The organism is Curtobacterium sp. MCLR17_055 (assembly GCF_003234305.1).
Classification (GTDB): domain Bacteria; phylum Actinomycetota; class Actinomycetes; order Actinomycetales; family Microbacteriaceae; genus Curtobacterium; species Curtobacterium flaccumfaciens.
Genome location: NZ_QKSX01000008.1, coordinates 115,036 through 169,787 on the forward strand (window position 1 = coordinate 115,036; position 54,752 = coordinate 169,787).

59 protein-coding genes and 1 riboswitch (2 of these 60 only partly in view) are annotated in these 54,752 nt (G+C 69.7%); of the genes, 23 read left to right on the top strand and 36 right to left on the bottom strand.

Annotated elements, in window-relative coordinates:
- From DEJ09_RS08900 to gcvT, 7 genes are all read right to left on the bottom strand, one after another.
- Positions 1-144, bottom strand: partial view of an ABC transporter ATP-binding protein gene (locus DEJ09_RS08900; RefSeq protein ID WP_111088220.1) — the start only. Its footprint begins 1,599 nt before the window's first position; the window shows 144 of its 1,743 coding nt (coding positions 1-144); the start codon lies at positions 142-144; the stop codon falls past the left edge of the window.
- Positions 141-1,091, bottom strand: coding sequence for an ABC transporter permease (locus DEJ09_RS08905; protein WP_071404174.1), 951 nt, complete (start codon positions 1,089-1,091; stop codon positions 141-143). Before DEJ09_RS08905 ends, DEJ09_RS08900 begins: the two co-directional genes overlap by 4 nt.
- The gene (locus DEJ09_RS08910; RefSeq protein WP_110864435.1) at positions 1,081-2,010 is read right to left on the bottom strand and encodes an ABC transporter permease; all 930 of its coding nucleotides are present in this window, start codon (positions 2,008-2,010) and stop codon (positions 1,081-1,083) included. Before DEJ09_RS08910 ends, DEJ09_RS08905 begins: the two co-directional genes overlap by 11 nt.
- Positions 2,011-2,231: 221 nt before the next feature.
- Positions 2,232-3,857, bottom strand: coding sequence for an ABC transporter substrate-binding protein (locus DEJ09_RS08915; protein ID WP_110864434.1), 1,626 nt, complete (start codon positions 3,855-3,857; stop codon positions 2,232-2,234).
- Positions 3,858-4,440: 583 nt separating this feature from the next.
- Positions 4,441-7,362 (bottom strand): aminomethyl-transferring glycine dehydrogenase, encoded by a 2,922-nt coding sequence (gcvP, locus tag DEJ09_RS08920; protein WP_111088221.1) that lies wholly within the window; start codon positions 7,360-7,362, stop codon positions 4,441-4,443.
- Complete coding sequence (gcvH, locus tag DEJ09_RS08925) at positions 7,359-7,736, bottom strand: glycine cleavage system protein GcvH (RefSeq protein WP_111088222.1); 378 nt, start codon at positions 7,734-7,736, stop codon at positions 7,359-7,361. Before gcvH ends, gcvP begins: the two co-directional genes overlap by 4 nt.
- 4 nt (positions 7,737-7,740) lie before the next feature.
- On the bottom strand, positions 7,741-8,886 hold the full coding sequence (gcvT, locus tag DEJ09_RS08930; protein ID WP_111088223.1) for a glycine cleavage system aminomethyltransferase GcvT: 1,146 nt from the start codon (positions 8,884-8,886) through the stop codon (positions 7,741-7,743).
- Positions 8,887-8,935: 49 nt separating this feature from the next.
- Positions 8,936-9,041, bottom strand: a riboswitch (glycine riboswitch).
- Between the two features lie 230 nt (positions 9,042-9,271).
- Here gcvT and DEJ09_RS08935 point away from each other — a divergent pair.
- From DEJ09_RS08935 to DEJ09_RS08950, 4 genes are read left to right on the top strand one after another with little or no spacing between them, the layout of a single operon-like run.
- Entirely contained in the window at positions 9,272-9,646 is a 375-nt protein-coding gene (locus tag DEJ09_RS08935) for a BlaI/MecI/CopY family transcriptional regulator (protein ID WP_111088224.1), read from the top strand.
- 13 nt (positions 9,647-9,659) lie between these two features.
- Positions 9,660-10,397 carry a M48 family metalloprotease gene (locus DEJ09_RS08940; RefSeq protein WP_111088225.1) on the top strand — a complete coding sequence of 246 codons (738 nt, stop codon included), beginning with the start codon at positions 9,660-9,662 and terminating at the stop codon, positions 10,395-10,397.
- Positions 10,398-10,437: 40 nt separating this feature from the next.
- On the top strand, positions 10,438-10,920 hold the full coding sequence (locus tag DEJ09_RS08945; protein ID WP_027464546.1) for an FBP domain-containing protein: 483 nt from the start codon (positions 10,438-10,440) through the stop codon (positions 10,918-10,920).
- Positions 10,917-11,171, top strand: coding sequence for a hypothetical protein (locus DEJ09_RS08950; protein ID WP_111022602.1), 255 nt, complete (start codon positions 10,917-10,919; stop codon positions 11,169-11,171). The genes DEJ09_RS08945 and DEJ09_RS08950 overlap by 4 nt, the downstream gene beginning before the upstream one ends.
- A gap of 46 nt (positions 11,172-11,217) precedes the next feature.
- On the opposite strand, the gene DEJ09_RS08955 is transcribed toward DEJ09_RS08950, so the two are convergent.
- Positions 11,218-12,102 (bottom strand): LysR substrate-binding domain-containing protein, encoded by an 885-nt coding sequence (locus DEJ09_RS08955; protein ID WP_111088226.1) that lies wholly within the window; start codon positions 12,100-12,102, stop codon positions 11,218-11,220.
- 68 nt (positions 12,103-12,170) lie between these two features.
- Here DEJ09_RS08955 and DEJ09_RS08960 point away from each other — a divergent pair, with 68 nt between their 5' ends.
- Together DEJ09_RS08960 and DEJ09_RS08965 are read left to right on the top strand one after the other, a co-directional pair.
- Complete coding sequence (locus DEJ09_RS08960; protein ID WP_111088227.1) at positions 12,171-12,659, top strand: GNAT family N-acetyltransferase; 489 nt, start codon at positions 12,171-12,173, stop codon at positions 12,657-12,659.
- A 63-nt stretch (positions 12,660-12,722) separates the two neighbouring features.
- A complete protein-coding gene (locus tag DEJ09_RS08965; protein ID WP_017887087.1) occupies positions 12,723-12,908 on the top strand; it encodes a hypothetical protein in 186 nt (61 codons plus the stop codon).
- Positions 12,909-13,013: 105 nt separating this feature from the next.
- On the opposite strand, the gene DEJ09_RS08970 is transcribed toward DEJ09_RS08965, so the two are convergent.
- The gene (locus DEJ09_RS08970) at positions 13,014-14,201 is read right to left on the bottom strand and encodes a MalY/PatB family protein (RefSeq protein WP_258373847.1); all 1,188 of its coding nucleotides are present in this window, start codon (positions 14,199-14,201) and stop codon (positions 13,014-13,016) included.
- Between the two features lie 111 nt (positions 14,202-14,312).
- Between DEJ09_RS08970 and DEJ09_RS08975 the strand changes: the two genes are divergently transcribed.
- On the top strand, positions 14,313-15,089 hold the full coding sequence (locus DEJ09_RS08975) for an isocitrate lyase/phosphoenolpyruvate mutase family protein (RefSeq protein WP_111088229.1): 777 nt from the start codon (positions 14,313-14,315) through the stop codon (positions 15,087-15,089).
- Between the two features lie 84 nt (positions 15,090-15,173).
- Here the strand turns inward: DEJ09_RS08975 and DEJ09_RS08980 are convergent, their stop codons facing one another.
- Together DEJ09_RS08980 and DEJ09_RS08985 are read right to left on the bottom strand one after the other, a co-directional pair.
- Positions 15,174-17,045, bottom strand: coding sequence for an amidase family protein (locus DEJ09_RS08980; RefSeq protein ID WP_111088230.1), 1,872 nt, complete (start codon positions 17,043-17,045; stop codon positions 15,174-15,176).
- Entirely contained in the window at positions 17,042-17,851 is an 810-nt protein-coding gene (locus tag DEJ09_RS08985; RefSeq protein WP_111088231.1) for a hypothetical protein, read from the bottom strand. The genes DEJ09_RS08980 and DEJ09_RS08985 overlap by 4 nt, the downstream gene beginning before the upstream one ends.
- Positions 17,852-17,990: 139 nt before the next feature.
- Between DEJ09_RS08985 and DEJ09_RS08990 the strand changes: the two genes are divergently transcribed.
- Positions 17,991-18,602 (top strand): HD domain-containing protein, encoded by a 612-nt coding sequence (locus tag DEJ09_RS08990; RefSeq protein WP_111088232.1) that lies wholly within the window; start codon positions 17,991-17,993, stop codon positions 18,600-18,602.
- 272 nt (positions 18,603-18,874) lie between these two features.
- Positions 18,875-19,162 carry a hypothetical protein gene (locus DEJ09_RS08995; RefSeq protein ID WP_017887091.1) on the top strand — a complete coding sequence of 96 codons (288 nt, stop codon included), beginning with the start codon at positions 18,875-18,877 and terminating at the stop codon, positions 19,160-19,162.
- Positions 19,163-19,246: 84 nt separating this feature from the next.
- Here DEJ09_RS08995 and DEJ09_RS09000 read toward each other — a convergent pair whose 3' ends face one another.
- Positions 19,247-19,711 carry a phage tail protein gene (locus DEJ09_RS09000; protein ID WP_111088233.1) on the bottom strand — a complete coding sequence of 155 codons (465 nt, stop codon included), beginning with the start codon at positions 19,709-19,711 and terminating at the stop codon, positions 19,247-19,249.
- Positions 19,712-19,810: 99 nt separating this feature from the next.
- Here DEJ09_RS09000 and DEJ09_RS09005 point away from each other — a divergent pair, with 99 nt between their 5' ends.
- Both DEJ09_RS09005 and DEJ09_RS09010 read left to right on the top strand, forming a co-directional pair.
- Entirely contained in the window at positions 19,811-20,275 is a 465-nt protein-coding gene (locus tag DEJ09_RS09005; RefSeq protein WP_111088234.1) for a helix-turn-helix domain-containing protein, read from the top strand.
- A complete protein-coding gene (locus DEJ09_RS09010) occupies positions 20,275-20,655 on the top strand; it encodes a HepT-like ribonuclease domain-containing protein (RefSeq protein ID WP_111088235.1) in 381 nt (126 codons plus the stop codon). Before DEJ09_RS09005 ends, DEJ09_RS09010 begins: the two co-directional genes overlap by 1 nt.
- 36 nt (positions 20,656-20,691) lie before the next feature.
- On the opposite strand, the gene DEJ09_RS09015 is transcribed toward DEJ09_RS09010, so the two are convergent.
- The gene (locus DEJ09_RS09015) at positions 20,692-21,081 is read right to left on the bottom strand and encodes a DUF2510 domain-containing protein (protein WP_111033259.1); all 390 of its coding nucleotides are present in this window, start codon (positions 21,079-21,081) and stop codon (positions 20,692-20,694) included.
- 377 nt (positions 21,082-21,458) lie between these two features.
- On the opposite strand from DEJ09_RS09015, the gene DEJ09_RS09020 reads away from it, so the two are divergent.
- Entirely contained in the window at positions 21,459-21,932 is a 474-nt protein-coding gene (locus DEJ09_RS09020; RefSeq protein WP_146245697.1) for a Pycsar system effector family protein, read from the top strand.
- A gap of 7 nt (positions 21,933-21,939) precedes the next feature.
- The gene (locus tag DEJ09_RS09025) at positions 21,940-22,671 is read left to right on the top strand and encodes an adenylate/guanylate cyclase domain-containing protein (protein ID WP_111088237.1); all 732 of its coding nucleotides are present in this window, start codon (positions 21,940-21,942) and stop codon (positions 22,669-22,671) included.
- A gap of 9 nt (positions 22,672-22,680) precedes the next feature.
- Here DEJ09_RS09025 and DEJ09_RS09030 read toward each other — a convergent pair whose 3' ends face one another.
- The 3 genes from DEJ09_RS09030 to DEJ09_RS09040 all read right to left on the bottom strand — a co-directional run bounded on the left by DEJ09_RS09030 (position 22,681) and on the right by DEJ09_RS09040 (position 25,193).
- Complete coding sequence (locus DEJ09_RS09030; RefSeq protein WP_111088262.1) at positions 22,681-23,376, bottom strand: adenylate/guanylate cyclase domain-containing protein; 696 nt, start codon at positions 23,374-23,376, stop codon at positions 22,681-22,683.
- A gap of 114 nt (positions 23,377-23,490) precedes the next feature.
- Positions 23,491-24,564: a redox-regulated ATPase YchF gene (gene ychF / locus DEJ09_RS09035; RefSeq protein WP_111088238.1), complete on the bottom strand. Its 1,074-nt coding sequence runs from the start codon at positions 24,562-24,564 to the stop codon at positions 23,491-23,493.
- A 59-nt stretch (positions 24,565-24,623) separates the two neighbouring features.
- Positions 24,624-25,193, bottom strand: a complete 570-nt coding sequence (locus DEJ09_RS09040; RefSeq protein WP_111088239.1) for a hypothetical protein — start codon at positions 25,191-25,193, stop codon at positions 24,624-24,626.
- Between the two features lie 74 nt (positions 25,194-25,267).
- Here DEJ09_RS09040 and DEJ09_RS09045 point away from each other — a divergent pair, with 74 nt between their 5' ends.
- Together DEJ09_RS09045 and DEJ09_RS09050 are read left to right on the top strand one after the other, a co-directional pair.
- A complete protein-coding gene (locus tag DEJ09_RS09045; RefSeq protein ID WP_051596555.1) occupies positions 25,268-25,903 on the top strand; it encodes an exonuclease domain-containing protein in 636 nt (211 codons plus the stop codon).
- A 173-nt stretch (positions 25,904-26,076) separates the two neighbouring features.
- On the top strand, positions 26,077-26,835 hold the full coding sequence (locus tag DEJ09_RS09050) for a GntR family transcriptional regulator (protein ID WP_071405736.1): 759 nt from the start codon (positions 26,077-26,079) through the stop codon (positions 26,833-26,835).
- Positions 26,836-26,978: 143 nt separating this feature from the next.
- Here DEJ09_RS09050 and DEJ09_RS09055 read toward each other — a convergent pair whose 3' ends face one another.
- From DEJ09_RS09055 to iolC, 11 genes are all read right to left on the bottom strand, one after another.
- Positions 26,979-27,386 (bottom strand): tautomerase family protein, encoded by a 408-nt coding sequence (locus DEJ09_RS09055; RefSeq protein WP_071405737.1) that lies wholly within the window; start codon positions 27,384-27,386, stop codon positions 26,979-26,981.
- Positions 27,387-27,447: 61 nt separating this feature from the next.
- Positions 27,448-28,641: a Gfo/Idh/MocA family protein gene (locus DEJ09_RS09060; protein ID WP_111088240.1), complete on the bottom strand. Its 1,194-nt coding sequence runs from the start codon at positions 28,639-28,641 to the stop codon at positions 27,448-27,450.
- Between the two features lie 225 nt (positions 28,642-28,866).
- The gene (locus tag DEJ09_RS09065; RefSeq protein ID WP_111088241.1) at positions 28,867-29,979 is read right to left on the bottom strand and encodes a transaldolase family protein; all 1,113 of its coding nucleotides are present in this window, start codon (positions 29,977-29,979) and stop codon (positions 28,867-28,869) included.
- Positions 29,976-30,845 (bottom strand): sugar phosphate isomerase/epimerase family protein, encoded by an 870-nt coding sequence (locus tag DEJ09_RS09070; RefSeq protein WP_110864413.1) that lies wholly within the window; start codon positions 30,843-30,845, stop codon positions 29,976-29,978. Before DEJ09_RS09070 ends, DEJ09_RS09065 begins: the two co-directional genes overlap by 4 nt.
- A 3-nt stretch (positions 30,846-30,848) precedes the next feature.
- Positions 30,849-31,922, bottom strand: coding sequence for a Gfo/Idh/MocA family protein (locus DEJ09_RS09075; protein ID WP_111088242.1), 1,074 nt, complete (start codon positions 31,920-31,922; stop codon positions 30,849-30,851).
- 44 nt (positions 31,923-31,966) lie between these two features.
- On the bottom strand, positions 31,967-32,920 hold the full coding sequence (locus DEJ09_RS09080) for a sugar phosphate isomerase/epimerase (RefSeq protein WP_042539399.1): 954 nt from the start codon (positions 32,918-32,920) through the stop codon (positions 31,967-31,969).
- Positions 32,921-32,953: 33 nt separating this feature from the next.
- A complete protein-coding gene (iolD, locus tag DEJ09_RS09085; protein WP_110864498.1) occupies positions 32,954-34,843 on the bottom strand; it encodes a 3D-(3,5/4)-trihydroxycyclohexane-1,2-dione acylhydrolase (decyclizing) in 1,890 nt (629 codons plus the stop codon).
- A gap of 17 nt (positions 34,844-34,860) precedes the next feature.
- Positions 34,861-35,784 carry a 5-deoxy-glucuronate isomerase gene (gene iolB, locus DEJ09_RS09090; protein ID WP_111088243.1) on the bottom strand — a complete coding sequence of 308 codons (924 nt, stop codon included), beginning with the start codon at positions 35,782-35,784 and terminating at the stop codon, positions 34,861-34,863.
- Between the two features lie 8 nt (positions 35,785-35,792).
- Positions 35,793-37,304: a CoA-acylating methylmalonate-semialdehyde dehydrogenase gene (locus DEJ09_RS09095; RefSeq protein WP_110864410.1), complete on the bottom strand. Its 1,512-nt coding sequence runs from the start codon at positions 37,302-37,304 to the stop codon at positions 35,793-35,795.
- Complete coding sequence (locus DEJ09_RS09100; RefSeq protein ID WP_035807563.1) at positions 37,301-38,290, bottom strand: class I fructose-bisphosphate aldolase; 990 nt, start codon at positions 38,288-38,290, stop codon at positions 37,301-37,303. The genes DEJ09_RS09095 and DEJ09_RS09100 overlap by 4 nt, the downstream gene beginning before the upstream one ends.
- Positions 38,283-39,323: a 5-dehydro-2-deoxygluconokinase gene (gene iolC / locus DEJ09_RS09105; RefSeq protein ID WP_110864409.1), complete on the bottom strand. Its 1,041-nt coding sequence runs from the start codon at positions 39,321-39,323 to the stop codon at positions 38,283-38,285. The genes DEJ09_RS09100 and iolC overlap by 8 nt, the downstream gene beginning before the upstream one ends.
- A gap of 190 nt (positions 39,324-39,513) precedes the next feature.
- Here iolC and DEJ09_RS09110 point away from each other — a divergent pair, with 190 nt between their 5' ends.
- Both DEJ09_RS09110 and DEJ09_RS09115 read left to right on the top strand, forming a co-directional pair.
- Positions 39,514-40,776 carry a DNA recombination protein RmuC gene (locus DEJ09_RS09110; protein WP_111088244.1) on the top strand — a complete coding sequence of 421 codons (1,263 nt, stop codon included), beginning with the start codon at positions 39,514-39,516 and terminating at the stop codon, positions 40,774-40,776.
- A 23-nt stretch (positions 40,777-40,799) separates the two neighbouring features.
- On the top strand, positions 40,800-41,900 hold the full coding sequence (locus DEJ09_RS09115) for a DUF1266 domain-containing protein (protein WP_111088245.1): 1,101 nt from the start codon (positions 40,800-40,802) through the stop codon (positions 41,898-41,900).
- A 30-nt stretch (positions 41,901-41,930) separates the two neighbouring features.
- Here DEJ09_RS09115 and DEJ09_RS09120 read toward each other — a convergent pair whose 3' ends face one another.
- From DEJ09_RS09120 to glpX, 7 genes are all read right to left on the bottom strand, one after another.
- A complete protein-coding gene (locus DEJ09_RS09120) occupies positions 41,931-42,506 on the bottom strand; it encodes a hypothetical protein (RefSeq protein WP_111088246.1) in 576 nt (191 codons plus the stop codon).
- 179 nt (positions 42,507-42,685) lie between these two features.
- The gene (locus tag DEJ09_RS09125) at positions 42,686-43,252 is read right to left on the bottom strand and encodes a PoNe immunity protein domain-containing protein (RefSeq protein ID WP_375537954.1); all 567 of its coding nucleotides are present in this window, start codon (positions 43,250-43,252) and stop codon (positions 42,686-42,688) included.
- Between the two features lie 194 nt (positions 43,253-43,446).
- On the bottom strand, positions 43,447-43,998 hold the full coding sequence (locus DEJ09_RS09130; RefSeq protein WP_111088248.1) for an RNA 2'-phosphotransferase: 552 nt from the start codon (positions 43,996-43,998) through the stop codon (positions 43,447-43,449).
- Between the two features lie 3 nt (positions 43,999-44,001).
- On the bottom strand, positions 44,002-44,502 hold the full coding sequence (locus tag DEJ09_RS17945) for an SMI1/KNR4 family protein (protein WP_146245698.1): 501 nt from the start codon (positions 44,500-44,502) through the stop codon (positions 44,002-44,004).
- 30 nt (positions 44,503-44,532) lie between these two features.
- Positions 44,533-45,078 carry a suppressor of fused domain protein gene (locus tag DEJ09_RS09140; RefSeq protein WP_111088250.1) on the bottom strand — a complete coding sequence of 182 codons (546 nt, stop codon included), beginning with the start codon at positions 45,076-45,078 and terminating at the stop codon, positions 44,533-44,535.
- A 444-nt stretch (positions 45,079-45,522) separates the two neighbouring features.
- Positions 45,523-46,419, bottom strand: a complete 897-nt coding sequence (locus DEJ09_RS09145; RefSeq protein ID WP_111038843.1) for a hypothetical protein — start codon at positions 46,417-46,419, stop codon at positions 45,523-45,525.
- A gap of 83 nt (positions 46,420-46,502) precedes the next feature.
- The gene (gene glpX, locus DEJ09_RS09150) at positions 46,503-47,492 is read right to left on the bottom strand and encodes a class II fructose-bisphosphatase (RefSeq protein ID WP_017886722.1); all 990 of its coding nucleotides are present in this window, start codon (positions 47,490-47,492) and stop codon (positions 46,503-46,505) included.
- Positions 47,493-47,651: 159 nt separating this feature from the next.
- Here glpX and fbaA point away from each other — a divergent pair, with 159 nt between their 5' ends.
- Both fbaA and DEJ09_RS09160 read left to right on the top strand, forming a co-directional pair.
- Positions 47,652-48,680 carry a class II fructose-bisphosphate aldolase gene (fbaA, locus tag DEJ09_RS09155; RefSeq protein ID WP_017886723.1) on the top strand — a complete coding sequence of 343 codons (1,029 nt, stop codon included), beginning with the start codon at positions 47,652-47,654 and terminating at the stop codon, positions 48,678-48,680.
- Between the two features lie 105 nt (positions 48,681-48,785).
- Positions 48,786-50,045, top strand: coding sequence for a M18 family aminopeptidase (locus DEJ09_RS09160; protein WP_111088251.1), 1,260 nt, complete (start codon positions 48,786-48,788; stop codon positions 50,043-50,045).
- Positions 50,046-50,508: 463 nt separating this feature from the next.
- On the opposite strand, the gene DEJ09_RS09165 is transcribed toward DEJ09_RS09160, so the two are convergent.
- Both DEJ09_RS09165 and DEJ09_RS09170 read right to left on the bottom strand, forming a co-directional pair.
- Positions 50,509-51,255, bottom strand: coding sequence for a DUF6264 family protein (locus DEJ09_RS09165; protein ID WP_111088252.1), 747 nt, complete (start codon positions 51,253-51,255; stop codon positions 50,509-50,511).
- Positions 51,252-52,316, bottom strand: a complete 1,065-nt coding sequence (locus DEJ09_RS09170) for a 4-hydroxy-3-methylbut-2-enyl diphosphate reductase (protein WP_081827167.1) — start codon at positions 52,314-52,316, stop codon at positions 51,252-51,254. Before DEJ09_RS09170 ends, DEJ09_RS09165 begins: the two co-directional genes overlap by 4 nt.
- A 126-nt stretch (positions 52,317-52,442) precedes the next feature.
- On the opposite strand from DEJ09_RS09170, the gene xseA reads away from it, so the two are divergent.
- From xseA to DEJ09_RS09190, 4 genes are all read left to right on the top strand, one after another.
- Complete coding sequence (gene xseA / locus DEJ09_RS09175) at positions 52,443-53,678, top strand: exodeoxyribonuclease VII large subunit (protein WP_111055645.1); 1,236 nt, start codon at positions 52,443-52,445, stop codon at positions 53,676-53,678.
- A gap of 71 nt (positions 53,679-53,749) precedes the next feature.
- Positions 53,750-53,995, top strand: a complete 246-nt coding sequence (locus DEJ09_RS09180; RefSeq protein WP_017886728.1) for an exodeoxyribonuclease VII small subunit — start codon at positions 53,750-53,752, stop codon at positions 53,993-53,995.
- Positions 53,992-54,627 (top strand): DUF4245 domain-containing protein, encoded by a 636-nt coding sequence (locus DEJ09_RS09185; protein ID WP_110864396.1) that lies wholly within the window; start codon positions 53,992-53,994, stop codon positions 54,625-54,627. Before DEJ09_RS09180 ends, DEJ09_RS09185 begins: the two co-directional genes overlap by 4 nt.
- A gap of 56 nt (positions 54,628-54,683) precedes the next feature.
- On the top strand, positions 54,684-54,752 hold the beginning of the coding sequence (locus tag DEJ09_RS09190) for a carbonic anhydrase (protein WP_027464510.1). 546 nt of this gene lie beyond the right edge of the window; only the first 69 of its 615 coding nucleotides appear in the window; it begins with the start codon at positions 54,684-54,686; its stop codon lies beyond the right edge, outside the window.

Sequence of the window (54,752 nt, forward strand, 5' to 3'; positions counted from 1 at the left end):
CTCGAGGGTGAGGTTGACGCCGCGGACGGCCTGCACGAGACCGCTCTGGGTCTTGAAGCCGACCTGCAGGTCGGTGATCTCGAGCAGCGGGGCGCCGGAACCGCCGGTGCGGCTGCTGTTCGTCTGGGTCAGTGTCTCGCTCATCGGCGGGCCCTCGCCTTCGGGTCGAGCGCGTCGCGCACCACGTCACCGAGGAGCAGGAACGCGAGCACGGTGATGGACAGGGCTGCCGACGGCCAGAAGATCGTCGACGGGTTCGTGCGGATCGACGTCTGGGCGGTGCCGATGTCGAGGCCCCAGCTCAGGGCCGACGGCGGCAGACCGATGCCGAGGAACGACAGCGTCGCCTCGGCGACGATGAAGGTGCCGAGCGACACGGTCGCGACCACGATGACCGGAGCCAGCGAGTTCGGGATGACGTGGCGCACGAGCGTCCGGAACCGGTTGACCCCCAGGGCCGCCGACGCCATGACGTAGTCGGCCTGCTTGGCGCTCAGCACGGCGCCACGCATGATGCGGGCGATCTGCGGCCACGCGAACGCGGCGAGGACGAGCGCGACGGTGATCGCGTTCCGCGCGGGGATGACGGACATGATCACGATCGCACCGAGGACGGTGGGGATCGAGAAGAAGATGTCACCGATGCGGGACACGATCGTGTCGAGCCAGCCGCCGTAGAAGCCGGCCAGAGAACCGATCACGATGCCGACGATCGACACCAGGATCGTCGCGACGATGCCGACGATGAGCGAGTTCTGGGCACCCCAGATCACGCGGGCGTAGACGTCCGAGCCCTGACGCGTGAAGCCGAGGATGTGCCCGGCCTCGGGTCCGCCGTCGCTGTTGTCGAGGTTCGACGCCCGCGGGTCGACGTGGGCGAAGAGCCCCGGGAAGACCGCGACGACGATGATCAGCAGGATCAGGATCGAGGAGATCCAGAACGTCGGGCGGGTCCGCATGGACTCCCAGGCGTCGGTCCACAGGGAACGGGTCTTCTCGTCCTCGTTGACCTGGTCGACCGCCTGCAGGGGGGTTTCTTCGAGCGGGGCGACGTAGTGCGTCGCCGAGCGGGGTGCGGCGTTACTTGGCATAGCGGATCCTCGGGTCCAGGACGGCGTAGAGCAGGTCCACCAGGAGGTTGGCGAGCATGAAGATGATGACCATCACGGCGACGAAGGAGACCACCGTCGGGCCTTCGCCGAGCTTGACGGCGCGGAACACCGTGCCGCCGACACCGTTGATGTTGAAGATGCCCTCGGTCACGATCGCGCCGACCATCAGGTTGCCGATGTCGACACCCAGGTAGGTCACCACGGGGATGAGCGAGTTCCGGAAGATGTGCACGCCGACGACACGACGACGGGGCAGACCCTTGGCCGTGGCGGTGCGCACGAAGTCGGCGCTCATGTTCTCGGCGACGCTGGCCCGGGTCAGACGCACGATGTACGCGAACGAGACCGAGGCGAGGACGATCGCCGGCAGGACGAGTTCACTCCACGGCGCCTCGCCGGACACCGTGACCCGGAACAGCCCGAGCTTGATGCCGAAGACGTACTGCAGCACGAACCCGACGACGAAGGTCGGCACCGAGATGAGCAGGAGCGACACGACGAGCGCGGTGGCGTCGAACAGCTTGCCCTTGCGCAGACCCGCGACGACGCCGACGACGATGCCGGCGACGGCCTCGAACACGAGCGCGAGGATCGCCAGGCGCGCGGTGATCGGGAAGGCCGATGCGAGCTGCTGGCTGACCGGCAGACCCGAGTAGGTCACGCCGAGGTCGCCGCGGAACACGCCGCCGATCCAGAGCAGGTACTGCACGATGAACGGCTTGTCGAGGTTGTACTGCTGACGCAGCGTCTCGATGACCTGCGGCGACGGCTGCCGGTCACCGAACAGCGCGGCGATCGGGTCGCCGGGCAGCGAGAAGACCAGGAAGTAGATGAGGAACGTGGCCCCGAAGAACACGGGGATGAGTTGCAGGAGGCGCTTGCCGAGGTACCAGAGCATCAGATCACTGCCCGGTCCGGAGCGATGTCGATCAGGTTCATTGTGGTGAGGGGTGGACGGTCCGAGGGTCGGCACGGATGTCCGGTGCGGGAGGGCGCCCGCTGTGTGGGGGTGTTGCCACCGTGGTACGGGGGTTCGGGGACCTGTGCGGTCCCCGAACCCCCGTCCGGTGATCGCGAAGCAGGATACCTGCTCGCGCTTCGGTCTCTAGGAGACCTGGATCAGTTCTTGACCTCGATGTCGTAGTACAGCGGCACCGAGTTCCAGCCGAACTTGACGTTCGACACGTTGTCCGCGTTCCAGACACCGGTCACGTTGGAGTACCAGAGCGGGATCTCGGGCAGGTCCTCGAACAGGAGTTCCTGTGCCTGGTCGAAGGACTTGTTGCCCTCTTCGACGGTCGCAGCCGAACGGCCCTTGGCGAGCAGCTCGTTGTACTCCTTGGAGTCGTACCGCGAGTAGTTGTTCGACGATCCCTCACCCATGGTCGGGCCGAGGAAGTTGTACAGCGACGGGTAGTCGGCCTGCCAACCGGTGCGGCTGCCGCCCGTGAGCTTGTCGTTCGTCTGGAGGTCCAGGGCTTCCTGGAACGTCGGGATCGCGTTGCCCTCGGCCTTGATGCCGAGCGTGTTCGAGATCGAGTTCGTGACCGCGGTCACCCAGGCCTCGTGGCCACCATCGGCGTTGTACGTGATGGTGAGCGTGTCGTCGTACTTCGAGATCTTGTCGGCCTCGGCCCAGAGCTTCTTGGCCTCGGACTCGTCGTAGTCCAGGACGTCCGAACCGTCGAGGTCGTCGTTCCAGCCGGCGATCACCGGGGAGGTGAAGTCCTTGGCCGGGGTGCGGGTGCCGTCGAAGATCTTGTCGGTGATCTGCTTGCGGTTGATCGCCATCGAGACGGCCTCGCGACGCAGCTTGCCCTCTTCACCCTTCCAGTGGTCGAGGTAGTAGGGCAGGTAGATCGCCTGGAAGATCGCGGCGGGCTGGTTGACGTTCGAGTCCGGGAAGTCGGACTTGTAGGTCTTGAACGCGCTGTCCGGCACGGCGTCGAGGACGTCGAGGTTGCCGCCCTGGGCGTCGGAGTACGCGGTGTCCTGCGAGGCGTAGAACGTGATCGTGAGACCACCGTTCTTCGGCTTGCGCTTGCCCTCGTAGTCCTTGTTGGTGACGAGCTTGATGGACTGGTTGTGGGTCCAGGCCTTCTTGCCGTCGAGCTTGTACGGACCGTTGCCGATCGGGTTCTCACCGAAGGCCTTGGTGTCGTCGTAGAACGCCGACGGGAGCGGCACGAACGCCGAGTAGCCGAGCGACAGCGGGAAGTCGGACTGCGCCGACTTCAGCGTGACGGTGAACTCGTCGTCGTCCACGACCTTGAGGCCGGTGAGCTCGGAGTCCTTGTCGGCGTTGTAGCCCTCGATGTTCTCGAAGAAGTAGCTGGCGCCCTGGGCGTTCGACTTCTGGGCTGCCCAGTTCCACGCCTTGGTGAACGACTCGGCCGTGACCTTCTCGCCGTTGGTGAAGGTGTAGCCGGTGTTCAGCGTGATGTCGAACGTCTTCGAGTCATCGGTGTCGATGCTCTTGGCGACCTCGTTGACCGGCTTGCCGTCGGCGTCGTACGAGACGAGGCCCTCGAAGAGCGAGTCGATGATCTTGCCGCCACCGGTCTCGGTGGTGTTCGACGGGATCAGCGGGTTCTGGGGTTCGCTGCCGTTGGTGGTGACGATCCCGGACGCGTTCGCCGAGCCCGAGCCACCCCCGTCGGAGCTGTTGCTGGAGCAGGCGGTCAGGGCGAGTGCTGTGGCCCCGAGCACGGCGAGGGCGGAAAGCCCGGCGCGCTTCTTGATCAAGGTTCCTCCTGGTGCATGGGACGCGCAGGGCACAGCGGTGTCGCCCGGGCGCGTTTGACCTTTGCAGCGTAGGCAAGGTGAACAGCGGCGTCCAAACCCAGGGGCGAACGGTTACACGCCGGTAACCAACTTGCACGATCCTTGCGACAAGATGCAACATTCGCGCGCGTGCCGGTGAAGGGTGCGTTTTTGTTGCATCCGCATGAAATCCATTGCACTCCGTCACACTTCTGTGCAAGTCGGGGGACGGCCGAGCATCGCTCAGGGGTACGGCTCGGGGGCTGCGTCGAGCGGTCAGGACATGCCGTGGGTGGCGCGCCGAGTGGTCACGAACTGTCGGTGGGAGCTGGTCCGGACGACGGTTCGTGACCGCTCGGCGGAACTGGGCGGGGTGTCGTGACCAGCCGGGACGGGACCGTGCCCCGTCGGACCCCGGCCGACCCCGGCCGACCCCGGTCGGACACGACCGTGCCGCCGGCCGGACACGACCGTGCCGCCCGCCGGACGCGACCGTGCCCCGTCCGGAGGACCGGACGGGGCACGGAGCGCACGGCGACGACGAGGGTGTCGGCGCCGGTCAGGATCAGGCGAACGCCTCGATCGGCGGGCAGGCACACACCAGGTTGCGGTCCCCGTACGCCTGGTCGATCCGACGCACCGGCGGCCAGTACTTCCGGCCGCTGATGCCCGGCAACGGGTAGACGGCCTGCTCGCGGGTGTAGGCGTGCGCCCACTCCCCCGAGATCACCGACGAGGCGGTGTGCGGCGCGTGCACCAGCGGGTTGTCGTCCGCCGGCCACTCCCCGCGCTCCACCGCTGCAGCCTCGGCCCGGATCGCGAGCATGGCGTCGACGAAGCGGTCGAGCTCGGCGAGGTCCTCGCTCTCGGTCGGTTCGACCATGAGCGTGCCCGCCACCGGGAACGACATCGTCGGCGCGTGGAACCCGTAGTCGACCAGGCGCTTCGCGACGTCGTCGACCGTGATGCCGGTGCTGTCACGCAGCGGGCGGAGGTCGAGGATGCACTCGTGCGCGACCAGTCCGTCGTCGCCCGTGTACAGCACGGGGAACGCGTCGCGTAGACGGGCCGCGATGTAGTTCGCCCCGAGGACCGCGGCCTCGGTCGCACGGGTGAGACCCTCGAGCCCCATCATCCGGACGTAGGTCCACGTGATCGGCAGGATGCTCGGGCTGCCGTACGGCGCCGCACTGACCGGGCCGCCGGCGTGGGCCAGGCGGTCGTCCGCCTCGGCAGCGGTCGCGCCGGAGCGCCGGTCGGCCTGCTGCGCGAACGGGTGACCGGGCAGGAACGGTGCCAGGTGTGCCTTCGCGGCGACGGGTCCCACGCCGGGGCCGCCACCGCCGTGCGGGATGCAGAAGGTCTTGTGCAGGTTGAGGTGCGACACGTCGCCGCCGAAGTCACCGAAGCGGGCGTGGCCGAGCAGCGCGTTGAGGTTCGCGCCGTCGACGTAGACCTGGCCGCCTGCGTCGTGCACGGCGTCGCAGATCTCACGGATGTCGTGCTCGTAGACGCCGTGGGTGGACGGGTACGTGATCATCAGCGCCGCGAGGGTGTCGGCGTGGGCGGCGACACGGGCCCGGAGGTCCTCGAGGTCGACGTTGCCGTTCTCGTCGCAGGCCACCACGACGACCTTCATGCCGGCGAGCACCGCGGACGCGGCGTTCGTGCCGTGCGCGCTCGACGGGATCAGGCAGACCGTCCGGTCCTCGTCGCCACGAGCCTGGTGGTACCCACGGATGGCCAGCAGCCCGGCGAGCTCGCCCTGGCTGCCGGCGTTCGGCTGCAGGGACACGGTGTCGTAGCCGGTGACCTCGGCGAGCCACGACTCGAGGTCGCCGATCATGTCGAGGTACCCCTCGACGTCCTCGCGCGGTGCGAACGGGTGGATGTTCGCGAACTCCGGCCAGGTCACGGCAGCCATCTCGGTCGCCGCGTTGAGCTTCATCGTGCAGCTGCCGAGCGGGATCATGCCGCGGTCGAGCGCGTAGTCCTTGTCGGACAGGTGCTTGAGGTACCGCATCATGCGGGTCTCGCTGCGGTGTGCACTGAACACGGGGTGCGTCAGGTAGTCGCTCTCGCGCTGCAGGGCGGCCGGGAGGCCCGTGGCCGCGTCGCGCACGGCGGTCTCGATCGCGGGGACGGTCACGTCCACCGCCCCGAGCACGCCCGCCAGCGCCACGACGTCGTCGGGCGTGGTCGTCTCGTCGGCGGACAGCTGGAACGTGTCGGCGTCCACGACGTGCAGCAGGTAGCCGGTGTCCTGCGCTGCCGCGACGATCGCCTCGGCGCGACCGACGGCCCGCAGGGTGAGCGTGTCGAAGAAGGCGTCGTGCACGACCTCGACCCCGGCGTCACGCGCCACGGCGGCGAGTGCACCGGTGGTCCGGGCGACCCGTCCGGCGATGAACCGCAGGCCCTCGGGCCCGTGGTAGACCGCGTACATCGAGGCCATCACGGCGAGCAGGACCTGCGCGGTGCAGATGTTGCTCGTCGCCTTCTCTCGGCGGATGTGCTGCTCGCGGGTCTGCAGGCTGAGGCGGTAGGCCATCTGACCGTCGGCGTCGAAGGACACCCCGACCAGGCGACCGGGGAGCTGGCGCTCGAGGCCGGCGCGCACCGCGAGGTAGCCGGCGTGCGGGCCGCCGAAGCCGAGCGGGACGCCGAAGCGCTGGCTCGTCCCGACGGCCACGTCGGCACCCAGGTCGCCGGGGCTGGCGAGCAGGGTCATCGCGAGCAGGTCGGCCGCGACGACGGCGATGCCGCCACCGGCGTGGACCCGCTCGATGACGGACGACGGGTCGACGATGCGGCCCGAGGCGCCCGGGTACTGCAGGATGACGCCGAACGCGCCGTCGAGCTGGTCGTCGCTCGGGCCGTCGGCAGCGTCGAACGCGCGCAGCGTGATGCCCACGGCGTCGGCACGGTGGTCGAGCAGTGCACGGGTCTGCGGCAGCAGGTCGGCGTCGACGAGGAACGCGTCGCCCTTGACCTTGGACGCGCGGCGGGCGAGGAGCATGCCCTCGACCACGGCGGTGCCCTCGTCGAGCATCGAGGCGCCGGCGGTGGCCATGCCGGTCAGGTCGGACACCATCGTCTGGAAGTTGATGAGCGCTTCGAGGCGGCCCTGCGAGATCTCCGGCTGGTAGGGCGTGTACGCCGTGTACCAGCTCGGGTTCTCGAGCACGTTGCGCTGGATCACCGCGGGCGTGTGGGTGCCGTGGTAGCCGAGGCCGATCATGGCGCGGCGGACGGTGTTGCGGCCGGCCTTCGCGCGGAGTTCGGCGAGCGCCTCGGTCTCGCCGACGGCAGCCGGGATCACCGAGTCGGCGACGGGGCCGACGTGGATGGACTCCGGGATCGCCGCACGGACCAGGGCGTCGAGCGACGGCTGCCCGACGACGTCGAGCATGGCCTGCTGGTCAGCCGGGGTGGTGCCGATGTGGCGGTCGGCGAAGGACGTCTGGAGGTTCTCGAACGCGGTCATGCGATGGAGGCCCGGTACGCGTCGTGGTCCATCAGGTCCTCGGGGACCGAGGTGCCGTCGACCTTGATCTTCACGAGCCAGCCGGCACCGAACGGGTCCTGGTTGACGGTGTCGGGGGTGTCGACGACGGCGTCGTTGACCTCGACGACCTCGCCCTCGATCGGGGCGAAGAGCTCGCCGACGCTCTTGGTCGACTCGATCTCGCCGATCTGGTCGCCAGCGGTGGTGGCGGTGCCGACGGCGGGGAGCTCGACGTAGACGACGTCACCGAGCTGCTCGGCGGCGTGGTCGGTGATGCCGACGGTGACGGTGTCGCCCTCGACGAGCAGCCACTCGTGGTCGGCCGTGTACTGGAGTGCGGTCTGGTCGGTCATGGGGTCAGCCTTTCGAGGCGCGGCGGTAGAAGGGGAACGCGGAGACCGTGCTGGGGACGGCAGTCCCGCGGACGTCGATGTGGAGGACCTGTGCCCCGTCCGACACGGCGGCGAGCGCGGCCGGGTCGACGAAGGCCATCGCGACGGGGTGTCCGAGCGTCGGCGAGAGCGCGCCCGAGGTCACGGTGCCGACGACCGTGCCGTCGAGCACGACGTCGTAGCCGGCTCGGGGAGCACGGCGGCCCTCGGTCACCAGACCGACGAGCATCCGGGCGTCCGCGGACAGGGTGACGCCGGCCGCACCGACGAAGTCGCCGTCCTTCGCGACGACGCGGCCGAGGCCGGCCTGGGCCGGACGGACGTCGGTGCCGAGCTCGTGCCCGTAGAGGGGCATGCCGGCCTCGAGTCGCAGGGTGTCGCGTGCGGCGAGCCCGGCGGGGACGACCCCGCGGTCGGCGCCGGCCTCGAGCAGGGCGTCCCAGAGCACCGGGGCGGTGTCCGGGTCCGTGTAGACCTCGAAGCCGTCCTCGCCGGTGTACCCGGTTCGGGCGACGAGCACGTCGGCACCGTCGAACAGCGCGTGCAGCACGCGGTAGTAGCCGAGTTCGTCGAGCGGGGTCTCGGGCTGCAGGCGGTCGGTGACGACGAGCGCGTCGAGCGTGCCGGCAGCCGCGGGGCCCTGGATCGCGACGAGGGCCGTCGTGTCGGAGTCGTCGGAGACCTCGACGTCGAACCCGTCGGCCCGGGCGGTGAGCGCGGTGACGGCCACGTCGCGGTTGGACGCGTTCGCGACGACGAGGAAGGCGTCGTCGTCGGTCCGGTACACGACGAGGTCGTCGAGGATCCCGCCGTCCTCGGCCAGCAGCAGCGAGTACTTGGCGCGGCCGATCGGCATCGTGCCGAAGGACCCGGCGAGCGCGTGGTCGAGGAAGGCGACGGCATCGCTGCCGGTCACCCCGATCTCGGCCATGTGCGAGAGGTCGAAGACCCCGGCGGCCTCGCGCACGGCGTGGTGCTCGGCGAGGTCCGACGAGTAGCGCACGGGCATGCGGTACCCGGCGAAGTCGGTGAAGGTCGCACCAGCGGCCTCGTGCACGGCTTCGAGCGGCGACGAACGCTGACCCGGCGTGGGCAGTGGGGACGGACTCATGGCGGAGTTCTCCTGGCATCGGCAGGGCCCGGCGACGATCGCCGGGTGGAACTCCCCCTCTGTCATGGGCCTGAGAGTTTCACCGCGGCCCGTGAGGTCCGGCGGCTTTCACCGTGGGCGAGACGACCGAGCGTCTGCTTTTCAGAGTGGCCTGTCCGCTGCGGTGTGGGACCTGAGAGATTGACGGGGGGATTGCTCCTTCGGTGCCGTGCGTGCGCCCGAGGGCACGATGTACCCAGAGGCACGACGTACCCGGAGGTACGTGCACGGCGTCTCCCGCGACGGATGAGCGGCCGGTGTGTTCAGTTGTCCGCGACGAGCATACCGAGGCCGCGTTTCGAGCGTGTGTCGCGAGCGAGCCTTCGACATCTCGTAGAATGCGGGGATGGCCGGACAACGATCGCGCCCCCGCGGGCAGCTGGAGCAGGCGGTGCTCGACGCCCTCCGCTCCGCCGACTCCGGGCTCACCGCACGCCAGGTGCTCGACGCGTTCCCGGAGCCCCGCCCCGCGCTGACGACCGTCCTCACCGTGCTCGACCGCCTCGGCCGCAAGGACCAGGTGGAACGGGAGCAGCACGACGACGCTCCCCTGACGTTCCGCGCCGTGCACAGTCGCGACGAGCAGACCGCGTCGCTGATGTCGAGCGCACTGGCCGCATCGTCCGACCGCGAGGCCGCACTACTGCAGTTCACCGGCTCGCTCGCCTCGGACGACCTCGAGGCCCTGCGCCGCGCCCTCGACGCCCGCGCCCGCTCCTGACCGGCCGCACACCGTGGTCGTCGCCGGCATCGCGCTCATCGTCCTCGCACTCGCGGTGGTGGTGTTCGCGCCCCGGGTCCTGACCCGTTCCGCCTGGACGATCGACCTGCCCCGCACCGCGCTGGTCTGCTGGTCGGTCGCGGTCCTGCTCGGCGTCGTCGGCTTCGTGGCCGGCATCACCCTCGTGGTGCTCGCCGACCGTCCGGTCACCGAGCTGTTCGGCGGGGACGGCTCCCCCACGCACGGCTTCAACGTCGGCGTCGCGCTCCTCGCGGTCGTCGCGTTCGTCGTCGCGGTCCGGGTGCGCCCCGGCCCGGAACACGAGGCCGTCCGGCGGGCGATGCGTTCCGGCGTCGCCCCGCACCGCGAGATCGACGGCACCCCCGTCGCCGTCGTCGAGGCCGACCACGCGCTGGCGTGCGCCGTGCCGGGTCGGAGCGGTGGCGTCCTCGTCAGCACCGGCTTGGCAGACCGGTTGCGCACCGACGAACTGGAGGCCGTGGTCGCCCACGAACGCGCCCACCTGACCCAGCACCACGCGGCTGCGGTCGCGGTCGCCGAATCGATCGAACGTGCGGTCCCGTGGGTGCCCGGTGCGCGCGCCATGGCGCGGTCGACGCGTGTGCTCGTGGAGTTCGCCGCGGACGACGCGGCGGCCCGTCGCGTCGGACGCGACGCCCTGCGCCGGGCGGTGCTGGTGGCGGACGGGAGCAGCGCGCTCGGCGCGATCCGCGCCTCCAGGCTGTCGTGACGCACCATGTGTCGGGGGCGAGGCATATGGTGATCGGACCGTGAAGCCACTGACCGAAGCCGACATCCGATCGTCGTTCGTGAACGCCACCCCCGACGAACTCGCACAGCTGCCCATCCCGGGCCTGCACGAGACACTCTGGGACGAACGCGAGTTCCTGGGCTGGCGCGACCCGCAGGCCGCCCGCCGCGGGTACATCGTGTCCTGGATCGACGAGCGCCCCGTGGGCATCGTCGTCCGGTCCGCCGGTGGCTCGCTGCGCCCCGGCATCGCCGCGATGTGCTCGTTCTGCCACTCGCCGCAGCCCGCGACCCAGGTCCGGCTGTTCTCCGCAGCGCGTGCCGGCGAGTCCGGGCGCAACGGCAACACGATCGGCACGTACATCTGCGAAGACCTCGGGTGCCCGATGCTCATCCGCACCGCGCCCCCGCACCTGAACCCGCCCGCGACCATCGCGATGCGTGGCGCCTCCCTGCTGCAGCGCGTGCAGAACTTCACCGCGGACATCACCAAGACGGCGTGAGCCGGTTCGGCACCGCCCGCTGGGCCGTGGTCGAGGAACTCGGCGACGGCCGGTGGCGACTGACGCTGCGGGACGAGGCCGACGACGAACTCGGCGCGTTCGGTCTGGGCGTCGAGGGGCCGTGGGACCCCGACGTCGAGCCGCACGTCGGGTTCGTGCTCGTGCAGCTCGGCCTGACGTTGCGCGGGGCTCGGCCGTGGCGGCTCGACGAGCTCGGTGACCACCGGGCGCCCGTCCTGTCGCTCGGCTGAACGAGGACGCCCGGACGGCTTCCGCTCGCGCAGCCGGTCCGCTCGGTCAGTCCGCGGCGACGAAGTTGCGCAGGATCTCGCGGTCGTCGTCGGCGCGCATCGCCCAGGCGAGCTCGCTGCGGTGGTCGCTGCCCTCGAGCGGCAGGAGTGCCACCGTGTCGGGTGCGGCGCGCGCGGCACTCTCCGGCACCACCGTGACACCGAGGCCCACCCCGACCAGGTGCAGCACGGTCGCCCAGGTCGTGGCCTCCTGCACGATGACGGGCAGCCGGCCACCGGCGGTGACCGGCGCGAGGTTGCGCTCGGTCGCCAGGGCCCCCGCGACCGCCGGGAAGAACACGAACGGCTCGTCGACCAGCTCGGTGCCGCGGATGCGTTCGCGGTCCGCCAGGCGGTGCCCGCGCGGCACAGCGGCGACGAACGCCTCGGACCGGAACGGCAGCAGGCGCACGGCGGGGTCCGGGTCGGCATCGCGGACGACGGCGAGGTCGAGCTCGCCGCGGACGATCCGTGCGAGCAGGGTCGACGAGTACCCCTCGGTCAGTTCGACCCGGACCAGGGGGTAGCACTCCCGGAACGCCTGCACACGTTCGATCGGTCCGAGGGGCAGCGCGGAGACGACGAACCCGACGTCGAGCCGACCGACCTCGCCCCGACCGACCCGCACCGTCTCGTCGAGGTCCCGTCGCACCTGCCCGAGCAGCGACCGCGCACGGCCCTGCAGCACCCGGCCGGCGGCGGTCAGGGCGACGCTGCGGCTGGTCCGGACGAACAGGTCGACGCCGAGCGCGCGTTCGGTCCGCCGGATCTGCTGGGACAGTGCGGGTTGCGCGATCCGCAGCTGCTCGGCCGCGCGGCCGAAGTGCAGCTCGTCGGCGACGGCGAGGAACGCCCGCAGCTGCCGGAGGTCGACGTCCGGTTCTCGATCCATGCACACAGGCTATCGATCAGCGCGAACGAGTATTGGACGTGACTGCATCGTCGATCGAGGATGGATGCATGCCCGAAGCGACCTCCACCGTCACCATCGCCGACCTCGCCACCCCCGCGGACACCGAGGCGTTCCGCACGCTCAACGAGGCGTGGATCACCCGGTACTTCACCCTCGAGGACGAGGACCGCGTGTTCCTCTCCGATCCCGTCGGCCGGGTCGTGGAGCGGGGCGGCGCCGTCCTGGTCGCCCGGCTCGACGACCAAATCGTTGGGTGCATCGGGGTCGTGCCCACCACCCCCGGCGTGTTCGAGCTCGTGAAGATGGCGGTCTCCCCCGACCACCAGGGGCACGGGACCGGGCGGAAGCTCATCACCGCGGTGCTCGACCGGGCACGCGAGCTCGGCGCCCGCCGCATCGACCTGGAGAGCAACGCACAACTGGCCAGCGCCGTGCACCTGTACGAGGCGTTCGGGTTCCGGCACCTGCGCGCGGACGAGATCGCCCCGAGCCCGTACGTCCGGGCCGACGTGCACATGACCCTCGACCTGCACTGACGTTCGACCTGCACCGCCGTTCGACCTGCACTGACGGCGCCCCGGTCCCGGTACGCTCGCGGCATGGCGACGTACGAGGTGCAGGCGGTCCGCGAGGCCGGCGCGTGGCAGGTCTTCATCGACGGCTTCATGGTGACCGAGGTGTCCCGGTGGCCGTCCGTCGGGTTCGTGGCCCGCGAGCTCCTCGCGATGGATCGTGACGACGACCTGCGCATCCGCGTCGTCGGCCGCAACCAGTACGTGGCCTGACCGCAGCGGGCTCGAGTGTGCAGAAGACATCGAGTGCGTGCAGCCGACCCGACGTCTTGTGCTCACTCGATGCTGCGTAGCCGGCAAACGACGCCGTTGCGCAGGTCAGGCGACGTGCCAGACCAGCCCTTCCTGCGCGCTCGACGGGTACGCCGAGGCGATCCGGAACACGGCCTCGCGCAGAGTCTCCGGTGAGCACGCCAGGTTGAGCCGGACGAATCCGCGCCCCTCAGAGCCGAACCCGAGCCCGGAGTTCAGCGCGACGTACGCGTTCTCGCGCAGCGGCACCGCGGGGTCGTCGCCGAGGCCGATGCCCCGGAAGTCGAGCCACGCCAGGTACCCGGCGCGCGGCCGCGTGTAGACGACCCCGGGCAGGTGCTCGGCGAGGAGCTTGGCGAGCAGCCGGTCGTTCGCCACGATGCGTGCCACGACGTCGTCGAGCCAGTCCGTCGCCAGGGTGAACGCCGCCAGGTTCGCGTGCAGCCCGAGGATGCTCGTGCGGCAGGCGACCTCCTCCCACAGGGTGTCGAGGAGCGCGGCGGTCCGGGGATCGCCGGCGACGATGACCGAGCACTTCACACCGGCGAGGTTCCAGCCCTTGCTCGCCGAGGTCGCGCACACGCTCCGGGCACCGAGCGGCTCGGCGACGGCGGCGAACGGGGTGAACTGCACGCCGGGGTGGGTCAGGGGTGCGTGGATCTCGTCGCTGATGACGAGGACGTCGTACTTCGCAGCGAGTTCGGCGATCGCGACGAGGTCGGCCCGGTCGTGCACGAGCCCGACCGGGTTGTGCGGGTTGCAGAGCAGGAAGACGCCGACCCCGCCGGCGAACGCCCGCTCGAGGCCCTCGAGGTCGAGCCGGTACTGCCCCCACTGCTCGAGCAGCGGGACCTCCTCGACCTGACATCGGGCCTCTTCGACGAGCTCGAAGAACGGCGGGTACACCGGCGGCGTGATCGCGACTCGGCCGCCGTCCGGCAGCGCGAGCCGGAGCGACTCGACGATCCCGACGCTGACGTCGGTGGCCAGGTGGATGCGCGACGGATCGATCTCCCAGCCCCAGCGGTCCAGCGCGAACTGCGCGAACGCGGGAGCGAGCGGACCGGGGCCGTCGAGGTACCCGAGGTCGGACTGCGAGACCCGTTCGATCAGGGCCTGCCGGATCGCCGGCGCGACGTCGTGGTCCATCTCGGCGACGAACAGGGGCAGCACGTCGGGCGCGTACCGCGTCCACTTGATGCTCGTCCGGACCCCGCGGAGCGTGCCGACCGGGTCCTGCTCGTCGCTCGCCATGCGTCCCAGCATGCCCCTGCCGGGAGGCCCGGCGCGACTCCCGACGTCATCCCACGTCGTCTTCGGCTGGGCTTGCGGCCGGGGCCCCCCCGTCGGCCTACTGTCGGCAGCATGAGCACGAGCACCGCCGACAAGGCCGTCACCCTGAAGCAGCTGCACGAAGCCCCCGAGATCCTGCGCGTCGTGAACGTGTGGGACGCGATCACCGCCAAGGTCGTCAGCGACCTGCCCGGCACGAAGGCGATCGCCACCGCCGGGCACTCGATCGCCGCGTCGTACGGCTACGAGGACGGCGGCATGCCCCTCGACCTCGCCCTGTCCGGGGCGGCGATCGTCGCCGCCGCCACGGACCTGCCGGTCACCGCCGACCTGGACGACGGCTACGAGGACCCCGCCGAGACGATCCGCCGCGCCATCGGCTCCGGCATCGTGGGTGCCAACGTCGAGGACCGGCTGCGCCCCTTCGACGAGGCCGTCGCCCGCGTCGCCGCGATCACCGCAGCGGCACAGGCCGAGGGCGTCGACTTCCAGCTGAACGCCCGCACCGACGCGATCGTGCGCGGCGGCGAGCGCCCGATCGACGAGAGCATCGAGGACGCGATCGCCCGCGGCAAGGCGTTCCTGGACAACGGCGCCGCCCTGGTCTTCGTGCCCGGCGCGGTCGAGCGTTCGGTGGTCGAGCGACTCGTCGCCGGTCTGGGCCGCGGCAAGCTCTCGGTCATCGGCCTGCCCGGCGCCCTGCCCGCCGCCGAGTACGAGGCGCTCGGCGTCGCCCGCATCTCCTACGGTCCGCTCACGCAGCGGGTCGCGCTGCGCGCGCTCCGCGACCTGGCGACCGACCTGTACGCCGACGGCGTCGTGCCGGAGGACACCCCGACCCTGAACTGACGGAGCAGACGGACGGGAGGCCCGTGGCGGTGTCGCCACGGGCCTCCCGTCCGTCCTTTGGTCACGTCACGCGACCCGCTCAGCTCAGCCGAGCGCCGGGTACAGCGCGGGCGTGGTGCGCGCGTGCGTCTCCTGCTCGAAGGCGTAGCCGAGGCCGATGACCGTGCTCTCGTCGAAGGAGCGGCCGAGGAACTCCAGGTTCACGCCGGCACCGGTGATCGTGTTGTCGGCAGCGGTCGCCTGGCCCATCGGGACGGTGATCGCCGGCATGCCGGTGTTCGGGCTGAGGCGCATGTTCGTCGACTGCGTGCCGTACGGCGTGCCCGACGGGTAGACGAGCGCGTCGAGGTCCTGGTCGTCGAGCATCTGCGTCACGAGCTGCTTGCCGGTGGCGAGCTGCGTCGTGTGCGACCCCGTCGGTCCGGCCCACGCCTGGTACTGCGCGTCGGTGATCAGGTCACGCGACTGGTAGGTGCTCTTGCGGCTCGGCACGTACTCACCCGAGGCCAGGATGCCCTGCAGGGAACGCGCGGTGACGTCGGGGTCGAGGTGCTTCGCGACGTACTCGTCCAGGTCGTGCTTGAACTCGTTCGTGCTGCCGCTGCCCTCGGACAGGACCCGGTTGAAGCCCGTCGTCGCGGTGATCGGGACGACGGTGGCACCGGCGGCCTCGAGCTTCGCGACGGAGGCGTCGAACAGGCGCTTCGTCGTGGCGTTCGTGCCGACCATGCTCGTCACGTAGCCGATGCGGGCGCCCTGCAGTGAGTCGGCGTCGAGCGACGACGTGTACGACGTCGGCACCTTGCCGGCCTGCGCAGCCGTCGCCGGGTCCGCCGCGTCCACGCCGGTGACGGCGTCGAGCGCGACCGCCGCGTCGGTGACCGAGCGGGTGATCGGGCCGCCGGTGTCCTGCGACAGGGCGAGTGGAATGATCCCGTCACGGCTGGTCAGGCCGACCGTGGGCCGGATGCCGACGAGCTGGTTGTACGTCGACGGCACGCGGATCGACCCGCCGGTGTCGGTGCCGAAGCCGATCCCCGCGAGGTTCGCGGAGATCGCCGCACCGGTGCCGCCGCTCGAGCCACCGGCCGTCTGCGCCGTGTTGTGCGGGCTGGCGACCAGGAGCGACGAGCCGGCGGGCTGGTTCGACGAGAACTCGGAGACGAAGCCGAAGGCGAACTCGTCGAGGCTGGCCTTCGCCAGGATCACGGCGCCGGCGTCGCGGAGGCCGGTGACCATGGCGGCGTCGGTGTCGGTCTGGTTGTCGTCCCAGCAACCACAGCCACCGGTGGTCGGCATGTCCTTCGTGTCGTAGTTGTCCTTCACCGCGATCGGCACGCCGAGCAGCATGCTCGTCATCCCGTGCTCGGCGCGCTCGGCGTCCGCGGTCTTCGCGGCGGCCAGCGCGTCGGCGTTGGTGGTGACGATCGAGTTGAGCGCGCGCCCGGTCGACGCCGTGTCGACCGTCGTGCGGTCGTACGCGGCGATGCGGTCGAGGTAGTCCTGCGTGATCGCGACCGACGTGGTGACCCCGGCGTTCATCGCGGCCTGCATGTCGATGGTCGACGCCTCGACGAGCTGGAACGGGCCGTCGTCGTAGATCATCCGCTGGGACAACCCGGCCAGGTCCGCGACGGTGATGGTGCCGTCGGCGTCGGTGTCCGCGGCGCTGACCGTCGCCCAGTCGGTGCTCGCGGTCGTCGCACCGAGGTGGTCGGTGAGCACGGCGAGGTCGGCCTTCGTCACCTGGTCGTCGCCGGTCAGGTCGAGGTCCGTGTAGTACGGCGCGAGCATGGCGGCGGGGCTGGCGTCGACGGCCGCGGGTGCGGCGGCGGCGGTGATCGCGGGGGTCGCGGCGAGGACGGTGCCGACGAGGGCGATGAGCGATGCGCCGGCGACGGTGGTGCGCTTCTTGCTGGAGGCCCGCTTCGTGGCGGCCTGCTTCGTGGCGGTCATGCGGAGGCTCCGGTGCGGTCGCGGCGGGCACGACGGGCCCGCAGGGTGATCAGGGTGCCGCCGGCTGCGAGCAGGGCGATGGACGCGGCGATCCAGGGCGCGACGTCGGCGCCGGTCCAGGCGAGGTCGCCGCCGGTCGGACGGTCGTCCCCGCCGGCTGCCGCCACGGCGGTGGCGCCGCTGGTCGGGTCGGTGCCCGGGGCGGTCGGGTCACCGGGGACAGTGGGTGCATCCGTGCCGCCACCGGCACCGGGCTGCGTGGTCGCGCCCGGGGTCGGCGTGGCCGTCGGCGCGGTGGTCGCGGCCGCGGCGACCACGACGGTGGTGCTCGCCGGGTCGTCGAGGGTCGTCGACGTGCCGTCGGAGCCGACGAGGGTGATGCCCGTGACGTCGAAGTCGACGCTGCCGACCGCGGTCGGGGTCAGCGAGATCGAGGTGGCCAGGTCGCCGTCGAGTGCCGGCGAGGTGCCGAGGCGGGTGTGCACGATCGTCAGGGCGTCGCCGTCCTGCTCGACAGTGTCGAAGCCGCCGTCCGGGCCGGTGACGCTGTCGTCCCGGTACTGCACCGAGTCGGCCTCGAGCGTGATCTCGTAGGCGTAGACGTCGGCGGTGTCCGGGATCGTCAGGTCGACGTCGAACGCCGTGCCGACGGTCACGGTGTCCGGGGCGTCGATGGTGGCGGTGGTCGCGGTGGGCGCTGCCTGGGCCGGAGCGGCGGTCAGGACGGCGAGGCCGAACGCCCCGGCGGCGACGAGCGTCGAGGAGACGATCGTCGCGCGTGGGCGCAGCCGTGGTCGGTGCTGCATGGGCGCAGTTCCTTCGGGTGGGGTGGAGGGGTGCTGAGCGGGTACTCAGTGAAGCGAAAGCTAACGGGGCGCTGTTTCCGGATCTGGCCCGGCACGTTTCCGCCCCGTTACGGCTCGTTCCTGCCGCTACTGTCGTGCCATGTCGCTCGACGTCGAAGCCCTGCTCACCCCGCCCTCCCCCGTCGCTGCGCGCGCACTGGACGTCGTGCGGGCGTGGTCGGAACCGGCCCTCGTCAACCACTGCCTGCGCTCGTGGGCCTGGGCCGTCCTGCTCGCCCCGACGGTCGACCTCGAACCGGACCCCGAGCTGCTCTTCGTCGCGACGATGCTCCACGACCTCGGCGTGACCCCGTCGTTCGACGCCCACCGGGTGCCCTTCGAGGACGCCGGCGGCGCGGTCGGTTCGGTCTTCGCGCTCGGTGCCGGGTGGGACGCCGTGCGAGCCCGTCGGGTCGGCGAGATCATCGAGCGGCACATGTGGCGGTCCGTCGACCCGGGGCTCGACGCCGAGGGGCACCTGCTCGAGGTGGCGACCTCGCTCGACGTCTCCGGCGTGGGCTTCGACAGGTGGTCGTCGGACGACCTACGGGACCTCACGGCCGCGCTGCCCCGTCTGGACTTCTCGGCGACGTTCGACGGGCTGATCCACGAGCAGGCTGACCGCAAGCCGTCTTCGGCCGCAGCCCGCCTCGACGGGTCGGGCAACGTGGCCGCCGGCGGAGACCGCTGGACGGCGTTCCTGGCGTCCTGACGCTCGGTCCGGTCGCTCGCTGGACTTCTCGGCGGGGTGGGCGTATAGTCTCAGGTTGGTGCACTGCAGCGAACCCATCTGACTCGCGCACACCAACCTCTCGACACCGACTCACCCGAGTCGCATTCCACTCGAGACACCGCTTGATCCGAACGGACGAGCTGCACGTTGAAACTCGACGTGCGCGCCCCGCACTCGATGCGTCGCGCTGGACTGAGACGTCCGCCGACACCGAGTCGCCCTGGCGCCGAATGACCAGGAAGTACAGCACCATGACCAGCAACGAACGAATCACCGTGTTCGGGACCGCACTCGCGGCCCCGACGATCACCCCCGACCGCATCGCCGAGTTCCCGGTGCGCGACGACCGCTCGCAGCGCGAGTACCTCGTCCGCATCGCAGCCGACGACCTGGGGACCTTCGTCACCCGGGGCACCCGGCTCGACGCCGTCGGCGAGGCCGGCTGGACCGTCCCGGGCCGCTCCTGGGCGGGCGAGGCCAGCCGCACCCTGCTGCAGGCACAGTCCGTGCAGGCGGGCGAGATGGCCCTCGCGGCCTAGGTCCCACCAGCACCACCACGAAGCGCCGCCGAGCACCTGCTCGGCGGCGCTTCGTCGTTCCCGGGGCAGCCCCGGTGCGACGCGTCAGTACTCGCCCCTGATCACGAAGAACGAGCCGCGGATCGTGCCCGCGAGCTTCGACCGCTGCCGGGCGAACTTGAACTTGTCGGCGAGTTCCTCCGGCACTTCCATACCGTCGGAGAGCTTGAACCCGACCGCACGCTTGCCGCCCGGTTCGAGCGTGTAGAGTACGTTGATCGCCAGGCCGGACTCGTAGAAGACGTAGGTCCAGCGGACGCCGTCGACCAGCGCTTCCGTGGCTTCGAGCGGCGGGGACGCGATCACGAGCCCCCGCTCCTCCACGAGCACGCGGGCGACGTACTCGACGAACTCGGGAGCCTCGACGGCAGGACGTGTGGTGAGGTCGTGGTCGTACTTGTTCTTGAAGTAGCGGGCCTCGTTCGCACGGAGTCCGGCGAGCGCATCCACCACCGGCGAGGTCTCGAGCCCCACCGTGGAGACGTTCACGAAGTCGACGACGTACGGCATGGGGCCTCCTCGGGCACTGGACGAGCCGAATCAAGTCCCCCATGCCACTTCACCAGCAAGGGCGAGTCCTCTATAGTCGGGAGCTATAGGGAGGTCGTCATGCGGGTCGAACGTGCCGCGGAACTCATCCGCGCTGCCCGCGAAGACCTCGGTCTCTCGCAGACCGGTCTCGCTGCCGCCGCCGGCATGCAGCAGCCCACCATCTCGGCGTACGAGAGCGGACGGAAGCGGCCGCGCCCGGAGTCGCTCCGGCGGATCCTAGAAGCGGCGCACACCCGCCCGAGCATCCCGCTCGCCGTCTACGCCGACGCGATCCTCGACGAGGCGAAGCGCTTCCACCTCGACGACGTCCGCGTCTTCGGCTCCGCGGTGCGCGGGCAGGACACCGAACACAGTGACATCGACCTGCTGGTCCACCTGACCCCCGCGGCATCGCTGTTCGATCTCGGTGGGTTCGCGCACGAGGTCGAGCGCATCACCGGTTTCGAGGTCGACGTCCTCACCGACGACCTCAAGGACGACGAGCACCTCGCCCACGTCCTCGACGAAGCCGTGCCGCTGTGATGCCGGCTCCCCGGTTCACGCCTCGGCCCCGCAACGACCGTGACCCTGCTGCCCTCGACGAGCGGTGGCCGTCGCTGCAGGCCAGCTTCCTCGACCTGCTCGCCGAGTGCTCCATGATCGTCGAGCACGGGCGGAGCGAGTTCGACGCGGCCCGCAGCCTCACCTACCGAGCAGCCGAAGCGGTCATCATCCACTTCGACGACCTGCTCGGTCGCATCCCCCCGGACCGGGAGGCACGACTTCCGTCCGACCTGTCACTCACGGCGGTCCGGAAGACCCGCAACATCCTGTCCCACGACTACCGGAAGGCGCGGAAGGAGATCGTCTGGGACGCGATCGAGCACCGCATCCCCGCGGTGATCCTGGCGCTCGTCGACTGACCCCGCCGGGCATCCCGACGACTCGGACCGCTCGCCTCAGTTCAGGCGCTCGAAGACCATCGTGGCTTGCACCCTGTCCCCGCCGCCGAAACCCGTGCTCCCCGAGGAAGCCGTCGTGATCGTGTGCAGCCGGTACCCGAGCGCAGCTTGCGCGTTGATCGCCTTCTCGAGCTCAGTGAGGTTGCCCGAACCGGTCCCGAAGAACTTCTCCTTGAGCACCACCTGCAGCACGACGTAGCTCATGCCGTTCTGTGTCGGACGCGGCTGACCACCCGAAGCGGCTTCCGCCTGGATCCGGCCGATCACTCCGCCGACACCCGACGCCGCGGGCGCCTGCTGCTGCACCTGCTCCGTCCACGCAGAACCGTCCCACCACCGCATGGTGCCGGAGCCGTCGTCGTACCACCCTGCCTGTGCATTCGTCACGCGCTCATCCTGGCGCACGACGAAGCACGCTGGCAGATCAGTTGTTGAAGCGGAACTCCACCGAGTTCCGTCACAGAACAACCTCTGGATCGACAGGTTATGTGTCCGTCGCGATTGCCCCGCAGCTGTGGGGGCAGCAGCGCAAACCTCTTCGACCTAGGAATCGCGGCCGCCAACCAGTGCATCTCGGAATCGAGACAATCGTGCAACCGAAGGGTCCGTGGTATTCGGGCCATCCTGAGTAGCCTAGAGCCATGTTTCGAATTCCGTCCCGGCGCGGTGGACGACGGGCCGCCGGGGGCCATCTGCACAACTCGCCCACGCCCGTCAGTCCTCCCGAGCCGAACCCGGACCATGCGTGGAAGACACTCGCATTGATGAACGAGTGGATTCGCCATTCGGACGCGAAAGCCGGCGTGACGCTGGCCTTCACTGGGGTGATGGCAACGACGACATTCAATCTCGCAGAAGACTTCACTCCTCGAACGGCGGTGTTCGACAGTCTGGTTGTCATCGCTTGCCTCTTGCTCATCTTTACGGGCGCTTTGTGCGGATGGACGCTGACACCACGGGTGAAGGATAAAGATGCTGATCGGGACGCGATCAACAGGCTCTTCTTCGCCAGCATCCATAAGAATTTCAGGGGCAAGCGGCAGGAGTACAGCGAGGTCCTCCACGTACTTACCTCTGATCCTGTCGAATTGACGAAAGATCTCGCAGATCAGATCCATGTCAATGCGCGTATTGCCACGGTGAAGGCGACCGCCGCAAAATGGGCCATCCGGTGCGCTCTCGCTGCAGGTGCCGCGATCGCAGTCTTGGCCCTCGTTATTGGCGCTACGAACAGCTAGGACGCAGATGGACGGCAACTACAGACGATACGACTGGACATCGAGCTCGGCCCGGATCAAAGCGATTCTGGACCAGCCGGCGGGAGCGTACGAGGAGGTTGACGGGCTGCCTGACCGGGAAAAGCTCACGTTCGCGAACGGCTTCTACGGCATGTGTTCGGCGATCTTCATCGACATCCGAGACTCCTCCGGCCTGACGTCGAAGTACGAACGGCCCGTTCTTGCGAAGGTCTATCGGTCATTTATCTCAGAGATGGTCGCGGTCCTCAATTCCGACCCCTATGTGCGCGAGGTGAATATCGTCGGCGACTGCGTGTGGGCCTCCTATAAGACGACGCAGGTCAATCACATCGACGATGTTTTTGCTATCGCGGCGCAGGCCAATACGCTCCTTAAGCTCCTCAACCACCACTATGAGAAGGCGGGGATCACCCAGCTCAGCATCGGCATTGGTGTCGAGTACGGGCGAGTCCTCATGATCAAGGCGGGGTACAGCGGTAGCGCGATCAACGACGTGGTGTACATGGGAGACGTCGTCAACAGGGCTGCCCATCTGGCGCACCTGGCAGGGCGTGGCTGGGGATCGAGCCCGATGATCGTCGGTGACGTCTTCTACTCGAACCTGAACGAAAATAACAAGGGCCTACTCCGACCGCACTGGACCTCCGGCATCGGGACGGTGTACCAGGGGAACCCCATCATCCCGCCCATGGACGAGTGGATCAGCGCCCTCGGTTGAGGATAGGCTTTAGACCGACCACCAGAACGTCGACCCGTAGATCTGATAGCCCATTTCGGAGGTTCCCAGATCAGTCCACATGTTCCGCTTTGGGTCACCCCCGAACTTCGAGGCCTCGCGCAGCCTGTTGTAGACGTCGGCAGTAATGTAGGTTGGGTAGCGAGGATCAAGTGCGGCCAGCTTCGCGGCATTGTTTGCCGCGTTTCCAACCCACACCAAATCGTTGCTGCCTCGAATGCCCGTTCTGGCGACGAAAAGCTTTGAGGTGTCGATGCCAACCCGCTGCTTGAGCACGAAAGTGCTCTTCGGGTACTTCTCGGCGATCTTCGCCGCCACGATGTTCTTGCATGCCCAGTTGATCTGCAACCCGCACCTCGCGGCGTCAGAGTTCTTCGAGCCCCCGATGAACACGCCCATAACGCGGTCCCCGTCGTAGGCAGTGACGATGCCACCCCGCGCCCGGATGATCTTCGCGGCGCAGTAGAGGTAGCTCTTGTAGACCTCCGCAGCGAACCAATCCTTGTGCCCCTTGACCATCTTCGTCGACGACGCAAGATCCGCATAGAGGACCGTTGCGTCGAGCTCGACGGCAAGGTTCTTTAGAGGAAGGTCATCGGTGTCGGGCACCTTCTGACCTGCGCGACGCTCCCACTGCTCGTCGACGGTCTTCTGGACGTAGGCATGCAGTTCTTCTTTCAGGCTCATGTCAAGCATTCTCCTCCGCGCGCTCGTCCGTTGGCTAGGTCAACCTGACTACTGCATCCTGCGGGGCTCTAAATAGGGCCTGGATATTCACGCACGACGAACCACGTGGGCAGATCAGTTGTTGAAGCGGAACTCCACCACGTCGCCGTCCTGCATGACGTAGTCCTTGCCCTCGATGCGGGCCTTGCCGGCAGCGCGGGCCTCGGCGATCGAGCCGGTCTCGACCAGGTCGTCGAACGAGATGACCTCGGCCTTGATGAAGCCCTTCTCGAAGTCGGTGTGGATGACGCCGGCAGCCTGGGGAGCCTTCCACCCCTTGCCGATCGTCCACGCACGGGCTTCCTTCGGACCGGCCGTCAGGTACGTCTGCAGCCCGAGGGTGTCGAACCCGATGCGGGCGAGCTGGTCGAGGCCCGACTCGGTCTGACCGGTCGACTCGAGCAGCTCGGCGGCGTCCGCCGGGTCGAGGTCGATGAGCTCCGACTCGACCTGGGCGTCGAGGAACACGGCCTGCGCCGGGGCGACGAGCGCGGCCAGTTCGGCCTTGCGGGACTCGTCGGTCAGGATCGCCTCGTCGACGTTGAAGACGAAGATGAAGGGCTTGGCGCTGAGCAGGCCGAGTTCGGCGATCGGCGACAGGTCGATCTTCGTGGCGGACAGCAGCGTGCCCTGCTCGAGCGCGGCACGGGCCTCGCGAGCGGTCTCGAGCACGACCGGCTCGGCCTGCTTGAGCTTGAGCATCTTCTCGTACCGCGGGAGCGCCTTGTCGATGGTCTCCATGTCGGCGAGGATCAGCTCGGTGTTGATGACCTCGAGGTCGTCCTTCGGGGAGACCTTGTTCGCGACGTGCACGACGTCGTCGTCGGTGAAGCCGCGGACGACCTGCGCGATGGCGTCGGCTTCGCGGATGTTGGCGAGGAACTTGTTGCCCAGGCCTTCGCCCTCGCTCGCGCCCTTCACGATGCCCGCGATGTCGACGAACGACACCGGCGCCGGCACGGTCTTCTCCGAGTGGAAGAGCTCGGCGAGCTGGTCGAGCCGCGAGTCGGGCAGGTTCACCACCCCGACGTTCGGCTCGATCGTCGCGAACGGGTAGTTCGCGGCGAGGACCTGGTTCTTGGTCAGGGCGTTGAACAGGGTCGACTTGCCGACGTTCGGGAGACCGACGATTCCGATGGTGAGAGCCACGGAAGAAGAGCCTACCGGCGGCGGCCTGTCGGAGCCGACCCGGGCCTCCAGTCCGCCCGTCAGATCAGCGGACGCGACCCGCCCATCGGGGGCCGCAGGGCCGTGATGCGGCGTTCGACGACGTCGAAGACGTCGGCCTGCAGCCGCTGCGATCGCCGCCAGTCCCCCGGAACCTGCAGCGAGTGGTCGGCATGGTCGACGGTCTGGAGGCGCGCAGCAGTCCCCGAGACCCGCTCGGGCCGCCACATGGTGTCGTCTCCACCCCCGATCGCGTCGTGCACGTCGGTGGCAGCGGCGAGCGCTGCCGCGACGTCGTCGTGGGTGAGGACCGGCGTCAGCCAGACCCCGGGCACCTCGTGGCGGATCGCCAACGGCAGGGCGAAGCAGCCGAACGACTTCGCGACGACGAGGTCCGGTAGCCGGTCCCCCAGGGCGGCGGCGACAGCGGTCTCGACGAACCCGACCGGATCGGCACCGGCAGCGTCGTCGACGTGCCATCGAGGCGCGACGACCTCGCACCCCGACGCGAGAGCGATCTCGTTCGTCCACCAGAGCAGCGGCGCCTGTTGCCCGTAGCCGGCGCCGGCGAGCACCAGGACGAGCGGACGTCGGTCGGTCTGATTCCCCATGCGCCGACAGTAGCCACACGCAACGCCGACGGGAACGGAGGGCGATGTCGGCACCCCGTGCGACGATCGGGACCGTGCCGTTGAACTTCACCGCGATCGACTTCGAGACCGCCAACAGCTCGCCCGCGAGCGCCTGCTCCGTCGGGCTCGTGAAGGTCCGCGCCGGCCGGGTCGTCGATCGGGCGTCGTGGTTCATCCGCCCGCCGTTCGGGCACGACGCGTTCCTGGAGTGGAACACGCGGATCCACGGCATCGTCGCCGAGGACGTGACGCACGCCAAGACGTGGGAGCAGCAGTACCCCGACCTGGTGGCCTTCGCCGAGGGCGACGTCCTGGTGGCCCACAACGCCCGCTTCGACATGGGCGTCATCGCCGGTGGGTGCTCCGCGACGGGGATCGACCTGGCCGAGCACCACTCGCTGTGCTCCCTGGCGGTCGCCCGCAAGACCTACACGCTCGACTCGTACCGCCTGCCGGTCGCCGCGATGGCCGCCGGGTTCGAGGGCTTCCAGCACCACGACGCCGCCGCCGACGCCGAGGCCTGCGCCGCGATCGTCGTGCACGCAGCCGGGCACCACGGGGTCGAGACGGTCGAGGCGCTCGGCGCGGTGACCCGGGTGACGATCGCCCCGGTCCGTGCGCGTGCCGAGAAGCCGAAGGCCGCGAACCAGCCGCGGCTGTCGAACCGGCCGATGGTGTTCGCCGACTGAGGGTCTTCGCTGACTGAGGGTGTTCGCCGACTGACGGTCTGCGCTGGCTGACGGTGTTTGCAGACTGACGCAACGCCCGCTGCGCGCGGCCGGGGTGTCACATCCCCGGTGGTATTGTCACGACAATGCCGTCGGCACCGTCGCCGGCATCTCCGCACGTGTGAAGGACCGCGATGACCAACGAAGGCCAGCTGCCGTCCGACCTGTTCATGGACCTGGACCGGTCGGGTCCCATGCCCCTCTACTTCCAGGTCGCCTCGCGCATCGAGGAGTCGATCCGCTCCGGCGCGATGCCACCAGGGGCCCGGCTCGAGAACGAGATCGCCCTCGGTGAGCGTCTCGGTCTGTCGCGGCCGACGATCCGGCGCGCGATCCAGGACCTCGTCGACAAGGGGCTGCTGGTGCGCCGCCGCGGCATCGGGACCCAGGTCGTGCACGGGCCGGTGACCCGCAAGGTCGAGTTGACGAGCCTGTACGACGACCTGGCGCAGGGTGCGCAGGCTCCGGCGACGAAGCTCCTGCAGCGCAACGACGTCCCCGCGTCCGACGAGGTCGCCGCGGCACTGAGCATCGAGCCCGGCACGACCGTCGCGCACATCCGGCGGGTGCGGTTCGCCGAGGACGTCCCGATGGCGATCCTCGAGAACTACCTGCCGCCGGAGTTCCTCGACCTGACCGACGAGGACCTGCAGGCGTACGGGCTGTACCAGCTGCTGCGCGGCCGCGGCGTGACGATGCGGGTGGCGAAGCAGCGGATCGGGGCCCGTGCGGTCACCGACGAAGAGGCCGGCCTGCTCGAGATCGAGGACGGCGACCCGGTGCTCACGATGAGCCGTACCGCGTACGACGCCTCGGGCCGTGCGGTCGAGTACGGCGTGCACTGCTACCGACCCGACCGGTACTCGTTCGAGGTCACGCTCGTCGACAAGTAGGTCGCTCGTCGAGGGGTCACGACACGCTGTCGGTGATGCGCCGAGTGGTCACGAACTGTCGCCCGGAGGCCCGGCAACCGACAGTTCGTGACCGCTCGGCGGACCTGAGCGGGGTGTCGTGACCGCCCCGCGACCGCACGGCCTCAACCGAGCGCGGGCACCCCGAGCTCACCGGTGACGTACTGGGCCCGTCCGAAGCCGAACGACCAGTCCTGCGGCCCGTTCTCGACGTAGCCGATGAAGACGTCCTCGGACGCGACACCGATCGCCGCGAGGGCATCGTGGATCGCCCGGTACAGCGCCGCCTTCGCCTCGTCGGTCCGCCCGCGCTGCGTGAACACCTGGATGACGATGACGCCCTCGGTGCGCTCGAACCCCAGGCCGGCGTCCTCGGCGATGATCTGCTGCGCCGGGTGCTCGGTGATCACCTGGAACCGGTCCCGCACCGGGATCCCGTACACGTCGACGATGGCCTGGTGGATGGCGTCGGCGATGCCCCGGACGGCTTCCGGCGTGCGGCCGGTGGCGAGGTCGATACGGACGAGCGGCATGGTGCCTCCTGGTTGCTCGGACTTTGTCCTTACATACTAACAAGCAAGCACCGCGACGTGTCTAGAACCTCGGCGTCGGCGCCCCGTACGTCAGCGGCCCGTCGACACGGGCGACGTCGTGCCACGAGCCGTCGACCAGCGAGGCCTCCGCCGCCTCGACGATCGACGCCGCAGCCAGCCCGTCGGCGACCGAGGGTGCGAGCTGCTCCCCGCGCTGCACGCTCGCGATGAACTGCGCCGCCTCGATCGTCTTCAGGTCGTCGTAGCCCATCGCGGTCCCGGCGCCGGGCTGGAAGCGACCGAAGTCGCCGTCGCCGGGTGCGACGTAGTGCGTCGCGTACCCGTCGACCTCTTGCCCGTCCAGGTACACCCCGAGCTCGTTGAGGCGCTGGAAGTCCCACCGGACCGAACCGCGGGTGCCGTAGATCTCGAGCGTGTACTCGGCGTGCGGCCCACGCATCACCCGACTCGAGTCCATCGTGCCGACCGCACCGTCCTCGAACCGGAACAGCAGCGCGGCGTAGTCCTCGTTCTCGACGGCACCGAGCTCGCCGGTCGCCGCGGCGCTCCGGTCGACGATGCCGGCACCCGGGCGGGGACGCGACTCGATGAACGTCTCGGCGAGCGCACTGACCGAGGCGATCCGTCCGACCACGTACTGCGCCAGGTCGAGCCCGTGCGACAGCAGGTCGCCGAGCACACCCGATCCGGCACGCTCACGCTCGAAGCGCCAGGTCAGCGGTGCAGCAGGGTCGGACGAGTAGTCGGCGAGCAACGATCCGCGCACGTTCGTGATGCGCCCGAGCCGCCCGCTGCGGACGAGTTCACGGGCGCGCTCGATCGCCGGGGCGTGCCGGTAGTTGAAGCCGACGCTCGTGATGACGCCGGCCCGCTGCACCGCCTGGTGGATGGAGCGCGAGTCGCTGGCGTACCGGCCCATCGGCTTCTCGATCCAGAACGGCTTGCCCGCCTCGGCCGCGGCGACGGCCATCTCCCGGTGCAGGAAGTTCGGCGAACAGATCGACACGACGTCGACCGTCGGGTCGGCGAGGACCTCGTGGTAGTCGGCGACGGCCCGCTCGTACCCGAGCCGCGTCACCGCCTGGTCGCGTGCCGCCTCGATCGGGTCGGCCGCGACGACGAGCCGCGGCTGGACGCCGAGCTCCGGGAAGTGGTCCGGCAACGCTCGGTAGGCACGCGAGTGCAACCGCCCCATCCAGCCGACCGAGATCAGCCCGACGCCGATGCTGTCCATGGAGAACTCCTTCGTTCAGGTGACGCGCATTGGAGCGCGACAACGAGCGTAGCCGATGAGGCGGACTTTGTCAGCACATGACGCAACCGCCTGGAGGCCCGGTGCCGGTCTCGGGGACCGGCACCGGGCCTCCAGGCTGGTGCGTCAGCGCGCGTGGCGCGAGGCGCGACCCGTGGTTGCGACCGCGGATCGCGCCGCGCGTCGGACCGCGACTCGGATCGCGTCTCAGATCGCGGGGACGATGATGTCGCGGACCAGGGCGTCGAGCTTCGCGTCGGCGTCCAGGAACTGCCGGAGCGTCGTCACGGTCGCACCGAAGCGGTCGAACTCGTCGATCGTCATGCCGTCCACGTCGTAACCGCGGGCGAACTCCGGCGTCGCGGCCCGGAGCGCCTCGATGACGTGCACGGGGACCTCGTCGTCGATGGCGTGCGGACGGAACGGGAACGCGTTGTCGTTGATGTCCTTCGTCCACTGGAACGGCGGCGACACGACGAGGTCACCGCCCTGGAACTCCGACCACTGCAGTGCGTTGCGGAACGCGGCGACCAGCACGCGCGACCGGAACCCACGCTCCTGGAAGACCCGGTAGGCGTTCTTCACCGCGGCGACACCGGCCCACTCGAGGATGCCCGGGTCCACCATCACGTGGTCGCGCTTGACCACGGTCTTCAGCCAGTCGTCGAAGCGGCCGGCCATCAGGGTGACGACGTGGCCGAACTCCTGCTCCGGCAGGCCCTCGGCAGCACGGCGGTCGAGGGCGCGCTCGATGGCCTCGCCCACTGCGACGACCTGCGGCACGGTGAAGGACACCGTGGCGTTGATCGAGACCCCGCGGTAGGCGGCTTCCTGGATCGCGGCGATGCCGACCTTGGTGGCGGGGATCTTCACGATGATGTTCGGCGCGAGCTGCGAGAACCGGACGGCCTGCTCGACGAGCGCGTCGGCGTCGCGGTGGAACCGGGGGTCGGTCTGCATGGACAGTCGACCGTTCCGGCCGCTGGACGCCTCGAACGCGGGCAGCAGCTGCGCCGCGGCGGCGATGGAGAGCTCCTCGACGGCCTTCCAGCCGATCCAGGACTCCCCCGCCGTCGGGTGCTCCTCGGCGATCTCGCGGATGCGCGGGACCCAGGTCTCCGGGTCCTGCTGGATGCAGGTGTACGCGATCACCGGGTTGCAGGTCGCACCGACGGCACCGTACTCGTGGATTGCGGTCGACAGTTCGCGCGGATCGGCGGAGTCGTTCCACAGGGCGGTCGGGGTCTGCTCCGCGGCCTGCAGGGTGACGGGACGGGAGTCGGCGTCGGTGGACGCCTGCGTCTCGAGGGTGGTGGTCATCGGTGGAGTCCCTTCGTGATCGTGTCGAGCTGGAACCGCGACACGGCGTCGGCGTTCTCGTCCTCGGCGAAGACGCTCGAGACCGCGACAGTGTCCTCACGCGCCGAGAAACCGACGCGGTCGAGTGCTGCCCAGAAGGCGTCGAAGTCGACGTCCGCCTGGCCGACCGGCAGGTGCTGGTGCACACGGACCGGGTTGCCGGGCGGGTTCGTGATGTAGCGCAGGCCGTGCGAGCGACGGTGGTCGTACGCGTCGGCGACGTGGACCAGCTGCAGCGAGTCACCGGCCGCGTCGATGATCTCGTCCATGTTGCCGCCGTAGTGGAACGTGTGGCAGGCGACGTAGACGAAGCCGACGTGCTTCGAGTTCAGGCCGCGGATCACCCGGAGCGCCTCGAGCCCGTCCTCGACGAAGTCGTCGGGGTGGGGATCGATGAGCACACGGATGCCGGCGTCCTCGATGATCGGCAGCAGTTCCTCCATCGACCGGTAGAACTGGTCCTCGGACTCCTCGGCACGCTCGGGGCGGCCGGAGAACTCCGTGTTGATGGTGTCCACGCCGAGGCGCTTCGTGATCTCGATGACCCGCTTCCACTTCCGCACCGCAGCCTGTCGGGCGTCCTCGTCCGGGCCCGACCAGCGCAGCACCGGCAGCACGCTCGCCACCTGGACCCCGGCGTCACGGCAGGCCGCGGCGAACGCGTCGACCAGGTCGTCGTCGGCCTTGGGGTGCCGGTAGAAGGGGATGAAGTCCTTGTGCGGGGTGAGCTGCAGGTACTCGTAGCCGAGCTCCGCGACCTTGCGCGGGAACTCGAGCAGCGACAGGTCGTGGTGGAACGGGGTCGGGTCGAGCGCGATCTTCGGCATCGATCAGGCCCCGGCGAGCGCGGCGGTCGCGCCGCTCGTCGCGCCGCTCGTCTCGTCGTAGAACGCCGGCTTGGTGACCGCGTACTCGACCACTTCGTGCGCGCCGGACTGCTGGGCCCGGACCGCGACCTCGGCGACGACGGAGGCGGTGTAGCCGTCCCAGGCACTCGGCCCGTCGATGCCGCCGGTCCGGGCCGCGTCGACCCAGCGCTGGACCTCTTCGTCGTAGGCGGCACCGAAGCGCTCCTTGAAGGACGGCGTGACGCCCTGCGAGGTCGCTCCTGCTGCGGCGAGCGAGAGCGAGGTGTCGCGGCCGATGTAGGCGACGCCGGACTCGAACACGGCGTCGGTGGTCACCTGGTAACCGAACTGGGCGTTGACGTTGATCTCGACGATCGCCATCGTGCCGGACTCGGTGGTGAACAGGACGAACTGCGGCTCGGGCAGGTCGGCCGGCGCGAGGGAGTTCTTGCGCGGCTTCTTCACCTCGACGCTCGTGATCGCTTCACCGGTGAGGAACGGGATGATGTCGATCTCGTGGATCACCGAGTCGTGGATGAGCATCGACTCGCTGAAGTTCGGCGGCGTCGTCGGGTTGCGGTGCGCGTGGTGCAGGGCGAGCAGGGCGCCGTTCGCCCCCGACTCGCGCAGGGCCTTGAGCTCCTGGTACCCGGCGTCGAACCGGCGCATGAAGCCGACCTGGATGACGGGCCGGGCGGCGTGCTGCTGCTCGAGCTCGACGATGCGAAGCGAGTCCTCGGCGCTGGTCGTCAGCGGCTTCTCGCACAGGACGGTGAGTCCGCGCTCGAGCGCGGTCACCAGGATCGGCTCGTGCAGGAAACCGGGCGTCGCGATGATGACGGCGTCGATCTCGGTCTGCTCGAGCGCCTCGTCGAAGGACGCAGCGGTGATCGCGCCGGGCGCCAGGGCGGCTGCCGCAGCGGCACGGGCCTGGTCGGGCTCGACGACGGCGACGACGTCGGCGTTCGAGATCTTGGCGGTGATGCGGCGGACGTGGTCGGCGCCCATCATGCCTGCGCCGACGACGGCGACGCGGAGGTTCTGCGTGGTGGTCATGGTGGTGTTCTCCTGGTGGTTGTTGACGCTGCGTGGACGGCGCGTCAGGAGGCGCGGGCGGCCGAGGTCGAGCCGAAGATGTGCTGGAAGGTGCGCTCGGCGATCGGGCCGGGGGCGTCGACGGAGCAGCCGTACATGTCCTGCTCGACGATGCCGAAGATGTCCGGGTTGATCGCGGCGACGGCCTCGATGATCGGGGCGAGCTCCGGGGTGCCGTGCGGCGGCTCGGTCATGATGCCCTGCGACACGGCGGTGGCGAACGGCACGTCGTTCTTGAGCACGTCGAACAGCAGGTCCGTGTCGACCTGCTTGAGGTGCAGGTAGCCGATGCGCTCCGGGTGGGCGGCGATGAGCTTGAGGTTGTCGCCGCCGTAGTAGGCGAAGTGGCCGGTGTCGAGGCAGAGGTTCGTGTACTCGGGGTTCGTGACCTCGAGGAACCGCACGGTCTCCTTGTAGGTGCCGACGTGGCTGTCCGCGTGGGTGTGGAACTGCTGGTGGACGCCGTACTCCTCGAGCAGCGCCTTGCCGAGCTGGTCGTGTCCCTTGCCGAGACGCTCCCACTGCTCGTCGGTGAGCGTGCGCGCCTCGAGCACCTCTTCGGTGGCGTCCGAGCGCCACAGGTCGGGGATCGTCACCAGGTGCTCGGCGCCGAGCTTCGCTGCCAGACCGGCGACCGCGACGGCCTGGTCCCACGCACGCTGGAACTGGTCTTCGCCCTTGTGGAACCCGGTGAAGACCGTGCCCGCCGACAGCTTGAGCCCGCGGGACTCGAGCTCGTCGGACAGCTGCGACGGGTCGGTCGGCAGGTACCCGTACGGGCCGAGCTCGATCCACTCGTACCCGGCAGCGGACGCCTCGTCGAGGAAGCGCTGCCACGGCACCTGCTTCGGGTCGTCCGGGAACCAGACGCCCCACGAGTCCGGGGCGGTGCCGATGCGGATCGAGGCGGGCGCCGCGTCGGTGGCGGGGCTGCCGATGGGGGTGGCGGTGTCGGTCATGACGTCGCTGTCGCTTTCTGTCTCGTGAACGGTTCAGCCGAGCAGCGGACGCTGCGTGGCGACCTGCTGCTCGTACTCGGCGCGCGCGGCCTGGGTGCTGGGGAGGGTGGAGGTCTGCGCGACCGGCACGTCCCACCAGCCGTCGCCCTCGGGGGCGTAGACCAGCGGGTCGGAGTTGATGTGCACCAGGGTGGTGTGGTCGTTCGCCTTCGCCTGACGCAGTGCGGCCTTGAGGTCTTCGATGCTGTCCGGGCCGGGCTGCACCTCGATGACGTCGACGCCGTACGAGCGGGCGTTGGCGGCGAGGTCGACGGGCAGGGGCTCGCCGTTCTCGAACGACTCGGTCTCGTCGAGGTACCGGTACTTCGTGCCGAAGCGCTCGGAGCCGACGGTCTCGGACAGGTGCCCGATCGACGCGTACCCGTGGTTCTGGATGAGCACGACGATGATCTTGATGCCCTCGGCCACGGCGGTGACGAGCTCGGTGTGCAGCATGAGGTAGCTGCCGTCACCGACCATCACGATCGCGTCGCGGTCCGGAGCCCCGCGTCGCACCCCGATGCCGCCGGCGATCTCGTAGCCCATGCAGGAGAACGCGTACTCGACGTGGTACCCGAGCTCGTCGCGCACCCGCCAGAGCTTGTGCAGGTCGCCGGGCAGCGAGCCCGCGGCCTGGATCACGACGTCGCGCGGGTCGGAGACCGACTGCACGGCGCCGATGATCTCGGGCTGACCGGGCAGGTCCGCGCCGGACGGCGCGAACGCGCCGTCGACGGCGGCGTCCCACGCCGCCTTCAGCGAGGCGATCTCGGAGGCGTAGCCGGGCTCGACGACGTACGCCGTGTCCGACGTGAGCGACTCGGTCAGGGCGACCAGGGCCTCCCGGGCGTCCGCGATCAGCGGCAGCTGCGAACCGTGCTTGTAGGCGTCGAACGCGGCCACGTTGACGTTGACGAACGTGACGTCCGGGTTCTGGAACGCCGTGCGCGACGCCGTGGTGAAGTCGCTGTAGCGGGTGCCGATCCCGATGACGACGTCGGCCTGGGCAGCGATCGCGTTGGCGGCCGCGGTGCCGGTCGCGCCGATGCCGCCGAGGTACTGCGGGTGGTCCCAGACCAGGGACCCGCCGCCAGCCTGCGACGTGCCGACCGGGATGCCGGTGGCCTCGACGAAGGCGCGGAGCTCGTCGGCGGCGTCGGAGTACAGCACCCCGCCGCCGGCCACGATGACCGGACGCCGGCCGGCACGGATCGCGGCCACGGCACGCTCGAGCGGGCCACGCTCGGGCAACGGACGGCGGATGTGCCACTCGCGCGGCTGCAGGAACGCGACGGGCACGTCGAACTCCTCGGCCTGGACGTCCTCGGGCAGGGCGATCGTCACCGCACCGGTCTCGGCCGGGTCGGTCAGCACCCGCATCGCGGCGAGGGCGATCGAGAACAGCTGCTCCGGACGCTCCACACGGTCGAAGTAGCGCGAGAGCGGACGGAAGGCGTCGGTGACCTGCAACGACGTGTCGTGCGGCAGCTCGATCTGCTGGAGCACCGGGTCGGTGGTGCGCGTGGCGAAGGTGTCCGACGGCAGCAGCAGGGCCGGCAGCCGGTTCGTGGTGGCGAGCGCCGCGGCGGTCAGCATGTTGGCGGCACCCGGGCCCACCGACGCGGTGGACGCGTAGGTCGCACGGCGGCGGTGCATGCGGGCGAAGCCGACGGCCTCGTGCACCATCGCCTGCTCGTTGCGGGCCTGGTGGTACGGCAGCAGCCCGGGCTGCTCGACGTGGAGCTGCTTGATGGCCTGACCGACCCCGGCGACGTTGCCGTGCCCGAAGATGCCGAAGATCCCCGGGATGGTGCGTTCGCGGACGTCGCCGTCGACGGTCCACTGGTTGGCCAGGAACTCGACGAGTGCCTGACCGACCGTCATCTTCCGCGTGGTGGTGGTCACGCCTGCTTCCTTTCGTAGGGCAGTCGTGGGTCGATCGATTCCGATGCCCACGCCTGCCGGACCCACCCGTGGGACGGGTCGTCGGTGATGTTCCAGACGCGCTCCGGGTCCGGCCCGGCCATCACGTTGAGGTAGTACATGTCGTAACCCGGAGCGGCGACCGCCGGACCGTGCCAGCCGTACGGCACCAGGGCGACGTCACCGGTCCGGACCTGCCGGAACTCGTCGATGGCACGGTCGTCCGAGGCGTACGTGCGGTGCAGGGCGAACGGGTCGGCGGCCTCGGGCGCGATCGACTCGAGCCCACGGGACACCGCCGCCTCGTAGTAGTAGATCTCCTCGAGGTTCGACTCAGAACCGGGCACGTTCGTGTCGTGCTTGTGGGGCGGGTACGACGACCAGTTGCCGGCCGGCGTGATCACTTCGCACACGATGAACTTGACAGCGTCGAGCGCGGCCGGGGTGCCGAAGTTGTGCACCTGGCGGCTCGACTGCCCGGCGCCGCGGAGTTCCACGGGCACGTCCGGCCGGGCCACGTAGGTGGTCGGCTTGAAGGTGTCGGTGGGGGCTTCCGCGACGGCGAACCGGCCGCTGCCGGTGATGGTGGCCGTGGAGCCCGAGCCCAGGTACAGGACGTCGGTGGGGCCGTCGAAGACGCTCCCCCGACCCTGCAGGGTCTGCTCGCCGTCACCGGCAGCGCCCGAGTGGGTCACGTGGAACGACCCGGCGAGCGGCACGACGATGCGCTCCACGGCGTCGGCCGGGAGGCGCAGCTCGCCCCCGTCGGTCAGCGCGCCGGTCCGGAGCCCGGTGTGCGCCCACCCCTCGATGCGACCGTCGACCACGTCGGTCCAGCCCGCCTCGGGCCGGGAGCCCGCCGGGATGAACCACTGGTCGTGCTGGTGCTGTTCGTTCGCCATGCCGCGGGTCAGTTGTTCGACGGGAAGCCGAGGTTGATGCCGCCGTGCGACGGGTCGAGCCAGCGGCTCGTGATCGCCTTCTGGCGGGTGAAGAAGCTCACGCCGTCGGCCCCGTACGCCTTGTGGTCACCGAACAGCGAGTTCTTCCAGCCACCGAACGAGTAGTAGGCGACGGGCACCGGGATCGGGACGTTGATGCCGATCATGCCGACCTGCACGTCGCGCTGGAACCGTCGGGCGGCGCCACCGTCGTTCGTGAAGATGGCGGTGCCGTTGCCGTACGCGCCGGAGTTGATGAGCTCGAGGCCCTCTTCGTAGGTGGCGACCCGCACGACGCTCAGCACCGGACCGAAGATCTCCTCGGTGTAGACGCGGCTGGTGGTGGGCACCTGGTCGATCAGCGTCGGGCCCAGCCAGAAGCCGTTCTCGTCGCCGTCGGGTCGGACGGTGCGGCCGTCCACCACAACCACCGCACCGTCCTGCTCTGCGACCTCGATGTACGAGGCGACCTTGTCACGGTGCTGCTTCGTGACGAGCGGGCCCATGTCGCACCCGCGACGACCGTCGCCGATGCGCAGGGTCGCCGCGCGGTCCTTGATCTTCTGGATGAGCTCGTCGGCCACCGGCTCGACGGCGACGACGACCGAGATCGCCATGCAGCGTTCACCGGCCGAACCGAAGCCGGCGTTGATCGCGTTGTCGGCGACCAGGTCGAGGTCGGCGTCCGGCAGGACGAGCATGTGGTTCTTCGCGCCGCCGAGGGCCTGCACGCGCTTGCCGTGCTTGGTACCGGTCTCGTAGACGTACTGCGCGATGGGCGTGGAGCCGACGAACGAGATCGACTCGACGTCGTCGCTGGTGAGCAGACCGTCGACGGACAGCTTGTCGCCGTTGAGCACGTTGAAGACGCCGTCGGGCAGCCCGGCCTCCTTGAACTTCTCGGCGAGCCAGATGGCGGCCGACGGGTCCTTCTCGCTCGGCTTCAGCACGACGGTGTTGCCCGCGGCGATCGCGATCGGCAGGAACCAGAGCGGCACCATCGCCGGGAAGTTGAAGGGGCTGATGATGCCCACGACGCCGAGCGGCTGGCGGATCGAGTAGACGTCGATGCCGGTCGAGACCTGGTCGGAGAACTCGCCCTTCATCAGGCTCGGGATGTTGGTGGCGAGCTCCACGACCTCTTGCCCGCGGGCGATCTCGCCCATGGCGTCGTCGATGACCTTGCCGTGCTCGCTCGTGATGATCTCGGCCAGCTCGGCCTTGTCGCGGTTCAGGATCTCGCGGAACGAGAACAGGATCGCCTGGCGCTTGGCCAGCGACAGGTTGCTCCAGCCGGGGAACGCCGCCTTGGCGCTGCCGATGGCCGCCTGGATCTCGGACTCGTCGGCCAGCGCGACCTGCTTGGTCGCGACGCCGAGCGCCGGGTCGTACACGGGGGCGGTGTTGCCCGACGCGGATTCGACGCGCTTGCCGTCGATCCAGTGCCCGACGGTGGTGGTGGTCGTGTCGGTGAGCGTCATGCGTTGCTTCCTTCCGAGATGGACGAGTCCATGGTGGTGGCGCCCGCGAGCCGAGCGGCTGGGTCGTGGGCATCTGTGGAGAACCCGCCCCGGGCCTCCTGGCTGTGGACGAGACCGGCGGCGACGTCCACGGCGGCGGCGACGTCGCCGTCCGAGGGGTAGAGCAGGGTGCGTCCGACGACCAGGCCGCGGACGCCGGGCAGGGCCAGGGCGTCAGCCCACTTGGCGTACGTCTCCAGCGGGCGCGAAGCCGGGTCGCCGCCGAGCAGCAGCGTCGGCAGCGTCGTCGCGGCCATCACGCGCTCCATGTCGTCGACGACGGGGATCTTGAGCCAGCTGTAGGCGCTGGATTCGCCGAGTCCCGCAGCGATCGCCATCGAGGTGATCACGGCGTCGGCCGACAGGTCGTTGACGACCCGGCCGTCCCGCCACTCGGACATGAACGGCTCGAGCATGATCGGCAGCTGGAGCGCCGCGGCCTCGCTGACGGCGCGGGCCGTGGCCTCGAGCGTCGGCGCGGTGCCCGAGTCCTCCAGGGCGATGCGCACCAGCAGCTTGGCGAAGTCGAGCCCGGAGTCCTTGATCGCCTGCGCCGAGTACGCCGTGTACCGGTCGTCCATCTCGAAGGTCGCGCCGCGGAGTCCACCGCGGTTCATCGACCCGACGACGACCTTGCCGTCGAGGGCGCCGAGCAGCGCGAGGTCCTCGAGGATGTCGGGGGTGCCGAGCACGCCGTCGACCCCCGGCCGGCCGAGGGCCGTGACGAGCCGCTCGAGCAGGTCGTAGCGGTCCGCCATCGCGGACTCGTCGTCGCGCACCGCCAGCGCACCGCGTGCGGGGTGGTCGGCGGCGACGATGAAGAGCTTGCCGTCGTCGGCGAGCAGGGAGCGCTTGCGGCGGGCGTCGAGCGTGGCACGCACCAGGTCCGGCTGGCCGGCACGGATGTCGCGGAGGCGCTGGAAGTCAGCGGGGCTGAGCTCAGGCATGGGTCTTCTCCTCGGTGTGCGTCTCACCCGTGTGCGTCGCACCCGTGTGCGTCGTGCCCTCGGCCGGGTTGTCGGTCAGGAACTGCTCGATCTCGTCGCTCGTCGGCATCGCCGTCGAGCATTCGAACCGCGTCGCGACGATCGCGCCGGCGGCGTTGCAGAACGCCAGGATCCGCTCGAGGCTCCAGCCCTGCAGCAGCCCGTGGGTCAGCGCGCCGCCGAAGCCGTCGCCCGAGCCGAGCCCGTTCACGACGTCGATGTGGTGCGGACGGAACTCGACGAACTCGTCGCGGGTCTTCGCCAGCACGCCCTTCGGCCCCTGCTTGACGATCGCGATCTCGACACCGCGGTCGAGCAGCGCGTCGGCGGCGCGGACCGGGTCGGTCTCACCGACCGCGACCTCGCACTCCTCGCGATTGCCGACGGCGACGGTGGCGTGCTCGAGGGCGATCGCGACCTCGCGCGTCGCGGCCTCGGGGCTCGACCAGAACATCGACCGGTAGTCCAGGTCCAAGACGGTGTGGGTCTTCGTGCTGTTCTGCGCGGCGGACCGGGCTTCGTACGCCACGTGGTGCGCCTGTCGGCTCGGCTCCTCGCTGAGCCCGGTCACCGTGGTCCAGAAGATCTTCGCGCGCTCGATCTCGTGCAGCGGCAGGGACTTCGCCGTGATCATCAGGTCCGGCGCCTTCGGGGCCCGGTAGAAGTAGAGCGGGAAGTCGTCCGGCGGGAAGATCTCACAGAAGGCGACGGGGGTGTTCAGCCCCTCCACCGTCTCGACGAACGCGTTCGCGACCCCGTACTCGGGCAGCGTGCGGGCGATGTACCGGCCGAAGGGGTCGTTGCCCGTCCGGGTGATGACCGCGGCGTCCGCGCCGTGTCGAGCAGCGGCGATGGCGACGTTGGTGGCGCTGCCGCCGACGGACTTCGAGAAGGTCGAGACGTCCTCGAGCGGGCCGGTCTGCTGCGGGTAGATGTCGACGCTGACGCGTCCCATCGTGATCACGTCGTAGGCGTGGGGAGCTTGGTTCGTCATGCGACGCGGTGGACCTTCCGTGCGGCTTCATCGGCGGACGATCACGACTGTACACCCTGTTTGCCCTAATGTCATGACATGGATTCCGCGGTCCGTCACGTTGGTCCCGTGGCGCTGGTCACGCTGGTTCTGCGGGGCGCGCCGGAGTGCCGGGAGGCGCGGTGTCGGTGGGTTCTGCCAGGGTCGCGACATGCAGATCCTCGCCCTGGTCATCGGTCTCGTGATCGGCATCGCCGTCGGTGCGGTCGTCGCCTGGTCGCTCGCCCGCTCGCGCGCGGGCATCGACGCCGCGTCGTCCCGTGCGACGGCCGAGGCGCTCCGCGGCCAGCTCGAGGCGGTGCGGCGCGACGCCGAGGAACGCCTCGACGCCCAGGACACGCAGTACCGCCGCCAGGTCGACTCGCTCGAGCGGCGCTCCGCCGAGCTCGAGCACCTGGTACAGCGCATGCACGGCGTCGACGCGGCACGGAACCAGAACGAGTCGAAGGTGCTCTCCGCGCTCAGCCCCGTGGCGCAGACGCTCGACGTGATGCGCACGAAGATCGCCGAGCTCGAGCAGTCGCGGAGCGAGCAGTACGGTGCGCTGTCGGCGCAGCTCCGATCGGCCGCCGAGTCGGAAGAGCGCCTGCGCGCCACCGCCGACACCCTGGCCAGCGCCCTGTCGTCGAACAGCACGCGCGGCGTCTGGGGCGAGACGCAGCTGCGCAACGTGGTCGAGGCCGCCGGGCTGCTCGAACGTGTCGACTTCGACGTGCAGTCCTCCGTCACCACCGCCGTCGGCTCCGCCCGCCCGGACATGGTCGTGCACCTGCCCGGCGGCAAGACCATCGCCGTCGACGCCAAGGTGCCGTTCAGCGCCTACCTGCAGGCCGCCGAGATCCCGGCGACCGCCACCGGTGCCGAGGCAGCCCGACGCGACCAGCTCATCGCCCAGCACGTCAAGGCGCTCCGAGCGCACGTCGACGCCCTTGCCGCACGGGAGTACTGGACCGGCTACGACGCCTCCCCCGAGCTCACCGTCGCCTTCATCCCGTCGGAGTCGCTCATCTCGAGCGCCCTCGCCGCCGACCCCGGCCTGCTCGACCACGCCTTCCGCAAGCGCATCGCCCTCGCCTCACCCGTGACCCTGTGGTCCGTGCTCAAGACCGTGGCGTTCTCGTGGCAGCAGGACGTCGTCTCGCAAGAGGCCCACGAGCTCTTCAAGGTGTCCCGCGAGCTCTACGGCCGGCTGTCCACGATGGCCGGGCACGTCGACAAGCTCGGCCGCTCGATCCGCGGTTCGGTCGTCGACTACAACCGCTTCGTCGGGTCGCTCGAACGCCAGGTCCTGCCGAGTGCCCGTCGGCTGTCGCTGCTCGACGAGTCAAAGGTGATCGCCGACCCGTCCTCGATCGAGGACGAGCCGCGGCTGCTCACGGCGCCGGAGCTCGTCGGCGCCGTCGACGAGGACTGAGCTGCTCGCTACGATCGATCGTCATGGGGGAAGCACTGCAGAACCATCCCGGCGACCGCGAGTTCCCGGTCCGTCCACGCTGGCGACACCGGGCGATGGTCGCCAAGGCGCGGAAGCAGACCGGGCGACGACGGGACCGCGCCGCAGCGTGGATCACCATGGCGATCGCGATCGTGGCGTTCTTCGTCGCCCTCGTCGCCGCCACAGCCGGTCCGTACGACGTCCGGGCGCACTTCGGGTACGGCATCCAGGCGGTGTGGCGCTGCTTCCTGATCGCCGTCGTCGTGTGGTTCGTGCTGACCTTCATCACCTCGCTCCGTGACATCGGGCTGCCGGTGCGGGAACAGCGGCGGTACCGGGAGCGCACCGGCGCCCGCGAGCTGCCCGTCCACCGACTGCAGCAGCTGGCGCTCGCCTCGTTCGGCGACTTCCACGAAGGATGGTGGCCGGCGTCGCTCGCCCCGTACGGTTCGCGGGTGGAGCTCGGCGGCGAGTACCTGCAGGACACCACGTCGTCGCCCTTCGTGACGATCCCCCTGCCCCCGCTGACGTTCCTGCGGCGCGAACTCGACGAAACCTACAAGATCGCCAGCGGGCGGGACGCACAGGCCTTCGCCGTCGACCTGCTCGGTCCGAAGAGCGTGTCGTGGCAGTTCCTCGCGTTGAGCCGATCCGCCGAGGGTGAGACCCGGCTCACCCGGCTGTCCTCACTGCTCGGCACCGACCCGTGGGCAGGCTCGAGCCTGCTCGAACGCCGAGCGGACCGCCCGCCGAAGCTGCTCTGGTCGATGGACGTCAAGAACGCGGTCACCGCCGTCCGAGGTGCGTACGCCGCCGGGCTCCTGAGCGAGGACGACGCGTGGTCGTCGATCGACCTGGTCGCCGATGTCGCCTTCACCCTGTTCGACTCGTGGGACGACTACTTCGACAACCTGCGGGCCGCGTACGCCCTGGTCTACGACGAGCTCAAGACGGTGCAGGAGTTCGATGCCGGGCGGCGTGAGCTCTTCGCCTCGAACTGGCCGGTCACGCGGTTGCCGTGGCCGGGGTCGCCGGGGGCGCTGCTGCCGCGGACCGTCAGCGACCCGCTGTGGGCGGACGAGGACGACGCGTCGGTCTCCTGACCGCGACCGGACCTTCCTCGGGGCGACGGCTCATGCGTCGGAGTACCCGGGGAGCGCGCGGACGGCCTCGGCGTTGCGGTCCCACTCCGCTGCGATCCGCCCGATCGGCCACGCGTCAGACCCGCCGAACAGCCACATGGTCCCCAGGATCACCATGTCCGATGCGAAGGCGGCGAGGTGCCCCGAAACCGGCATGAACTCGTCCATCTCCCGTTCCTCGGCGGACCGGTCGATGTGGTGCCGAAGCGCCTTCCCTTGCATCAACGGCTCTCTCACCGTCCATCCGGCAGTCCGTGCCGCAACCGATGGTGGGTCGGAGTCGCGAGCGGCTGCGAATGCCACCGCCGCGTAGGCACCACGCTGCCTCGTCCATTGGGTGTGGGACACACCCTCGTCAGGGACGCGCAGCGCGCGCGCCGCCGTGCTCACACGGGGAGCATCACCGTAGACCGCGATCAACACGGATCCCCGGATCAGCGCAGCCCCGCCTGGAACCGTGACGAACGACTTCACCCGAGCCACCTTCTCGAAGGCGTTCCGGACCCGCTTCGGAACGTCCATCGAGGACGGATCGAGCGCTGTGCGGAGCACTTCGACGTCGATCACCTCGAACCACCTTCGTTCGTGGAGCGACCAGGAGCCTTCGCAGCGACAGGGCGCTGCTCGACCGCCAGTCGACCGCCTTCACCGAGAGTCTCGCTGGGAGGAGTGCACGCGATTGCCCCGTCGACACTCGTTCGTCTCGTTGCCTCACCTGGGCTGCCCGACCAAAGATCTGTCGAACTTCACAAGAGATCCGCTGGGAGGAAGGGCGACACAACGTCATCGAGGTGCGCATCGATGGCACTGGCCACCGCAGGCAGTTCCATCGCCCAGTACCCGATGAAGCCTTGACCGTACGAGTCACCGGGTCTGACCCGTTCCAGGGACCCCATCCAGCTCATCGACTTCATACGCGTTGGCCAGTCCGTCAGATAGGTCTGGATCGTGCGGTCCGCTTCTTCGGGCCGTTGAAGAACCGCCAGCAGAGGCCGCGCAACCCTGGGCGTCGAAGCCGCAGGGGATCCGCTGGGAAGGGCCAGCCGGTGTGCAGAAGCAAGAGCCGAGAACAACGGATCCGCGCCCTGCCTGATCACGGACTCGAGTATCGTCCGCGCGCTGTCGTCCCGACCACAGCCCGTCGCGATCCCGAGAAGTTGCAAGATGCTGATGTAGTACTCGTTCCCGTCGCTGAGGCGGGGCGAAGGACCGGCATGGGAGAGCGCGGAAGTGACCCAAGCACGGTACGAGGCCGCGACGGACTCGGCTACATCGCCGATCTCATCGACGCTGACACCTGCGGAGTACTGCACGACCAGATGCTTGAGGCCCATGTGCCATTCGCCGCGCAACGCCCTCAGTCGCTTCTCCGCATCCGTTGCTCGGTGCACCGCTGCCCTGCGCCCCTCCCAGTTGGTTGAGGTGACTTGGATGGCACTCCGCCAGTAGCGACCGTTGAACTCACTCGCCCGTTGGCGCAGCCCAGCATTCCGTCGGAACAGCGGCATCAGGATCGGGAGGTTTCCGCCGAGATGTACTGCGCGGGAACGAACAAGGCCAGGGTCACCCGGTCGTGCCCCTCCGAGAACTCCACGCCCTCCAGGTGGGCGCGAGCTGCATCGATTCGCAACAGGACGGGAGCGGTGGACTTGCGCCGCCCAGCCTGCAGAGCCAGCTCGCGATCGGTCGTCAGATGCGCGTACTGGCGCCCCATCGGCAAGAGCCCGTCGCGCATGATCGCCTCAGCCGCAGCGGGGGAAGTTGCATGCCAGAGTGCCGGTTGCGGAACGATCGACGGCTTCACGATGCGCTCGTCCGTCGAGTGCCCGTACTGGGCACGGATCCGGTCGCCTTCGACGACGAAGCGCTGCTTGTCGGATTCGACCACCACACGGTGAACATCGTCCTCGGACGCTGCCACGCCCGCCCGCTGCAAGGCGTCCACGAGGTCTGCGAGCGGGACGCTCCCGTCGGCGTCGAGTTCCAGCCCGTACGCACCCGGTTCGTGCCGCAACGCGTGCGACATCGCCTTGCTGATCGACGTGTCCCTACGAGGCATGTCTCAGTCCTCTTCCTGATCCGCGAGCCACGCTGCTCGATGCTCCTCCATCTCCTCCCACCAGACGTCGAAGGACGTCCACTGCCCCCGGTACTCCGTCCCGGGCGAAGCGAACGTGTGGATGATCAGCACGGGAGGGTTGCCCGAATGGTCGCCACCGTCAAAGCAGAACACATCGTCTGTGTCCTGGTGCTTTGCGAAGGGTACGAGGGAACGGGTCGGATACTGCTCCCCAACGATGTCAACCCAGTCCGTTGCCTGGTTCTCGTACTCAGACGTCCACATGAAGGGATCGATTTCGGGAAGTGGGTCCTGTGCAAGGACACGTTGGAATCGTTCGGGATACTGGAATCCCTCGGGCGCGATCAAACGCGCTTCGATTTGCCGTTCCTCGACGGTTGTGAGCCTACGTTCCCTCACTGTGGCCCTCCGGTGAGCTTCGGGAGATCGTGAGACCCGGCTGGCTTCGCTTTCGACCAGTTCGTACCTCAGCGCACTGTCCAAACCTCGGCCGCTCCGGCTTCCCGAAGTTCATCAGCGCTTGAGGTTCAAGAAATCCCGATCATCGAGTTTCCCGAGCTCCGAATCGCGCTCAGTCTCTGGTGTGCGCGTGAGCGTCTCGAGCTCTTCGTCAGTCAGCGGGAGCATCGAGACGAACGTGGTCTGCACTTCACGGCCATCACGACGCGTCGCTGACTCTGCCGGGAGCCACGGGTTGACATCGGCGATCAAGCCCGAGATGCGCGTTCCGATGAGAAGCGGTTCGCTGTTCCCGACCAGATCGCCGTAGCTGAACCCGCGCCCGCGTTCAAGGGCGACTTCCAACGCGGTCTGCAGCAGAATGAGCGCGCCTTCCCAGTGGTCAGCTTGCACTGTCACGAGGAGTTCTTGGGGAAACATGCTTGCGATCGGACGCTCAGCCAATCCCGCGGACATCACCACGACGAACGGTTCCTTGGGGCCGGAGATCGCCAGAAGGTCGATCCCATCGACCTCGCCGACCTGCTGCGCAGCACCGACGTCGGCTCCGAGGAACGAGGCAATCCATCCTACGTCTTGCACAACACGTGGCAGGGTCATGCACGCTCCTTCTTGGCCGCTGCGTCAAGGGTCTTGATCAGGGGCTTCGGCGCCAGGAATGCTCGCGCGAACCCTTGAGCGGTGAAGCCGTCTGCACCAACCTTGCGGGCTTTGGCTCCGGCACTCAACATCGCATTTGCACCCGACACCGCGTCGCCCACAGCGAGCGGGTGCGGGTTGGGTCGATTTGGTCGCACAGGAAGAGCACGTCGGACGAGGAGACGAAGCAGGGTCTCCCCATCTACCGTCGAGTTAAGCACGGCCGGATCGGCTCGAACCGCCGCTTGAAGATCGGCGAGTGACCCGCGCGCAGCGGCCTCAAACACGACTGATCCATCCCCCTCGTCCTCATCGACCGCCCGATCTCGGTGCAGCGCGGTGCGCGAGTGTGACCATATCAGGGGGCAGCGACGGGGACGAGTGCCACCGACCGGGGTCGACCCGTCAGAGGGCCGCGCGGACCGACTCGAGATCCGGGAAACCGCGGAGCCGGTAGCGCGTCGGGCGGACCTCGAGTTCCTCGATCAACCCGGAGGCCAGCTCCCGCAGCCGACCGAACGGCACGGGCTGCGTCTGCCCGTCGAGGGTCACGAGCACGATCGTGTCGACCGCGGCGACGACGGTCTCGACGTCCTCGGTCCACGACGAGTACGAGAAGGCCGGGTCGTCCTCGGCGAGCCGGGCGACCGAGACCGCACCGACGTGGACGTCCTCGCCCCGCCGGTCGAACGACTCCTGCAGGGCGTCCTGCTGCAGGTTCGCGGCGGTCGCCGTCCAGAGCGCGCGGATCGTTCGGAGCTCGCCGTCGAGTGACGGGTGCTCGAACCGGACCCACCCGTCACCGCGCAGCACCATGGGCGGTCCACTCAGGACCTCGCCCTCGTCGTCGGCCAGGATCTGCTGGGCGACACCGGCCGCGACCTGGAGCCCGTCCTCGTCCTGGTCGCCGGTGACGATGAACGTCGTCGGCGCAACCGGGAAGACCACTGCGCTGCCGCGGAACTCGATCCCCTGGAACGCCTGCGGTGCGAGCACGAGCACCACGGCGAGGTCGGGGTCCTGGATGACGATCGTGCCGGGCTGGATCACCGCCACGTCGCCTCCGGCCTGCTCCTGCGCGGCGGCGACGGCTGCACGCAGGACGTCGTCGTCCGCCCAGCCCATCTCGGCGAGCGCCGGCGCGGTGAGGATCGCGCCGTCCTCGTCCGCCAGGATCACGCCGAGGTCGGGCGCCACCGGCACGACGTGCGGCAGCCGGTCGGCCGTGCCGTCCGCCTCCGCGTGCAGCGTGCGGATGCCCGCGGTGTCCAGTCCGACGATCCGTGCCGTTGTCGCAGTCATGCGTCGAGCCTACGCAAGGGCTCGTACAACGGGGCGCCGCCGGAAGACCGGCGACGCCCCGAAGCGGCGGACGATCGTCCGGCCTAGAACCACTTCTCCGCACGGTGGTCCGCCTGGATGCGGCGGATCGTGTTCGAGCGCGAGCGGAGCACGAGCGAGTCGGTGTGGATGACGCCGCGCGAACGACGGACACCGTCGACCAGGACGCCGTCGGTGACGCCGGTGGCGACGAAGAACGTGTTGTCACCCGTGACCAGGTCGTCCTGGTCGAGGACCTTGTCCAGGTCGTGGCCGGCGGCGATGGCGCGCTCGCGCTCCTCGTCGTCCTTCGGCTGGAGCTTGCCGAGGATCACGCCGCCGAGCGCCTTGATCGCGCACGCCGTGATGATGCCCTCGGGGGTGCCGCCGACACCGACGCACATGTCGATGGTCGAGCCGGGCAGGGCGGCGGCGATGCCACCGGCGACGTCACCGTCGAGCAGCAGTCGCGTGCCGGCACCGGTCGCGCGGATGGCGCGGATCAGCTCGTCGTGGCGCGGGCGGTCGAGCACGGCGACGACCATGTCCTCGAGGTCCTTGCCCTTGGCCTTCGCCAGCGCGCGGATGTTGTCACCGATCGGCTTCTCGAGGTCCAGGACACCGCGGCCCTCGGGGCCGGCGGCGATCTTGTCCATGTAGAAGACGGCGGAGGGGTCGTACATCGAGCCACGGTCCGAGACGGCCATGACGGAGATGGCGTTCTGGCGGCCTGCGGCGGTGAGCGAGGTGCCGTCGATCGGGTCGACCGCGATGTCGCAGGCCGGGCCGTGACCGTTGCCGACGTGCTCGCCGTTGTAGAGCATCGGGGCGTTGTCCTTCTCGCCCTCACCGATGACGACGACGCCGTCGAAGTTCACCGTGCCGAGGAACTTGCGCATCGCGTCGACCGCGGCGCCGTCGGCGAGGTTCTTCTCACCACGCCCAACCCACGGCTGCGCACGGATCGCGGCGGCCTCCGTCGCACGCACGAGCTCGAGCGCGAGGTTGCGGTCGGGCTGGAGGAACAGGGAGCCGGTCTCAGTCGTGGGAGTCACGACCCGAGCCTACCGACCGGCGGCCGACCGACGGTCCGGACACCGGGCCCGTGCACGCATGTGCACGCCGGACGTGAGCCGACCGCGTAACCCGGACCGCGCCTCCAGTCCGGCTGACTACGATCGGCGGGGACATCACCGAAGTCGAAGGAGATCCACGTGCCCATCGCAACGCCGGAACAGTACGCCGAGATGATCGAACGCGCGAAGGCGGGCAAGTTCGCGTACCCCGCGGTCAACGTCTCCTCCTCGCAGACCATCAACGCGGTCCTCCAGGGCCTGCAGGAAGCCGGTTCCGACGGCATCCTCCAGGTCACGACGGGCGGTGCCGACTACTTCGCCGGCCACACCATCAAGAACCGCGCAGCTGGTGCCCTCGCGATGGCGAAGTTCGCCCACGAGGTCGCCAAGAACTACGACATCACGGTCGCGCTGCACACCGACCACTGCCCGAAGGACGCCCTCGACGGCTTCGTCCTGCCGCTCATCGCGGCGAGCGAGGAAGAGGTCCGGCAGGGTCGAAACCCGATCTTCCAGTCGCACATGTGGGACGGTTCGGCCGTGCCGCTCGACGAGAACATCGAGATCGCGAAGACCATGATCGAGAAGACGCGGAACATCAACGCGATCCTCGAGGTCGAGATCGGCGTCGTCGGCGGCGAAGAGGACGGCGTCCAGCACGAGGGCACGAACGACGCGCTCTACACGACCCCGAACGACGTCGAGAAGGTCGTCGACGCGCTCGGCCTGGGCGACAAGGGCCGCTGGATCGCGGCGCTCACCTTCGGCAACGTGCACGGCGTCTACAAGCCGGGCAACGTCAAGCTCCGCCCCGAGCTCCTCGGCGAGATCCAGGCGTCCGTCGCGGCGAAGCACGGCACCGGCGAGAACCCCCTCGACCTCGTCTTCCACGGCGGCTCCGGCTCGACCGACGACGAGATCCACGAGGCCGTCCGCAACGGCGTCATCAAGATGAACATCGACACGGACACGCAGTACGCGTTCACCCGCTCGATCGCGGACTCGATGTTCCGCAACTACGAGGGTGTCCTGAAAATCGACGGCGAGGTCGGCAACAAGAAGCAGTACGACCCCCGCGCCTGGGGCAAGGTCGCCGAGACCGCCATGGCGGCTCGCGTCGTCGAGGCCGCGAAGGTCCTCGGCTCGGCCGGTCACGCCAAGGGCTGAGCAGGTCCGTCCGGTCGGGTCCACCGGCCTGGAGGAACGGGGTGCGTCCGACGGACGCGCCCCGTTCTGCGTCGGGTCGCCTCCACCCCGTGCCACGATGGGCGGGTGACCGTCGACGCCATCGCCTCCGAGTTCGCCCAGTTCGTCACCGAGTCGCCCACCGCGTTCCACGCGGCGGCGGCGACCCGTGACCGTCTCGTCGCAGCCGGGTTCACCGAGCTGTCCGAGCTCGACGCCTGGCCGACCGAACCCGGTGCGTACGTGGTGGTCCGCGACGGCGCCGTCATCGCGTGGCGCCTGCCCGACGGTGCCGTCCCGACGACGCCGTTCCGGATCCTCGGCGCCCACACCGACTCCCCCGGCTTCCGCGTGAAGCCGAACCCCGGCGTGCGCACCGGGGGCTGGGAGCAGCTCAACGTCGAGGTCTACGGCGGGGCGCTCCTGTCGACCTGGTTCGACCGTGACCTGCGGATCGCCGGCCGGGTCGTCGACGCCGACGGCAGCGTGCGGCTCGTCAGCACCGATGCCGTCGCCCGCATCCCCAACCTGGCCATCCACCTCGACCGCGGGGTGAACGACGGCAAGGAGATCGACCGCCAGCGCCACACCCTGCCGATCGTCGGGGTCGACGGCGACGCCGGTGGGACCTCTGTCGTGGAGTGGCTGCTCGCCCGGCTCGGCGAGGGCGCGGTGTCGTGGGACCTGTTCCTCGCCGACACCCAGGCGCCGGCCCGGATCGGCATCGAGCGGGAGTTCCTGGCGTCCGGCCGGATGGACAACCTGACGAGCGTGCACGCCGGACTCCGGGGCATCGTGGACGCTCCCGCCGACGGTGACCACATCCCGGTGTTCGCGGCGTTCGACCACGAGGAGATCGGGTCGTCGACGCCGTCCGGTGCCGGTGGTCCGTTCCTCGAGGACGTCCTCGGCCGTGTGCAGGAAGGACTCGGCGCCACCCGCTCCGAAGCCGCCCGGGCGTTCCGTGGGTCGTGGCTGCTGTCGAGCGACGCCGGGCACCTGGTGCACCCCAACCAGCCGGAGAAGCACGACCCGACGAACCGTCCGCGCCCCGGGGCCGGTCCGCTGCTGAAGATCAGCGCGAACCAGCGCTACATGACCGAGGCGAAGGGCGAGGCCGTCTGGGCCGCCGCCTGCGAGACCGCCGGTGTGCCGTGGCAGCCGTTCGTCAACGTGAACACGATCCCCGGCGGCTCGACCATCGGCCCGATCGCGGCGACCCGGCTCGGGATCCCGACGATCGACATCGGCGTCGGACTGCTGTCGATGCACTCGATCCGGGAGCTCGTGCACGTCGACGACCTGGCTGCCCTGCACGGAGCGGTCGCGGCGTTCCTGGCCGGCTGACCTCCGGCTGGTGTCGGCTGGCTGAGGTGGTCACGACTCCCCGCGCGCGCAGGGCCGAAGGGTCTCGAACTGTCGCTCGCGCCGGTGCCAGACGACACTTCGTGACCACTCGACGGCGGGTCCGCGGCGTGTTGCGACCACTCGGCGGTGGCTGCTGCGCTCGCCCGCGAGGCTGACGAAGCTCGCCGGAGGGACACCGGCACGCGACTGGCCGACGGACGGGTTGCCGAGAGGTCACGACTCCCCGCGCTCGTGTCGCCGAGGGGTCACGAAGTGTCGGTTCCGCCGGTGCCAGACGACACTTCGTGCCCACTCGGCGGCGGGGCCGCGGCGTGTTGCGACCACTCGGCGCGCGGAGGCCGGCGCCGCGAGCAGCCCGGCGGTCAGGCGGTCAGGCGGTCAGGCGGTCAGGCGGTCAGGCGGTCAGGCGGTCAGGCGGTCAGGCGGTCAGGCGGTCAGGCGGTCAGGCGCCGGACTGTCGCAGCATGAAGTCGACGAAGGCCTGGTCCTGCATGACCACGACGACGAATGCGATCGTGCTGATCGCCGTGGCGACGACGGCTCCGACCAGCGGCACCCAGAACGTCCGCTTCCGTGCGCGGAGCCGACGGATGGACCACCAGGCGACCAGGGCGAAGACGATCACGTTGGTGATCGCGGCGATGGCGGCCGCCGTGCTCAGGGCGCTCGGGTCGTTCAGCGCCGTGTACTGGGTCTCGAGGGTGCGCCGCACGGTGGAGGCGACGTCGCCCACGGACAGGGACTGCACCACGGAGACCAGTCCGAAGGCGAGCAGCCCGACGGTGAGCACGAAGTCCGCCGGTGTGCGACCGAACCGGCTGCGGGCCATCGACCGCTGCGCCCCGGCAGGGACTGCACCGGAGCGAGCGTCCGCACCGGCGCGGTCGCCGCGGACGCCGTCGCTCGGAGCAGCGTCGCGCACGCTGGTGGCGGGGGCCTGGTCCTGCCGCTCCCGTGCCTGACGCTCCCGCTCCTGGCGTTCCTGCTCGACGAGGACCGGGTTCACCCAGCCCTCTGGCGCGTACTCGCCGTACCCGGGGGCGGGACGGCCCTGGGGCCGACCGTTCGCGGGACCGGCGGCCGACGTCGCGGACGCACCCCGGGCCTCCTGGCCGGTACCAGCGCCGGCGTCGCCGTGGTTCGCCGGGTCGCGACGCGGGACCGAGGACCAGCCGTCCGAGCCGCTCATGCCCGACGCCCGCCGAGCGCGCGCGTCGGGTTGCCCGAGGCGTCGGTGCGGAGCTCCTTGGGGAGCGAGAACATCAGGTCCTCGTGTGCGGTGACGACCTCTTCGACGGCGGCGTAGCCGGCGTCGGCGAGCTGTTCGAGCACCTCGGCCACGAGTTCTTCCGGCACGGACGCACCGCTGGTCACGCCGACCGTCTCGACACCGTCGAGCCACTCCTGCTGGATCTCCTCCGCGTAGTCGACGCGGTGGGCGGCACGGGCACCGTGCTCGAGCGCGACCTCGACGAGGCGGACGCTGTTCGACGAGTTCGCGGAGCCGACCACGATCACCAGGTCGGCGCCGGGCGCGACCTTCTTGATCGCGACCTGGCGGTTCTGGGTGGCGTAGCAGATGTCGTCCGACGGGGGGTCCTGGATGGCCGGGAACTTCTCGCGCAGCAGCCGCACGGTCTCCATCGTCTCGTCGACGCTGAGCGTGGTCTGCGACAGCCAGACGAGGTTGTCCGGATCGGGGACCGACAGCGCGGCGACGTCGTCGGGACCGTTCACCAGGATCGTGCGGTCCGGGGCGTGCCCCATCGTTCCCTCGACCTCTTCGTGGCCGGCGTGGCCGATCAGGATGATGGTGCGCTCGGCCTTGGCGAACCGGGTGGCTTCGCGGTGGACCTTGGTGACGAGGGGGCAGGTGGCGTCGATGGCGTGCAGGTCGCGCTCGGCGGCACCCGCGACGACGGCCGGCGACACCCCGTGCGCGCTGAAGACGACGTGCGAGCCCCGGGGGACCTCGGCCACGTCGTCGACGAAGACGGCACCGCGCTGCTCGAGCGTCGACACCACGTGCACGTTGTGGACGATCTGCTTGCGGACGTAGACGGGCTCGCCGTACTGCTCCAACGCCTTCTCGACCGCGACGACCGCGCGGTCCACCCCGGCGCAGTAACCGCGGGGGGCTGCGAGCAGCACCTTCTTGGGTCCGGCGACCGGTTCGTCACGCAGTCGACCCCGTGCCGCGTGCACACGCGGCGGGGCGAGCGGGACCGTGTGGCCGTTGGTGATCGTCACGTCCCCGATGATAGGTGAGCGGCACGCACGCGACCTGGGCGCGCGGGGTGCCTGTGGAGAACACGACGTCCGTCGCCTGTCACCGGTCTCGGGCACGATGGACGTCCCAGCAGGACGAGGAGCGACATGGCGATCGAACAGGGCCCGCCGACGGCCGACAACCCGTGGCCGGTGGCGCTCCTCGGCGCGAAGCTCCGCGACTGGATCGACCGGCTCGGCACCGCGTGGGTCGAGGGCGAGATCACGCAGTGGAACGTCGCCGGCGGCAACGTGTACGGCAAGCTCAAGGACGTCGAGGTCGACGCCACCGTGTCGTTCTCCATCTGGTCGAGCGTGCGCTCCCGGGTGCCGGCGGACATCAAGCAGGGCGACCGGGTCGTCGCCGCCCTCAAGCCGAACTACTGGGTCAAGGGCGGCTCGCTGACGATGCAGGTCGTCGAGATGAAGCACGTCGGGCTCGGTGACCTGCTCGAACGCCTCGAGCGCCTCCGTCGCACCCTCGCCGAGGAGGGGCTGTTCGACCCGTCCCGGAAGCAGCGTCTGCCGTTCCTGCCGCACCGCATCGGCCTGATCACCGGCAAGGACTCCGACGCCGAGAAGGACGTCAAGCGGAACGCGCAGCTGCGGTGGCCCCAGGTGGAGTTCCGCACCGTGCACACCGCGGTGCAGGGCGAACGGACCGTGGGCGAGGTCACGGCGGCGATCCTCGAGCTCGACGCCGACCCCGAGGTCGACGTCATCATCATCGCCCGCGGCGGCGGCGACTTCCAGAACCTGCTCGGCTTCAGCGACGAAGGACTCGTCCGTGCAGCGGCCGCGGCGTCGACCCCGATCGTCTCGGCGATCGGCCACGAGGCCGACCGCCCGATCCTCGACGAGGTCGCCGACCTCCGTGCCTCGACCCCGACGGACGCCGCCAAGCGGGTCGTGCCCGACGTCGCCGAGGAGCTGGCCAACGTGCGGGCAGCCCGCGCCCGGCTCGGGCTCCGGCTCTCGCACACTCTTTCGGTCGAGGCCGACCGGCTCGCCGCGCTGCGGTCGCGCCCGGCTCTGGCGTCGACCGCGTGGCTCGTCGACACCCGTGCGGAAGAGGTCGCCCGCGACCTGTCCCGCGCCCGCGAACTGCTCGACCGCCGGCTGGAGCGCGGGCACTCCGAGGTCGGGCACCTGACCGCCCGGCTCCGGGCACTCTCGCCGCGCGACACCCTGCGCCGCGGGTACGCCATCGTGCAGCGCGCCGACGGCGGTGTGGTCCGCGGCACCGACGACCTGTCCGGAGCGACGCCGGTGCACGTCACGCTCGGTGCCGGCACGGCCACGGGCACGCTCGAGCCGGACGGCCCCGGCCCGGACGGCTCCTGACCACCACGGGTGTTCTCCACAGCCTGGGTCCGGGCGACGGATCGTCGGTGGACGCTCGGTAGGATCGACCCGTGCCATCCCAGCAGGAACCCGAGCAGACCGACGTCCAGTCGCTGAGCTACGAAGCGGCCCGCGACGAACTCGTGCGCGTCGTGAGCGAGCTCGAACAGGGCTCCGCGACCCTCGAGCGTTCGCTGGCGCTCTGGGAGCGGGGCGAAGCCCTCGCCGCCCGGTGCGAAGAGTGGCTCGTCGGCGCCCGCGCTCGGCTCGACGCGGCCCGTGCCGCCAGCGACGCCCAGGACGGCTCCGGCCGATGACCGACGCCGACGGCCGCCCGATCGTCGCCGAGCTCGGTCGCCCCGAGACGGCAGAGGAGACGTGGGCCCGCAAGGACGCCGCCCGGACAGCCCGCCGGCAGCACCAGACCGCGTTCAACCTGGTCATCGCGCTCATCGCCTCGCTCGGCATCGTGCTGTTCCTGGTGGCGGTCGTCGTCCGGCCCGACACCACGGTGGACCGCACCGTCGACTACCAGCAGATCGCGGCGAAGGCGAACGTCGACGACGTCACCCTGGTGGCGCCGCCGCTGCCCGACGGCTACAGCGCCAACCGCGCGGACTTCGCCAGCAAGACCACCGACGGCGTGGACGTCTGGACCGTCGGCTTCGTGACGCCGGACAAGCAGTACCTCGGTCTGCAGCAGGGCATCGACGCCAACGCCTCGTGGGTGTCGAACCAGCTCGACCAGCGCCCGTCCACCGGTGACCGCACCATCGGCGACACGGAGTGGACCGTCTACGACCGCCGCGCCGAGGGCACCGATGCCGGCAACCACGCGTACTCGCTCGTCTCGACGTTCGGCAAGAACACGATCGTGCTCTCCGGCACCGCCGACGACAAGGCGTTCCGGACCGTCGCGACCGCCGTCTCCCGAGAACTGACCGAGTAGACGACGGGCACCGCCCCGCCAGTCACCACCCCGTCCCACCCGAACCGAGGAGCCCCATGCCCGACCGCGCCGCCTCCACCCCGTCCGACGCCCTGCGCCTGCTGGTCGACGGCAACGCCCGCTTC

What these genes read in the sequence shown, in the direction of transcription:
- DEJ09_RS08905 (WP_071404174.1), bottom strand. Translation starts at nt 1,091, where the DNA reads ATGCCAAGTAACGCCGCACCCCGCTCGGCGACGCACTACGTCGCCCCG.
- DEJ09_RS09095 (WP_110864410.1), bottom strand. Translation starts at nt 37,304, where the DNA reads ATGACGCTCACCGACACGACCACCACCACCGTCGGGCACTGGATCGAC.
- iolC (WP_110864409.1), bottom strand. Translation starts at nt 39,323, where the DNA reads ATGACGAACCAAGCTCCCCACGCCTACGACGTGATCACGATGGGACGC.
- DEJ09_RS09055 (WP_071405737.1), bottom strand. Translation starts at nt 27,386, where the DNA reads ATGCCGCTCGTCCGTATCGACCTCGCCACCGGCCGCACGCCGGAAGCC.
- DEJ09_RS08935 (WP_111088224.1), top strand. Translation starts at nt 9,272, where the DNA reads ATGGCCGGACAACGATCGCGCCCCCGCGGGCAGCTGGAGCAGGCGGTG.
- gcvH (WP_111088222.1), bottom strand. Translation starts at nt 7,736, where the DNA reads ATGACCGACCAGACCGCACTCCAGTACACGGCCGACCACGAGTGGCTG.
- DEJ09_RS09075 (WP_111088242.1), bottom strand. Translation starts at nt 31,922, where the DNA reads ATGACCACCACGCAGAACCTCCGCGTCGCCGTCGTCGGCGCAGGCATG.
- DEJ09_RS08960 (WP_111088227.1), top strand. Translation starts at nt 12,171, where the DNA reads ATGCCCGAAGCGACCTCCACCGTCACCATCGCCGACCTCGCCACCCCC.
- gcvP (WP_111088221.1), bottom strand. Translation starts at nt 7,362, where the DNA reads ATGACCGCGTTCGAGAACCTCCAGACGTCCTTCGCCGACCGCCACATC.
- DEJ09_RS09030 (WP_111088262.1), bottom strand. Translation starts at nt 23,376, where the DNA reads ATGAGCCTGAAAGAAGAACTGCATGCCTACGTCCAGAAGACCGTCGAC.
- DEJ09_RS08965 (WP_017887087.1), top strand. Translation starts at nt 12,723, where the DNA reads ATGGCGACGTACGAGGTGCAGGCGGTCCGCGAGGCCGGCGCGTGGCAG.
- DEJ09_RS08955 (WP_111088226.1), bottom strand. Translation starts at nt 12,102, where the DNA reads ATGGATCGAGAACCGGACGTCGACCTCCGGCAGCTGCGGGCGTTCCTC.
- gcvT (WP_111088223.1), bottom strand. Translation starts at nt 8,886, where the DNA reads ATGAGTCCGTCCCCACTGCCCACGCCGGGTCAGCGTTCGTCGCCGCTC.
- DEJ09_RS09100 (WP_035807563.1), bottom strand. Translation starts at nt 38,290, where the DNA reads ATGCCTGAGCTCAGCCCCGCTGACTTCCAGCGCCTCCGCGACATCCGT.
- DEJ09_RS09020 (WP_146245697.1), top strand. Translation starts at nt 21,459, where the DNA reads ATGAACGAGTGGATTCGCCATTCGGACGCGAAAGCCGGCGTGACGCTG.
- DEJ09_RS08970 (WP_258373847.1), bottom strand. Translation starts at nt 14,201, where the DNA reads ATGGCGAGCGACGAGCAGGACCCGGTCGGCACGCTCCGCGGGGTCCGG.
- DEJ09_RS09005 (WP_111088234.1), top strand. Translation starts at nt 19,811, where the DNA reads ATGCGGGTCGAACGTGCCGCGGAACTCATCCGCGCTGCCCGCGAAGAC.
- DEJ09_RS08980 (WP_111088230.1), bottom strand. Translation starts at nt 17,045, where the DNA reads ATGACCGCCACGAAGCAGGCCGCCACGAAGCGGGCCTCCAGCAAGAAG.
- iolB (WP_111088243.1), bottom strand. Translation starts at nt 35,784, where the DNA reads ATGGCGAACGAACAGCACCAGCACGACCAGTGGTTCATCCCGGCGGGC.
- DEJ09_RS09025 (WP_111088237.1), top strand. Translation starts at nt 21,940, where the DNA reads ATGGACGGCAACTACAGACGATACGACTGGACATCGAGCTCGGCCCGG.
- DEJ09_RS09185 (WP_110864396.1), top strand. Translation starts at nt 53,992, where the DNA reads ATGACCGACGCCGACGGCCGCCCGATCGTCGCCGAGCTCGGTCGCCCC.
- DEJ09_RS08995 (WP_017887091.1), top strand. Translation starts at nt 18,875, where the DNA reads ATGACCAGCAACGAACGAATCACCGTGTTCGGGACCGCACTCGCGGCC.
- DEJ09_RS09115 (WP_111088245.1), top strand. Translation starts at nt 40,800, where the DNA reads ATGGGGGAAGCACTGCAGAACCATCCCGGCGACCGCGAGTTCCCGGTC.
- DEJ09_RS09110 (WP_111088244.1), top strand. Translation starts at nt 39,514, where the DNA reads ATGCAGATCCTCGCCCTGGTCATCGGTCTCGTGATCGGCATCGCCGTC.
- DEJ09_RS09050 (WP_071405736.1), top strand. Translation starts at nt 26,077, where the DNA reads ATGACCAACGAAGGCCAGCTGCCGTCCGACCTGTTCATGGACCTGGAC.
- DEJ09_RS09065 (WP_111088241.1), bottom strand. Translation starts at nt 29,979, where the DNA reads ATGACCACCACCCTCGAGACGCAGGCGTCCACCGACGCCGACTCCCGT.
- DEJ09_RS09010 (WP_111088235.1), top strand. Translation starts at nt 20,275, where the DNA reads ATGCCGGCTCCCCGGTTCACGCCTCGGCCCCGCAACGACCGTGACCCT.
- DEJ09_RS09165 (WP_111088252.1), bottom strand. Translation starts at nt 51,255, where the DNA reads ATGAGCGGCTCGGACGGCTGGTCCTCGGTCCCGCGTCGCGACCCGGCG.
- iolD (WP_110864498.1), bottom strand. Translation starts at nt 34,843, where the DNA reads ATGACGGTCGGTCAGGCACTCGTCGAGTTCCTGGCCAACCAGTGGACC.
- DEJ09_RS08910 (WP_110864435.1), bottom strand. Translation starts at nt 2,010, where the DNA reads ATGCTCTGGTACCTCGGCAAGCGCCTCCTGCAACTCATCCCCGTGTTC.
- DEJ09_RS08990 (WP_111088232.1), top strand. Translation starts at nt 17,991, where the DNA reads ATGTCGCTCGACGTCGAAGCCCTGCTCACCCCGCCCTCCCCCGTCGCT.
- DEJ09_RS09130 (WP_111088248.1), bottom strand. Translation starts at nt 43,998, where the DNA reads ATGCCTCGTAGGGACACGTCGATCAGCAAGGCGATGTCGCACGCGTTG.
- DEJ09_RS09140 (WP_111088250.1), bottom strand. Translation starts at nt 45,078, where the DNA reads ATGACCCTGCCACGTGTTGTGCAAGACGTAGGATGGATTGCCTCGTTC.
- DEJ09_RS08985 (WP_111088231.1), bottom strand. Translation starts at nt 17,851, where the DNA reads ATGCAGCACCGACCACGGCTGCGCCCACGCGCGACGATCGTCTCCTCG.
- DEJ09_RS09060 (WP_111088240.1), bottom strand. Translation starts at nt 28,641, where the DNA reads ATGGACAGCATCGGCGTCGGGCTGATCTCGGTCGGCTGGATGGGGCGG.
- DEJ09_RS09070 (WP_110864413.1), bottom strand. Translation starts at nt 30,845, where the DNA reads ATGCCGAAGATCGCGCTCGACCCGACCCCGTTCCACCACGACCTGTCG.
- DEJ09_RS09145 (WP_111038843.1), bottom strand. Translation starts at nt 46,419, where the DNA reads ATGACTGCGACAACGGCACGGATCGTCGGACTGGACACCGCGGGCATC.
- DEJ09_RS08975 (WP_111088229.1), top strand. Translation starts at nt 14,313, where the DNA reads ATGAGCACGAGCACCGCCGACAAGGCCGTCACCCTGAAGCAGCTGCAC.
- DEJ09_RS09080 (WP_042539399.1), bottom strand. Translation starts at nt 32,920, where the DNA reads ATGACCGACACCGCCACCCCCATCGGCAGCCCCGCCACCGACGCGGCG.
- DEJ09_RS09000 (WP_111088233.1), bottom strand. Translation starts at nt 19,711, where the DNA reads ATGCCGTACGTCGTCGACTTCGTGAACGTCTCCACGGTGGGGCTCGAG.
- xseA (WP_111055645.1), top strand. Translation starts at nt 52,443, where the DNA reads ATGGCGATCGAACAGGGCCCGCCGACGGCCGACAACCCGTGGCCGGTG.
- DEJ09_RS09040 (WP_111088239.1), bottom strand. Translation starts at nt 25,193, where the DNA reads ATGGGGAATCAGACCGACCGACGTCCGCTCGTCCTGGTGCTCGCCGGC.